Consider the following 57,671-nt stretch of genomic DNA (forward strand, 5'->3'; position numbering starts at 1 on the left):
CCCACACCCCACGCCCCCCGCCAACTCCGCCCGCCCCCAAGTGTAAATCAAGTGCTGCGCCGATCTCTCGAAAGTCAGACAAGAAAGCATAGAGAGGAACTAAAATCAGAGATGCTGGCGTTTAGGTATTTTATTGTCATTCGGCATAACCACTTCCAGTATGTAAGTCCCTTTCCTGTACTCCTTTTTCCAACACCCTGCTTTTTTGTTTGTACATAAAAAAGCTGCAACTGGAGCTATTATGAGAAAACATCTCTTGCTGGCAACCCTGGCATCCGGATTGCTGTTTTTCAATCCCACTGACCAAGCCCTTGCGGAAGTTGGCGTACACGTCAACGCAGGAGGCCCCGGCTTTGTGGTTGGTTATAATCCAGACTTTTTTTATGTACCGAATCTTGGTTACTCCATTTCGTATGGCGGGCCGTACGACATTATCAACTACGGCGGGTTCTACTACCTGTACTACAACGGCTACTGGTACCGTTCAAGCCATTATCGTCATGGGCGTTGGGTGATCGTTGACCGTCATCGGCTTCCCTACAGAATCAGACGGCACCAGTGGAATGACATAAGAAGGTACCGGGATGTTCATTACCGGCGAGTGCATCCGAATCGCTTCAGAGATCGTCGTGACGACCGCTTTGATCGTCGCATGGATCGCCGGGATGACCGCTTTGATCGTCGCATGGATCGCCGAGACGACCGCCGTGATCACCGTATGGATCGTCGTGATGACCGCCGTGATGATCGCCGAGACCAGAGGGGTGATCGTCGAGACGACCGTCGTGATCGTCGGGATGACCGCAGGGGCGATCATGGTGAAAGAGGACCTCGTTGATAGTTGAAATAATCAATGACGAACGGCCACGCTGGGAGTGTTTCCGATAACCGGTTTTTCGTTGTTCTCATTCGTTGATTGATTTTTCAGGCGGGCAGGTGTTTTTGATTTCGTAGATGCTCTCTCGCAAACGGATCAAAAATAGCAGGGGACAGAAAGAGAAAATCCCACAGGACTACCGGTCTTGTGGGATTTTCTCTTTCTGATTCGGCAGCGCAACGCAGCCGCTTGCTTCTTCAGTGCCTCAGAGGTAAATCTCCGGCGTGAGTTTGCGGGTGAAGCGGTTCATGAGGAAGTTGACGAACCAGACCCAGTTGAGTGGCTTGCCCTGCATTCGCTTCATGATGGCGCTGCCTTTATAGACTTCGCGCTGGAGCTTGATGAAGTTTTCGAGCAGCTTTTCGCCTCCGAGCTTTTTCGGCTCGAACATGAAGTGGTAGGTGTCGTACTTGTCCCAGTCGAGGTGGCGCACCCGATCTTTCATCTCCTCGAAATAGGGGGTACCGGGGAAGGGCGTTACCAGCGAAAAGACCGGGAACTCGATGCGGTTCTCCATGATGAAGTCGTAGGTGGCCTGGAAGCTTTTTTCGTTGTCGTCGTCGAAGCCGAACATGAAGTAACCCTGGATGGCGATTTTGTGCTTGTGCAGGTTGCTGACGACGTTCGCGTAATTTTGCAGACGGTTCGAGCCTTTGTTCATGCTCTTGAGAATGTCGGGGTTGAGCGACTCGAAGCCGATGCTCATGAGGTCGCAGCCCGAACGTCCGGCGATTTCGGCCACCTCCGGCTTGTGCAGGAAGTTCATCGAGATGTTGGCGTTCCAGCGTACGCCAAGCGTGGCCATGCCTTCGAGCAGGTCGGTGAAGTATTGCGGGCGAAAGCTGATGTTGTCGTCCATGAACGAGAAGCGCACGAGCTTCTTGCCGAGCCGATCCTGATGGGCGCGCATCTCGTTGAGCACCAGATCCATTTCGCGGTAGCGGAAGCTCTTGCCATAGACCGTCGGCGTGGTGCAGAAGCTGCATCCGACCGGGCACCCTTTGGTGGCCAGAATCGGAATGAGCTGGCTGTATTTTTTGGCGTGCGGCGAGTTGAGGGCGAAGCTGAAGTCGGGCGGCGTCATGGCGGTCATCGGCTTCAGCTCGCTGGCTTTGTACGCGCTCTTCATTTTGCCCCGGAAAATATCGGCGGCCAGCGCTTCCCAGATCGATTCGATTTCTCCGTAAATGACGCTGGTGCAGTGTGACGAAGCCTCTTCTTGCAGCATGGTCGGGTGTACGCCGCCGAGCAGCACGATCTTGCCCTGCGCCTTGGCGCGGTCGGCGATGCTGTAGGCGTTTTTGGCGTTGAGCGTGCGCGAGGTGATGGCTACCACGTCGTAGCCCGAAAAATCCTGTGGAATCGTGTCGCCGGTGCGCTCGTCGAGGAAAGTGACATCGAAGTACTTGCTGGCCAGCGTGGCGACCATGATGAGGTTCAGCGGCATGCTTACCGTGCCGGAATCGACCATCATGCTGGTCTGGCTCCTGGGCTGGACCAGCAGCCATTTCTTTCTGCTTTTCTGTTCGGCGGCGAGTTTTTCGAGAGTTGGAGCTGCGCCGTTGGTGAGGGAAGCGGATTCGGCGGTCTGAAGATCGTCTGCCAGCATGCCTGTCGAGGATAAATGGAAATGACTACAAAATGAAATCACAAGGTATGAAAAATTCCCTGAAAACCCCGTTAAGCCTTGAAAATCAGCGGGTCGATCAGGATGTAAAAATCAGGGCGTCGCAAGCGTTGCAGTCTGGTTCGCGGATAGATGGTTATCTCGTGGATTGCCGCGTCGCTGCGCTCCTCGCAATGACAGGTGGGAGGCAAGGTTACAAGAGGTGGGGCTGAAGCCCGGATTTTTTGTGATGAACTCTTACCCCGGTTTGAAAGCCGGGGCAACATGAATGTAAAAAGGGATGAATGTCCGCAGGGTTGAACCCCCGCTGAATATGGAAAGCCGGGGCTGTGTGAGCGTTTTCGCGCCCTTGAAATCGACATCTTACCCTCGCTTTTCGAGCACGGCGGCGGTGAAGCGGCTGACGCAGACCAGGCGGCCCTGGTCGTCGCGAATCCTGATGTCCCAGACCTGCGAGGCGCGTCCGAGGTGCAGCGGCGTGGCGGTGGCGTGCACGGCGACGCCTTCGCCCGCCGGCACGGCGCGGAGGTGGTTGGCGTTGATCTCCTGGCCGACGATGAACTGTTTGTCGCGATCCACGCAGTACGAGGCCGCGATGCTGCCGACAGTCTCCGCGAGCGCGAGCGACGCGCCGCCGTGCAAAATACCGATGCGCTGGATGGTGCGGTGATCGACGGGCATTCGTGCCGTCATGAAGTCAGCGCCGACCGCCGTCATTTCGATGCCGAGGTGGCGGGCCATCTGACCTTCGACGATCTGCGTTTCATTGATCTCTTCGGGCGTGACCGGAACGGTGAAAATCGAATCCTGTGCCATGGAAAGCAATGGTTGGGCTGGAGAGGAGAGGCGAATCGGAGATTTTCCGGGCTTGCCGGAGAGCGGGTGACGAGATTCGAACTCGCGACATTTTGCTTGGGAAGCAAACACTCTACCAACTGAGTTACACCCGCTTGTTCGAAGCATCCCGCTTGCCGGTTGGTCAAGCGGGTGCTGTTCTGGTGGTGAGAGAGGGAGTTGAACCCTCGACCTCAGGGTTATGAATCCTGTGCTCTAACCAACTGAGCTACCTCACCATAATGGCCACTAATATACGGCGTTGCCATTCTAAAAGCAAGTGGCCGCAGTAATTAATTTTTCGATTTTCTCGCTTTCAGTCCGGCCAGGATTGCCTCGCCGATGAAGACATCTTCGGGCGTGGTGATCTTGATGTTGTGGTAGCCGGTTTCATAGATGCGGATTGCTTGCTGCGGGAAATAGCGCTCCACGAGGGCGGCGTCGTCGGTGGCGTACCACTCTTCCTCGGCGGCGAGCCGGTGGGCTTCGATGAGCTTTTCGGGCGCGAATCCCTGCGGCGTCTGCACCTGGAGCAGGCGGCTGCGGTCGAGCGTTTCGCCGAAAATCTCCGGATTGCAGCCGACATACTTGATGGTGTCCTTCGGCTTCGTGGCGGGCACACATGCGCCGTGTATCGCCGAGAGCCTAGCGATTTCGTCGATCTCTTCCGGCTGGATGAAGGGGCGCGCGCCGTCGTGCACAAGGATCGCGTCGGGCATGACGCCCGTTTGCTCGATCTGTTCTTCGACCAGCTTCATGCAGTTGCCGATCGAGTCCTGCCGCTCTTTGCCGCCCTGGATGACGGCCTTGATTTTCGTGAATCCGTTCGCTTTGGCGATCTCATCGAAGACCGGGATGCTGTCGGGCAGGGTGGCGATATAGACCGACTCGACGGTCGAGGCCTCCTGGAAGGCTTTCATGGCGTGCCAGATGACCGGCTGGCCTCCGATTTCAAGCATCTGCTTGCTGAGGCCCCCATCGAGCTTCATGCGTTTGCCGACGCCGCTGGCGGCGATGATGACGACGGTTTTCATGGACTTCAGACGATAAGCATGGCGTCCCCGTAAGCCAGGAACCGGTAATTGTTTTTGAGCCCTGTTTTGTAGGCCTCCATGAGCAGGCGGTGATCGGCGAAGGCGCTGACCACCATCATCAAGGTCGTTTCGGGCTGCTGGAAGTTGGTGATGAGGGCGTCGGTGACTTTGAAGTTGTAGGGCGGGTAGATGAACTTGTCGGTCCACCCCTGACCGAACTTGATCTTGCCTTCGACCGTGGCGTTGGCTTCGAGCGCGCGGCAGGTGGTGGTGCCGACGACGAACACCCGGCCCGACTTGTTCATCTTGGTCTCGTTGACCTCCATGGCCGTCTGGTAGGGAATGTTGAAGTACTCGGAGTCCATTTTGTGCTTCGAGACATCCTCGACCTCGATGGCGTTGAAGGTGCTCAGGCTCGGGTGCAGGGTGACGGGCAGAATCTTGACGCCGATCTTCTGGAGCTGTTGCAACAGCGGCATCGTGAAGTGCAGTCCGGCCATCGGGGCGACCACCGCGCCGGTCTGGTTGGCATAGACGGTCTGGTAGTCGGTGCGGTCGGCCTCCTTCGGCTTGCGGGTGAAGTAGGGCGGCAGCGGCACGTGGCCGATCTTCTCCACCATTTTGAACACATCGATATCCGGATTGAGGAAGCGGATCGTGCGGCCTCTCGACGTGGTGTTGTCCACCACCTCGGCCACGACGTCATCCTCGAAGTAAATCTTGTTGCCGACACGCACCTTGCGGGCCGGATCGACCAGCACGTCCCAGAGGCCGGCCTCCTTGTTCAGCTCCCGGAGCAGGAATACCTCGATCTTGGCGTCGGTTTTCTCCTTCTGCCCGAAAATCTTGGCCGGAAAGACCCGGCTGTTGTTGACCACCAGGAGGTCGCCTTTCTTGAAGTAGGAGACGATGTCGGTGAAGACCTTGTGCTCTATCTCTTTTTTTCGACGGCTCAGCACCATCAGCTTGCAGGCGTCGCGGGGCGATTCGGGGTGATCGGCGATTCGGGTTTTGGGAAGAGTGTATCGGAAGTTCGAGAGCCGCATGGGTCGTTATGGGTCAAAGGTGAAGTGCCCGCAAGTATAAACTTGATTATATAGCGTTTCAGGTTGAAATAACAAAACCGGGAGGGAAATGACTCCCTCCCGGCGCTTTTTGTTCAACCGAGCGGAACGGTCAGCTCCTCGCCTTTTTTCAGGGTCACGGAGCGGCCCGCGATGATTGCAGGAAGTTCGGCGGTTTCCGATTCAAAGAGCGTGACCGATGCGCTTTCGGGCGTGAGCGCGATCCGGTACCAACTGCCCTTGAAACTGAGGTTTGTCTCGATTTTCTTCCAGTGGGTCGGGAAGTTGGGCATGATGTTCAGCATTTCGCTCTGGAACGAAATGCCCGAGAAGTAGCGGGTGACGGTGTCGATGGTGCCGGCCATCACGCCGCAGTGGATGCCCTCCGGCGTGGTGCCGCCCTGCGTGTCGTGAATGTCGCTTTTGAGCGCTTCGACAAACCAGTTCCAGGCGGTTTCGTGACCGTCGTGCAGATAGCTCGAAATGATCGAGTGCACCACCTTGCTCAACGTCGAGCCGTGGCTGGTGCGCGGTTCGTAGAAGGCGTAGTTTTCACGCACGAACCGGAGCGGATCGGGCACGTGGTAGCCGAGCTTTTCGAGAATGGCCTGCACCTCCGCCGGGGCGAGCGTGTAGAAGGTCATCAGGACGTCGGCCTGCTTGGCCACCTTGTAGTGGTCGGGCGAGTCGTTCTCGGCCTTCAGAATCCGGTCCATCCGGTGGATGTTGCCGTATTTGAGTTTGTAGTGCTCCCAGTCGAGTTCCTTGAGGCTCATGTAGCCGTCGAACTGTTCAAGAATGCCGTTCTGGTCGATGAGCACGTTCATCTTGCCCGACATGTCGCGCCACTGCATGAACTCGTCGTGGCCTATACCGATCTTTTCCATCAGGCCATCCATCACCGCAGGGTCGAGCTTCTGGCTGATTTCAAGCGCTTTTTCGAGCAGCCAGGCGGTCATGATGTTGGTGTAGGAGTTGTCTTTCACTCCGTGCTTGCCCGAACCCGGAAGCTCCTCGTGGAACTCGTCCGGCCCCATGACGCCCTCGATGTGGTAGCGTCCGTTCTCCGGCGAGAAGGTGGCGATGCTTGCCCAGAAGCGGGCGATCTCGAACATCATCTCCGCGCCGCAGTTGTTCAGGAACTCCGTGTCGCCGGTGTCATGCACGTAGCGCCAGGCGTTGTAGAAGACCGCGATCGAGACGTGGCGCTGGCGGCAGCTCAGGTCGGGATCCCAGGCGCCGCTTTTCGGATTGTAGTGGATGGTCGGCGTCTCCTCGCGCCCGTCATCGGCGGTCTGCCAGGGGTACATCGCGCCGTGGTAGCCGTTGTCGCGCGCGTACTCGCGAGCCGCGTCGAGATGGTGGTAGCGGTACATCAGGAGCGCCTTGGCCATCTCCGGCAGGTGCTGGATGTAGAACGGCATGATGTAAATTTCGTCCCAGAAGTAGTGGCCGCGGTACCCTTCGCCGCTCAGGCCGCGAGCGGCGATGCTGGCGTCGATGGTGGCGTTGTGCGGCGAAATGGTCGAGACGAGGTGATAGATGTGCAGGCGGAGCACCAACTGGGTGAAGCGGTCGCCGCTGATCTTCATGTCGGATTTCTGCCAGATGGCTTCCCAGGCGGCGATATGGCGTTCGAGCAACTCGTCGAAGCTGCCCGCCGAGGCGACACTCTCGCGCCCGGCAGCGACCGGATCGAGATGACCGGCGTCGCGGGAGGTGTGGATCGAGACCACCTTGTCCACCGAGCAGCTCCTCTCAGCCGATACCTGGAGGCGGAAGTGCTCGCTGATCCGGCGCGGGCTGCTGGTGACAGCGCCCTCGCTCGTCGGGTTGCCGTGGTAGCCGCAGCGGAGCGTCGTTCTGGCGTGAGTGACAATATCGGTTTTCGAGTGGCTCGTGCGCACGTGGAGGAAGACGCCCTCATTTTCTCCCGCGCGGCCATGATCGACATGTTCGAGGTGGTCGTTCGACAGGCTGTTGTAACGCTGGACGCCGAGGTTTTTGACCCGTCCGTCGATGGTCGAGCGGATTTCGAGTTCAGCCGAGTAGTTGACCGGCTGGATGGTGTAGCGGATCGCGGCGATGTGCGGGTTGTCCATGCTGCAAAAGCGCTTGCTTTTGATCCGGGTGATGTCGCCGAGGGTGTCCTGTATCACCATTTCCCGCTCCATCACACCGTGGCGCATGTCGAGATTCTGGCGGTAACTGAGAATTTTCTGCTCCAGCGGATCGATGAACTCGCCGTTGCCGATGCGGAACTCGATGGGCAGCCAGTTGGGCGCGTTGACCATGTCGTTGTTCCAGACGGTCTGGCCATGCACCTCCGACGGCAACTTGTTGAACACGCCCGCCAGGTAGGTGCCGGGGTAGTGGTGCGTCGAGGTCATGCCGCTCTCGAACGCGCCGCGTACGCCCATGTAGCCATTGCCCGTGGTGGTCAGCGACTCGCGGAGCCGCTCGTTCCTTGGCGACCAGGAGTCGTAGCGGAGGTTCCAGCCCTCGTGTTCGAGTCCCTGGTCGAACCACTGTTCGATCTCCCCGATGGTGATTTCGCCGAGGTCCCGCACCACGATGTCGGCGCCCTCTTCCTTGAGTTTGATGCCCTCGATTTCACGCGCGATGCCGAGCACCAGCCCGAAATTGCCCTTCGCCCCGGCCTGGACGCCGGAGATGGCATCTTCCACCACGACGCAGTCGTGAGGTTCGAGGCCGAGGTTGGCCGCCGCGGTGGTGAAAATATCGGGATTGGGTTTGCCCTTCAGCTTCAGCTCGATGGAGACTTCGCCATCAACCCGGGTTTCGAAAAGCTCTTCCAGCCCGGCGAGCCTGAGAATGAGCTGGCAGTTACGGCTCGACGAGGCGATGCCGATCCGGATGCCGCGCGCCTTGAGCGCCTTGATGAACTCCACCGAACTCTGGAAAACCTCCGGGCCCTCCTTGATGAGGATTTCGGTGAAGAGGCTGTTTTTGCGATTGCCGAGTCCGCAGACAGTCTCCTTTTCGGCAATGTCGTCGAGTTCGCCGTACGGAATTTCAATATCCCTCGAAGCGAGGAAGCTTTTGACGCCCTCCATACGGGGCTTGCCGTCCACATACTTCAGGTAATCCTGATGCGGATCGAAAGGGACATACGGTTCATTGTTGACCTCGGCGTAGTTCTGCAAAAAGGAGTTGAACATCGCCTCCCAGGCAAGGCTGTGAACTTTTGCCGTGCCGGTGATGACTCCGTCGAGATCGAAAATGACGCCTTTGAAATTCATACTCATTCCATGAAAACAGTTAGAGGATTATCGGTGAAAGTATCGTTCAGAGCGAGAGCAAGCCAAGAATCGTGAGGAGAATGTCGGGGTAGGGCACCATATAGCTCTTCGGGCAAAGCTCCCGAACGCGCCGCATCAGCTTTTCATCCCTGGTCACAAAGATAGCCCAGACATCGTCGTACATCTCCATCGCTTTTTTCAGCATCGGAAGATCGGACGAAGTGTCGCCGCAGACCAGCACTGGTTCGCCGGCATGGTCAATATCGAGCTTGTGACAGATGAACTCAAGGCCGTCGCCCTTGTCGAAATCACGAATCAGGCCCGTTTCGGGATCGACATCGATGGTCAGGATGATCTCGACATCGAGGCCGGTGTCCTCGATCCGGAAGTTTTTGCCCTCCGGATCAATGTCGCGCACGAGGCCCTTGACCTTTTCAAGGAAGGCCGACGACTCGGCCTCGTTGACCGAGCGGGTGATATCCTGCCGGGCGATGGTGGTTTGGCCGAACTTGATCTGCAAGGCCGAGCCGATGAAGTTGAACTTCTCGAACGACGGATCGAGCAGGAGCAACTGCATCCGTTCGTTGAGGAGCCGTATCAGCTCCTGCTTGCCGGGTTCGATGGGGAAGCTGTGGAAATCGCCGTCGATGTCGATGAACTCGCGCCCCTTCGATCCGGCATAGACAAAGATGTGCTCCGGGTTGATCGAAACATTCAGAATGCCGAAATCCTTGAGTGGAGCCGAGGTGATAATCATCGGATAGCGGCAGCAGTTCTTCGAGAAGCGCGACAAAAAGACCGAGTTGTAGATCGGCTGGATCGAAGAACGGTAGCGGCCGCAGTAGTTGTTGGTGGTGCCGTCGCGGTCGGTGATAAAGGCGCTGAAGGTTTTGCCGCGCAGCATTTCGACCCCTTCGGTGACGTAATCGGTGAAGCCGGGAATGAACTTCGCCAGATACTCGATGAAGCGGTCTTCGCCGTATTCGAGGTAGTAAATGTCCTTTTGCAACTCGCGGATTTCGTAGGTCAGATCAACCTCGATCTGCTTCATGCCGTCGAGTCGCAAAAGGCGCTGGCCGGTATAGTCGTCGATGTAGATAGTTTCGAGGGAGTAGAGCGCGTTCTTCAGCGATTCGAGGCATCCCTTGCCAACGACCCGCTGCTTCATGATGTTTTTGACGATCGGCTCTCTCAGATCCCGTGTTTCGGCCTTGAGGCGGTACAGCTCCTTGAGGGTTCTGATATCCTGCAAGGTAATGGGAAAGTTGCAGGTGCGGAGACTTCGTTCATTGACGATGGTGGTATGCATGAGAAGCCGGCTGAAGAAAGAATGGTGCTGAGGAGCGACGCGGAAAACGCATAGCGCATTCGAAGTGTAGCGTTCCCTCCGCCGAACATTCGAATTATTATGTGGCGCCGTTTAAGGGCGCTCTGAACTTGAAACGTAAATTTACAAAAAAAAGTAACAGCAATCTACTAAAATAAACATGATGTATCAATCAGCAATGAAACAGCATAATTATGTTTCTGGTTCCGGAGTGCTGTTTTTAGTGGGCTTTTGCACAAAGCGCGTCGAGGCTTTCTGTGATTTTACGGTTGATTTCCGCCGGACTGAGGAGGGCGTCGATCATGACGATGCGCTCCGGGTTTTCGCCGCCGATCTTGTGGTATCCGTCGCGCACTCGCCGGTAGAAGTCGAGTCCCGAATTTTCCATCCGGTCGAGTTCCTCGGACTCGAAGGCCAGCGGCAGCGATTTTTCGGAGAATTTCCTCATGAGCGCGTCTTCGGGCATGAGGTCGAGATAGAAGGTGATATCCGGCACCAGGCCGCACGAGGCGATCCGGTTGATTTCGGCAAGCATTCCGAGGTCAAGGCCGCGCCCGTAGCCCTGATAGGCGGTCGTTGAGTCGTAAAAGCGGTCGAGTATTACGTCGCTGCCGTGTTCGAGCGCAGGCTGGATGACTTGCTGCACCAGCTCTGCGCGGCTTGCCGAAAAAAGCAGCAGCTCCCCTGCGGGGGTGATGTCGTTGCGGCTTTCGAGCAGCAGCTCCCGTATCTGTTCGGCCACCGGGGTGCCGCCTGGCTCGCGCAGGGCCAGCACTTCGCGGCCCCGCTCCTGGAGATGGCGTTTGAGTTTCATGACCTGGGTCGATTTTCCGGCCCCGTCGATTCCTTCAAATGTAATGAGCATAACTACTTACACCAATGCTGGTTCCTGAAAAATGAACTCCGTGATGGCTGAGGAAAAGCGTTTCGGATATTCTGGCAAGCAAGGGAACGGAGGGGTCGTCATCGTCGAGCGTTGACGAAATTCCGTGAAGCAGCAGCATCACGAGAGCATTGCCTCCAGTGTCGATAGAACGGTGGCGGTCGCCGTTGAGGGCGGTATATCTGCTTTGGATTGGCATGGGCGGACGGCGCTTGTTTGACGTGACAATGGTGAGGCTTGCCTGGCAGCAGGGAAAAATAATCAATGAACGGCAAAAAAGAGCACCCGCGCAGTAGTGTACGGTATATTTTAGGGCACCTCTAAAAACTCATTGTCCCGAAAGCTTTCGGGATTGGGTGGTGATCGAAATCCTCACGTACTTCGTGTACGCTCCGGCTTCTCTTCTCCATCAGCCGTGCACTCAGGCAGCTCATCACACTTTTTCGAGGCGCCCTTTATTACAAACGGATTGACGCCTCGCTTTGTTTATTAAAAAAATATGTATGTTCCCGCCACAAAGAAGAACACCACACTGAACCGATGCCATTCAACAGAACAATAACTCGTACCCTCAGGGGCGAAAGGAAACCGGTCATGAACAGAACAGGAGCCGTTGTGGCTGCTGCCGTAGTGGTGTGTTGCAGCCTGAACGGTTGCGCCGGACAGCCTGACCAGAAGACCCATTCGCGCCCCTCCGACCTGACCAGCGCGGTTGTCTCGTCTTCCGAAAACAGCCACTCTTCTTCGTTCAGAGAGATGCCGCCATGGATCGATCTCTATCGTGAAAAAAGCCTGGTGAATGTCGCCACCGTCGATCACGTCGTCATTGTTACCTTCGAAACGCAGGGAGGCCGTGATGAGGTCTATAACCACTATTTCGACAAGTTCAGCGACGAGGAGAACTTCTCGTCTTTCCGGGCCAACCGCGACATCATCAGCTTTGTCAGGGAGGGCTTCGGCATCAAAATCACCCTGCTCGACTCGACCAAAAATCGCTGGTCACTCGAATATCATCGCCAGATGATCTGACACCCGCAGGCGGGCCAGACGTCGCCTCCTTTTTTCCTTTCCGGCTTTTCATCGCCGCTTTTTCATCCCGAAAAAAATCCAGGACAAACGCATGGATCGATCTGCCTGCGTCGTCCTATGGGGTGAAAAAGGATCCCGCTCGATGAATTCAAGGTGCCTCGAATTGAAACGCAAACGAAAGAAAAAGATGAAAAAGAATTTACTTGTGACGGCCCTCATTGCAGGGCTTTTGGGAAGCGCCGGTACAGCTTTTGCTGCCAACAACACTCAGTCCGCGCCATGTGCGCAGCCAGGTGCGGCGAGGCCGGTCGATGGCTCCGCGGCTTATGACCGCCCCGGTTATGGAAGAGGCCCGGATGCGAGGTTCGCGCGGCAGGATATGCGGCAGGATATGCGGCAGAACATGAGGCAGAAAATCAGGCAGTCGCTTGACCTGAGCGACAGCCAGGAGGCGAAGATGATCGAGTTGCGGCGCGACTTTTACCAGGAGAGTCGGCCAGTCAGGCAGTCGCTGCGGAGCCTGAAGCGCGAGGTCGCGCTCGAATCGGTCAAACAGTCGCCCGACAAGCGCAGGATCGCCAGACTTACCCAGAGCATCGGCAGGGAGCATGTGCGTCTGGCGCAGCTCGAAAGCCGCCACTTGCGTAAACTGGCGACCGTGCTCAATGCGCGGCAGATCGACAAGTTGCTTCAGATGAAGGCGCAGTTCGGCGATCATTTCCGCGGAAATCCCCGGATGAAGGGATAAAAATTGACAGGCAACAAAACCTGAAAGATGCGCAGTCGGGATCAGCTCCTTTCCGGCTGCGCTTTTTTTTGCCCGGCTTCAGTGCGCCTGCCCGGTTGGCCTGATAATTATTTCACTCACGTCCACATGCGGTGGCTGGCCAAGGGCGTACATCACCCCGCGAGCCACATCCTCCGGAAGCAGTTCGGGCGCCGCGGGCTTCTGCAACCCATCCCAGAACGGCGTATCGACAATGCCTGGTTCGATGAGCGTTACCCGCACGCCACAGCTTGCCACCTCGTTGCGGATCGCCTGCGCCATGCCGGTGATGGCCCATTTGGTCGCGGCGTAGAGGTTGCGGATCGACGTCACGCGGCCCAGCACCGAACCGGTGACGAGAAAATGGCCTCTGGTCTTGACCAGCTCCGGCAGCGTGAGTCGCGCTGTGGCCGCCGCGCCGAAGAGGTTGGTCATCACCATGTCGCGCCACTCGTCGGGCTTGTGCTCTCCATCGATGAACGACGACCCTTTCGAGAATGCCGCATTGGCGAACACCGCGTCGAGCCTGCCGAAGCGTTCGATAGCTTGCCGAACCATCGTCTCCTGCTGGCCCCAGTCCGAGACGTCGCACGGCACGGCCATCGCTCGTTCAGCGCCAAGCTCGGCTTCGAGCGCCGCCAGCTTCTGTTCCGACCGTGCCGCCGCCACGACCTTCCAGCCAGCCGCCACGGCCAGAATCGCCGTCGCCCGCCCGATGCCGGTCGATGCGCCCGTGATGAGAAGAACCCTTCCGTTATCCGATGTCGTCATGATTGCGCGATTGATGGTTTCACGAAGTGTGCGTGGGGGCAATATACGATGAGTGCGAAATTTGCTGTCAGGGCAAAATCGCGGCGACAAACCCGCTCACGTTATCAGCTCCGGCAGGCGGGTATTCCATTCGGCGAAGAGCGCATTTGATGGCCGGGCTCGTGGCTCGCCAGTTCTGAAAATTTCGCTGGCCGTCGCTGAAGGGTCGCGGCTATTGGCGAAAGCGTTTTTTGCGTGAGGACGTTCATTCGATTTCTGTCACGATTCCGGAGAGGATGATTCGTTGTCGATGCTGTCAAATTCCCGGTTTTTCCATTAGATTGCGGGCATCGTTTCTTTAACCCGTAAAATCAGTTGTTCCCTATGGCTATGATGGATCCGGCAAGCTGGCTGTTTGTGCTTGTTGTCAGCATCGTCTGCTCGATTGCGTGCGCGATTGTTTCGATGAAGAAGGGGTATCGCGGCGCTCCTGTGTTTGCGTGGTTCGCGGCGGGATTCGTTTTCAGCGTGTTTGCCCTGATTGCCATCATCCTCGCCCCGCATCACCACGAAGCGTGAGTAGCGCGGGGCGAGTCTCGTCACCTTTGTAAGGTTATTCCTGCTTGCTACACGGGCAGGCAGGACATTGTTATGGCAACCGTTCTCATGCTTCAAGCAGTTGGCGCACAAGAAGCATGAAATCGTTCAACGAGAAAGGCTTTTGAGTGAAGTGAGATTTTGGCGGCAACTGAAAACTTTTATTGAAAAAAGTATTGCTATAGCCGGATATAAATATGGTTTGCAATTCGGGATATTGTTTTCTCAATTCATCTGAAAGCTGTTTTCCATTTATTCCAGGCATAATAATATCTGTTATCAGCAGGTCAATAATTCCGGAATGGTGTTTAATCATTCCGAGAGCCTGGATGGGGCTTGAGGCAGTCAGAAGCAAGTAGTCATGCGTGGAGAGTAACTCCTGAATCATCACTCTGACATTGTCATCGTCTTCGACCAGCAAAATGGTTTTTCGGCTATTTCGATTGGGCATTGCTTCCCGATTCTGTATTGAACGCGATAGGCAGGTCTGTTTCATGAAGAGGTAATATGATGCTTACTGATGTCCCTTTATTGATCGTGCTTTTTACCGTGATATTTCCATAATGCTGTTTTACGATGCCATAAATGGCAGAGAGGCCAAGTCCTGAAGCCATTCCGAAATCTTTCGTTGTAAAAAACGGCTCGAATATTTTCGGCATAATCGAAGGATCGATTCCTTTGCCGGTATCGATAATGGTTAGCTGCGCGTATTCACCTTCCGGCATCTTGAACTGAGTCGCCAGCGTTGTATCAAGCGTTACGGTTTGAACATCTATGGTCAAAACGCCCTCTTCATACATCGCATCCTGCGCGTTGAAAGCAAGACTGAAGACAATCTGCCTGAGCTTTTCAAAGTCCATTTTCACGCAGGGGCAAGAGCCGTCATGCTGTCGCTTGATAACGATATTTTCAGGTATCACAGTGCGCAGGAAGTGTTCTATATCGACTATTGCCTGATGCAGATCAAGGTTTTCAAGTTGCAGGTACTGTGAGCCGGCGTAATCGAGTAACTGGTCAATGAGGGCGCTGGCATTGTGTGCGGATTTATAAATCTGCTGGCAGTATTCGAGTGATTCATCGTTGTCCTGACACATCTCGCCCAGAAGTTGCGCATATCCCGAAACCGGCATCAACCTGTTGTTCAGTTCATGGGCAATCCCACAAACAATACGATTGATCGATTCAAGCTTTTGGGCTTCGTAGAGTTTATTTTCGAGTTCTTTCCGGTAATCCTCCTCTTCAAGCCTTTTGGTGATGTCACGAGCGATACCGACAATACCAGAAACTTTGCCGGCATTGTTTTTGATAAAGGTTGTCATGACTTCTGTCATGAATGTAGAACCATCTTTTCTGACCTGTTCGAACTCATTTATTCCAAAACGGGCAGATAAATCACCAGCCTCGATTCTCTTGATGCGCTGCTCTACCAGAACTTGTGCTTTTGCAGCAGAGCTCGGCGTAAGAGCGTCATACAGGCTTTGTTGCTCGATTTCATCCGGAGTAAAACCTCTCAGGGAAATCACTGAAGGAGAAACATAGGTGTATCGGTTTTGACTAAAATCATAGGCCCATAAAATATCGCCAGCGTTGTTCAGGATTATCTCAAGTAGAGATGGTGTATCGAGGTATTCTTGGGGCTCGACTTGCTCTGTCATGATTTTTGTATAAAAAAATATTCAATGATGCCTCTTTAAGATTGGGGTCAAAGAGTTGTCAAGCAAGATTATCTTCAAGCTTGATGAGTCGATCTTTCAAGGCGGTTAAATGTTCAAGGGAGAACTATTCTTTAAACGGCTCCAACATCGGAGTGATGTGTATTTCTTATAAGTTTTCAAACAATTATTGTGCGCTTTGATTGCTGCTTTGCTCGCGAAAGATCGCAATTGAAATCCTCGCGCACCGGCGGCTCGCTTCGGATATTGCGTTCTTTCCGCCTTGTATTCGGGTTGCTTATAACGCTGTTTAACGAGGTTTTATGGCTATTTTTCAGAGATAGTTTTAATGATTTAAGCCACTTTGCCAGTATAGCGATAGCTGTGCCTACTCCGAGCAGTATGATGCTTGACGGCTCTGAAAGATCGACGCTCTGGCCGCCATTGATGGCCGGTTGATCGTGCGGCGCTACGAGGCTTTTTTTTGGCTTGATGCTGGCCGGAGGGCTTACGCGAATACTGTTCGTGGCGTGAGGGGAATGACTGCCTGCGTCGGAGCGCGAAACGCTGTTTAGCGCATAAACATCATTCTCGTCTATTGAAGACTCAGCAAAGGTTACTATTTCCCGGCTATCTCTATTGATAGCTTCGTTGCTGGCATTCGCCGTAAAAGCCTGAGTGGCGCAGGTCAGCTCAATAACTATAAAAAGAAAGATGAACTTTTTCAAAATGCACTGTTTTTTCTTGTGATAAATACTATCGGTAGAGAAAAAAAATCTCAGGCGGTCGATATACGACCATGTTATTCTTTGCCAATGAGCAAAATGTTGGTCTCTTGCATCATGTCTGATTAATCAGAACTGAGTATGGCAATTTTAAGATTTGTCAGGGTATCACTTTCAAATCCCGTATCAACGGGACAGAATTTTTGCATACAAAGCAAGTGCTGATAAAATGCTCTCCGACCGTTTTTGGTCACTTGAAAATAGCTTAGAGGTCTTCGGTGCTCAAAACATTTGAGACACTCTATATATTCCGATGCCTCCAGCTTTCTGAGATGAATACTGAGATTTCCATCCGTAGTCTTGATTTGGCTTCGAATATCTACAAACGACGCTTTAGGTACGCTCAATAAGTAGGCTATTGATGCGAATCTGATTCTTGAATTGAAAAGTGCGTCAATCTGTCGATGGTTGTAATCATTTTTTTTACATACGGCTTCTGTGTACATCTTGATACTCCTTTTACATCAGAACAGTAATTATACATAGTGGGGATGTTGCGATTTTTTCCCATAAAACTGACCGATCTATCCACGATGCCAGTCAAAACTTTTTGTTTGTTATAGTTTGTCTTTGATTATCAATTCGATACAGCAAGCCTTGCTTTATTGTTGGTTTTGATTGACGTTGATTCCTCTGGTTGCTGTTCGTACATGCTTATGTTTCCCGTAACATGAGCACCGGCATTGACGTTCAGGATGTTTATGACGAGATCGCCTTCGACGTTTCCCGTTGAAGAGACAAGGCACTCTCCTGAAATTTCAGCATTTCCCTTGAAGCTTCCACCAACGATCAATGCACATGCCTTGACGTTTCCTTCAATGAACCCGCCATCTTCAAGCATGATATTGCCATTAGCAATGATGTCTCCAATGATCTTGCCCTCGACTTTGAGATCGCCTTCAATCATGAGTGTGCCTTCGAGTACTGCGCTTTTTGCAATAAGGTTCATTGTGTTCGTTGGTGCGTTGATGTGATTGTTGGTCGAGCTTTTTTCCTGAAAACTATGTATGCCAGGCTTGTTTTTTACAGGATCAGGAGCGGGCGTCTGGATGCTGTTCTCCTGACTGGGCGGGAGTGAATCCGGGGAAGCGTGTGCATCTTTTTTTATTATGGAAAACAGATTGTTTCTCATCGTACTCAATGTCTATGGTTGTATTTGAAGAAATAGCATTTTGAGTGAGTTATTCATGGTCACGGGTGGGTGAACTATGAATAACACGAACACCCGGCCTGAGTACTCTGAGCGTCAATCATCGTTGAATGAATTTCGCCTTCACTATGACTTTCTCTCCATACTTTTTTCTCGTCGCCCGCGTTTTTGGCGCGCTTGATGCCTTGATGGCGCGGATTAAAAAAACTTGAATCCCCAGAATTTTTTGCTGTCGGGCTTAAATTTATCCCTATTACTTTCTATGTACGTCGCGAGACCTCTTCCCGTCTTTGCGCATTTTATCATGCGATTGATATTGCGCTTTCCAGTGTCGCTATACCGGTACGTTCTGGTTTCGCCTTCAAACCATTCGACGCGAATCCAGTCAACCCCAAAATCGTAAGAAACAATCGGTGATAACAGGTTCATGTTTTTATACGGTATCATAATACTTTTCGTTTTGTTGTGACGGCAAAGCGGCGATATTATGCGACGGTCTCCTTTTCAATAAAAGAGCCTGAATTTTCTGTGGTTATCGATAAGTGTTTTTATTATAGTATTTTAAATCGAATGCTGCTCAGGTTGAAGGATTGCTGGATGCCTTGCCCTTTTCATTGCCGTCATGTTGAGAAGCTGTTTTTTTCTCGTTCACTCTTGTCAAAGATTGCGAAAAAAAATAAGAAATGCAAGAAGTATAACTTTTTTGATTAAAGTTGGTTATAAATATTATAAAAATACTGGAAAACCTCGTATGTATAGTTTTTTCAAGGGGTTGGTCTGTATGGAATCTTATAATCCTGAGATGCCGGGCGCTTCATGGCAAGGTCTGTGCAGGTCCCGGATGTGGCTGGGTATATGCGGTAACGTCCCTGATTGCCGGTGTGGCTTGATTACGATAGTCTTGAAAAGCCTGAAAAGCGAGCAGGTTTATCGAGTTGCATTGCTGAAAAGCTCGTGGCGCGGATCAATCAATGGCAACATCGCGACTATTGAACGCTTGTTGAGAGAGCCGTTTGCCGAACTGGTGCTCAACAGCCGGGGGCGAAATCCTCAGTAACCGTCTCAACGGAAAATGCTTTGCAACAAAGGCGCGAGGGACGTTTCGTTCCCAGATAATCAGGTGCCTTACAACTGTCAGCTCTGGCTTTTTCGCTCCGTCTGCTTTTTCAGCTCAGCCGGGGATCACCACACTTTTCTGGCGCATTCTGCATAGTGATTGTCGCTATGGCGAAAAAGTGACGATATCTGGTACAAAAAATCCTGTAATCCTGATATTGGTGATATTCCAGCCTTTTCGGCCCTCTGTCTGGTTATGGTATTTTGTGAAAAAATGTAACTTTAGTTACAACGAGGGTGATTCTCCGGTTGCCTGCGGTGTGGTTTCTTGTAAAAAGGTTTCCGCATAAGCAAAAAAAGACGCATCCACAGGTTTTCTATCAGGCGCTTTATCCGCTCATTTCCGATGCCGACGACCACGAACAACAACCAGCAGACGGCAGAAAACGACCAGCCAACCGTTTTTTCTGTACTTGAGTCACTGCCTGACCCTGCCGTCATTATAAAGCCGGATGGCCAGATTCTGGTCGGTAACTCACGGTTTGCCTCCAATTTCGGAAAAGCAGTGGACGTGTGCACCGGTCACCGTTTGTACGACCTTCTTGCCGAAGATGCCCGTTTTTCACTGCTTGCCGGAGTGCTTGAAAACGAGTGCGCCGCCGTACTCAAGTCAGGCAGCGGTACGGTGTTTGAGGACGCCGCCCGCACATGCACGGTGTTGCTGAATCCGGTGCGCTCTTCCTCCGGAACGATTGCAAGCCTGTTTGTCCAGCTTCAGGACAGTTCCCGCCAAAGCAAGACAATCGATGTTGGCCTGAGTGTTGATGAAGAAAGACTTTCCCAGGCATTACCCGGAACCGGTATCGGAATCTGGGCGTGGGAGCTGAAAACCGGCAACCTCAACTGGTTCGGCGATCTCTGCCCGATATTCGGCCTTGAAAAAAATCACCTGAGCCACTCCCTCGACCAGTTCAAAGTCTTGCTCTTGCCGGATGATCGTGAAGAATTTTCCCGTGCGATTGCAGCGTCGCTCAGCACCGGAGGCGCTCTCAACATAGAATTCCGGCTCGGCCAGCCTGGCGGCTCGATCCGCTGGATTGCGATGAGCGGCAAGCCGGTGTACGGCGCGAGTGGCGACTCGCCGGAGCGTTACGTGGGTTCTGTCATAGATTTTACCGGGCGAAAACGGCTTGAGGATGAGCTGGCCAGAAGCAAGGCCATGATTGAGCAGGTGATGCGGATTTCTCGCGCCGGTTTCTGGGAAAAGGATTTACAGCGTGGCGAGCTGTTCTGGTCCGAAAGCATGTGGACGCTTTTCGGACTCGACAAGCACAAAGAGCAACTGACCTACGATCTCTGGAAGCGAGTACTCCATCCCGACGATCTCGAAAAAACCATTCAGAGCTCGGCGCACTCGATCAGCTCCGGAACAGACATGAACATAGAGTACCGGATTTGCCATGCGGACGGATCGGTTCTGTGGTTCATGTCGAGGGGAATGGCGATTTGCAACGAGGAGGGCGGCTTTGAACGCTATATCGGCACGGTCATTGACATTACCGAGCAGAAACTTCTGGAGCAAGAGCTTGTCGAGAGCAAAATCCGTTACGATTATGCGCTGGACGCGGCTCACGCCGGTATCTGGGAGTGGAATGCCTGCAAGGACGAGTTGAGTTGGTCCGAACAGGTCTGGAAGCTCTACGGACTGAGTCCCGGCAGTCGGACGCTCAATCATCACCTTTGCATCGATACGATCCATGCCGAAGACCGGCAGATGGTATCGCAGCTCGTCAGGGAGGGGAGCGAAAAGCACGAAGCCGTTGTCGCGGAGTATCGCACCGTCCATCCCGACGGCTCCGTTCACTGGCTTACCTCGCGCGGAATGCCGGTTTTCGATGCCAAAGGCGCGCTTGTCCGCTATATCGGCGCTATCATCGAGAGTACCGAACGCAAGCAGGTCGAGCTGGATCTTGTCGAAAACCGCAACCGTCTCGGTTTTGCTCTCGAAGCGGCGCGGGCCGGGGTTTGGGAGTGGAATCTGCAAACCGACGAAAACATCTGGTCCGACGAGATGTGGCTCTTGCACGGGCTGCCGAGGAACGAAGGCCATCAGGCTTCTTTCGGCCTTTGGGCGGACGCCATTCATCCCGATGACCGGGATATGGCTGTCTGGGTTGTCAGCACCGCCGCCCGCCAGCAGCGCGAGCTGAATGTCGAATACCGCACGATTCACGAGGATGGCTCCATTCACTGGCTCATGTCGCGTGGTAAGCCACGGCAGGATGAGCGCGGCAAAACGATGGGTTACATTGGAACGGTTATCGATATGACCGAACAAAAGACGGCCGAAATCCAGTTGCGAGAAAGCAAGTTCAGGTTCAATTTCGCCCTCGAAGCCACCGGGGCGGGCATCTGGGAGTGGGATGTCAAAATCGACAGGCTTTTTTGGTCAGATCAGATTTGGGCGCTTTACGGTCTTGAGCCGCAGGGCAACATTTCGTCGCACAAACTCTGCGGAACCAACGTGCATCCCGAAGATCGCGAGCTGACGCTCCAGACCATGAACTCGGCTTCACGACGGATGGTTGATTTCACGGTCGAGTACCGCGTTTGCCATCCGGACGGCTCCGTTCACTGGCTGATGTGCCGGGGCGTTCCGTTGCAATCGTCCGACCGGCAGCCCGGCAGCTATCTCGGCATGATTATGGATATTACCGATCGCAAGCGCTCGGAAGAGGAGAGGCGCAAAAGCCAGAAGCAACTCAATCTGGTGATTGAAAAAGGCAACATTGGCATCTGGACGATTGACCTCAAGGATTTCAGCGCACAGCGGACCGTGCAATACGCCCGGATTTTCGGCTATGACTCCATTGAAAAAGAGTGGTCGCTGGAGGCGTTTCTTGAGCATGTCGTGCCGGAAGAGCGCGATACAGTCAGGGAAACCGTCAAGAAGTGTTGCAAAACCCACAAGGATCACACCTTTGAGTGCAAAATACGTACTGCCGACAACCGGTTGCGATGGATCTGGGTTTTCGGCGCTTTCAGCTATGACAGGGCGGAGAAAATCTACTACCTGTCGGGAATCGTGCAGGATATTACTGACAGGAAGCAGGCCGAACTTCTGCTCAAGGAGAGCGAGCAGAAATTCAGGAATATCTTTGAATTTTCACCGGTCGCCATTGGCATTGGAGACTTTAAGGACGGAGAGTTGTTCGATGTCAATGCCTCATGGCTCAGGCTGTTTGGCTTTTCAAAGAAAGAGGCGGTTGGTCAAAACTATGGCGATTTGGGATTGTATCTCGATCCCGAAGAGTACGAAAGCATCATGTATCAGCTCCGGAAGCAGGGCAGGGTTTCAAACCGGCAGCTCCAGTTGAAAACCAGAGCGGGCAAAATCGTTACCATTTTGTTTTCCGCCGAATCGATTACCATTGCCGGGCAGCGCAATGTGCTGTTCATGTTGACCGATATTACCGTCCAGGAGCTTCAGCAGGCGAGCATCAACCAGCTTGAGCAGGCCGTGGCGGAGAGAACGGAGCAGTTGCAGGAGGAGGTGGAGCGCCTGAACCGCTTTCTCAGCATGATTTCTCATGAATACCGCACGCCGCTGGCGATCATTCGCGGCAACCTCGATCTGATCGAACTCAAAAGCAGAAGCGGGGATTACTCCAACCAGCGGGAGATGCACAAGATCAAGCAGGCCATCGAGCGGCTGGTCGGGGTCATGGAGGTTTCGATTCAGGAGAGCCGACTCCAGGAGTCGTCGGAAGAGTTCAATGTAACCAACTTCCAGATCGAACCGGTGATTCTGTCGCAGATCGAGGCGTTCCGTTCCATGTGGCCGGAACGAACCATTCACTACTCAGGTGACCTCGATGGATCGGAAATCATCGGAGCGCAAGGGCAGTTCGGCATGGCCATTTTCAATTTGCTCGATAACGCCCGGAAGTACTCTCCGCCTGATTCGCCAATCGCGCTGGAGTCCCGCGCGGAAAATGGCGAGGCGATCATCACTATCCGGAATGAGGGCAAAAGCATTTCCAGCGCCGAATGCGACGAGCTGTTCGAGAAGTACCGGCGGGGCAGCAACGCGGCCAACACCGGCGGAGCGGGCATTGGCCTGTGGCTTGTCAAAGACATCATCGAGCATCATCATGGCGCGGTGAGCCTCTTCGGCATCGAATCAGGAGTCGAAGCGGTCGTCACCTTGCCGCTTGTCGGGAAGAATGTTTGAGTTAATTGCTTCAGCGACAATAAATCGCAAATGCCACCGTAGGAAGAGATTGGGCTAAAGCCCTGATTTGTTTTGTGTTATATATAAACCCCGGACTAAAGTCCGGGGCAATTGTTAAGAGTTATAATCGCCGAACTCATAATTATCCGGCAAAATTATTCATAACCGATTTTCCATGGCTGATTATCATATCATTGTCGTCGAGGATGATCGCGATTTCCGCGAAAGCATGGTAGAGTATCTGGCGCTTGCCGGAATGGAAGTTATCGGCGTTGCATCCGCGCTGGAGTTTTACAACAGCATCAGCAGGCAGCAGTATCAGATTGCGGTGCTCGATATTGGCTTGCCCGACCAGAACGGTCTGGTGCTTGCCGAATTCGTCCGCAAGAATACCGACATGCGCATCATCATGCTCACCGCCCAGGCTTCGCTCGACAGCAAGATCACGGCCTATCGCTCCGGAGCCGATCTTTATCTGGTCAAGCCGATCGATTTCGCCGAACTCGCGGCTTCGATTCAGAGCCTTCTCGGACGGATCGGCATCGATACGGAGCCGGACGAAAAAGAGCCGCAGGCGGCCAAAGGATCAGCCGCTCAAAAAACGGATGAACCGCGCTGGTCGTTGCTGCGCAAGGAGGGGTGCCTGATCGCGCCACACGGCAGCCGGGTTTCGCTGACCTCGAAGGAGTTCGATTTCCTGGAGAAGCTGGCCTTGACGCCCAATGGGGTTGTGGAGCGGCAGGCGCTTCTGCAGGCGCTCGCCTATGACAATGACGAACTCGGCAACAAGGCGCTCGACGCGCTGGTTCACCGGTTGCGGCGCAAAAAAGATGATCTCGAACTTCCCATTCCGCTGAAAACCTCGCACGGCGTTGGGTACATCTTTGCCGGGCGTGTCGATATTGTCTGAATTTTTGTTTTCGCGTGACCCCTGTTTGGCGCGGTGTGCAGCAGTCGCGGAGATTTGTCAGGGTTTTGTTGCCGTTGACAAATCTCCGATCCTCGAAAGTTACAGATGCGCCTGGCCGCTTATGACCTGCTTGATCGCCTCGGCGAGCTTGTTGAGCCTGACCGGCTTTTTCAGCATTCTGCAGATGCCGTAGCGGCTGAGCGAGTTAGGGTTCTCGATGCTCTTGCCATAGCCGGTCATCAGAATCATTCTGAGTTTCGGATTGAGCTCGTGTAGCTGTTTGGCCAGTTCGATGCCGGTCATCTCCGGCATGGTGAGGTCGGTAATCACCAGGTCGAAGGCGTCCGGATCCTTGTGAAACTCGGCAAGCGCCTCGATAGGTGAATTCACGCCGACGATGTTGAAGCCGAGGTGGCCCATCATCACGCGCATGACCTCGATGGCGGCCAGCTCGTCATCGACGAAAAGCACCCGCGCGTTGCTCTGGTTTTCGTCGGGTTCGTTATCGATTTTCTCGATCATCGCCTCCTCCTCGATTATGGGGAGAAAAACCCGGAACGTGCTGCCGTTGCCGGGCAGGCTCTCCACCGTTATGTCGCCGCTGAAGCTGTTGACAATGCCGTGAACCACCGAAAGGCCGAGTCCGGTGCCCTTGTTGACAGCTTTGGTGGTAAAGAACGGCTCGAACACTCTTTCCATCGTCTCGGCATCCATGCCGCATCCGGTATCGGCCACGGTGAGCTGCGCGTAGCGGTCGGCCTTCAGGTTCGGCAGTTTTTTACGAAACTCGCTGCCGGGCGTCATCTCGGCAAGCTCGATGGTTATCTTGCCGCCCGATTCCGGCATGGCCTGGAAGGCGTTGGTGCAGAGATTCATGATGACCTGATGGAGCTGTGTCGGATCGCCCAGCACGTTGCCGCACTTGCCGAAACGGGTCTCGATGGAGACCGTTACGGGAATCGAGGGGCGCAGCAGTTTCAAGGCCTCCTTGACGATGGGCTGCACGTTGACGACAATCGGTTCCGACTCTTCCGAGCGGCTGAAGGTCAGAATCTGCGCAACCAGATTCTGCGCCCGCTCGCCTGCCAGCATGATTTGCCGGAAGAACTCATGCGGCTTGCTCTCTGTTGGCATCAGCAACACGCCCATCTCCGCATAGCCGAGGATTGGGGAGAGAATGTTGTTGAAATCGTGAGCGATGCCGCCCGCCAGCGTACCGATGGTTTCGAGTCGCTGGGTTTTTTGCAGGCTTGCCTGAAGCTGCTGATTCTCCTCCTGGGCTTTGAGCCGGTCGGTAACGTCAAACAGAATGCCGTCGATCCCCGTAAAAGCACCCTCTTCCGAAAAGACGCTGGTGCTGCGGTTTTCGACCCATTTGACCTCATTGCCCGGAACCGGTATTCTGAACGTGATCGTTGTCGAACTCTGCCTGGCGCGAAGTTTGTTGAAGGCATCGATAACAAGCTGGCGGTCTTCGGCATGGACGAAGGCAATGGCGTCGTCGAGTGACTCTACATGGTTCGACTGCATCAGTGCCTGCGACCAGGGCTGTATGCCGCTCGACAGGAGTCTGGCGCGATTGTCACTCGACAAGTGATACACCAGGCCGGGGATATTGCTGATAATGGCTCTGAACTCTTCGCTGATCCGTTTCTGCAGGGCGCTTTCGTGCAGCGCCGCCTCGGCCAGCTTCAGCTCGGTGAGATCGATCGCCGTGGTGCGCATTCCGGCAAATTTTCCCTCTTTGCGTATGGGCGAATTGTAGAGCAGCAAAGGCGCCTCGCGGCCATCGCGCATCACGATGGTATATTCGTTTCCCTTGGGGCTGTAGCCCGGATAGAAGATTTTTTGCTGGTTGGCCAGAGCCGGTTCAAGGTTTTCCGGCCAGCAGAAGCTGAACGCTGAAATCTCCTCTTTGACCTCTTCGGCTGAGACGTCGAAAAACTCCATTCCCGAAAGGTTGATATAACTGACGGCCCCTTGCAGGTCGGTTTCAAAGAGCGGGAAGGGCAGGTTCTCGGTCAGCTCGCGGAACTTCCGTTCGCTTTCGACCAGCGCGGCCTGGTTTTTGAGGCGCTCGGAAACATTGCGGGTGATGCCGAAGAGCACCGGTTTGCCGTCCCAGACGCCACGGGTGATCTTTGTTTCCACCGGAATCTTTTCGCCCGATTTCATCAGCAGCGGAATATCGCAGAGGGTTTCAGCGCCGGCAAGCATCGCTTCGACTTTTTGTTGCGCCTGTTTGCGAAGCTCCGGTGGATGGACTTCGAGCACGTTCATTGCGCGCAGCTCGTCGAGCGAATAGCCGAGCGCGTTGACCGTGGCGGAGTTGGCGTGCACGATGGAGCCATTCCCGGCGAGAATGAAGAGCATATCGTCGATAGACTCGAAGAGGGTTTCGAGATTGCGGTTGACCGTGCTGACCCGCTCTTCGTGCTTTGCCTGCATGATGGCCGCGCCTACATGCGACGTCACGGTTTCGAGCGCTTTGCGCGCATACTCCGGTACATGATCGAGCGTATGCGAGCCGATATTGAAGGTGGCGACGGGGCGGTTTTTGCTGAAAACCGGCAGCACTGCGAAGCATTTCAGTCCTTCATTTTTCAGCGTGTTCGTCACCCATTCTCTGAACACGGGGTTCTGGTCGCTGTACACGGCTTTGCCGGAAGTGACGATCTGGTATTCCGGTGTATTCTGCGTGAACGTGGCAAGCTCACGGTCGAGCGTGTTCGAAGTGCCCTTGCTCTGAAAAAGCTTCAAAGTCTTTTCGTTTTCATCGAGCAGATAGACCGCGCCACTGTCCATGCCTGAAATCTCCATCGCGGTCTTGAGGCAGTGCTGCATGGTCTCTTCGAATGTCTGCGAGGCGCTCAACTTGAGCGCCAGATCCAGCTCGCTCTGGAGCAGTTTTCTGACTTGCTGGCGTTGCAATGCGTTGGCGATGATGCCCCCGGCCAGAGAAAGGATCGACGCGGAACCGGTTGGCCACTCTTCCCGTTCTTCCCGCACGGCGTCGAAGCCGATGTAACCGAACGGCACATTGCCCGACACGAGCGGAATGAGGATCAGGGATTGTATATCCTGCTGCTGGAGAATCTCCCGCTCCGAGGCGGCTTCGTTCGGCAGCTCCGAAACCTCCGGTACGATAATGACCTCGCCAGCGGTGATTTTTTTCGTTGACCACTCGAACTCGGCGGTCGGAAGGTGCTGCAAAATATCGATCTGCGGTTCGATCCCTTCGGCGCACCACTCATGGGTATTGTCCATGAGCTTTTGATTGTCGTAGTACTGGAAAATATAGCTCCGGTCGGCATGGACGAACTTGCCGATCGCCTCCAGCGCCTTGTCGATCATGGCGTCGATCTCTTCGGCCGAGGCGCTGATGAACTCGTTGGCCAGCGTTGAAATCAGATGCTCGAACCGCCGGTTGTAAGCCACTTCCTGTTCCGACTGTTTCCGGATCGTGTTGTCGAGCACATAGCCTTCAAAGCTGGTGATAGCGCCGTCATCATTTCTGATTATGGTCGTGAAGTCGTAAATCCAGGCGATCTGGCCATCTTTACGGATGATCCGGTACTCCTGTTCAAATGAGGTGCGTTCGGAATCAGCGAAATAGTTCTCAATTTCCATCAAAATCCGGTCAAGATCATCCGGGTGGATAATATCGGCATACGCAATAATTCCTGAAGTGAAGTCTGATGGCGCGTATCCCAACAGAGCCGTGACATTCGCTGAGACATATTCGGTCGGATACCCTTTGCGATTCAACCACCGGAACACCGTGACCGGCCCTTCCAGAAAGAGATTGTGCTCTTTGCGAAGCTGCTCTTCGGCAACTTTGCGCTCGGTGATATCCTGATGCGATCCGGTCATGCGGAGCGCCACGCCCTTGACGTCACGCTCGAACACCTTGCCGCGGTCGAGAATCCAGACCCAATGGCCATTTTTGTGCCGCATTCGCACTTCCGCCTCATAAAAATCGGTTTCGCCGCGCAAAGTACCCTCAAGCAGCTCGGTGGCTTTGCGCAGGTCTCCGGCATGGCAAAAGCTTTCCCAGGTTTCAATCGTGACCTGGCCCAGCTCTTCCTGCGTAAAGCCGATCATTTCCGCCCAGGCTCTGTTGATGCTCACCAGTCCGGTCTGGATGTTCCAATCCCAATAGCCTGCATTCGTGCCTTCGATAACCAGGGAGAGGCGGTTCAGCTCTTTTTTCAGTTCGGCATTCTCGGCTTCGAGATGGCGGACGACTGATTCACTCTCGCTGTTTGCAGTGTTCATGGTGGCGTTGTCGTTCATGATCGATGGCATTGCAGTGGTAAGGCGGCCAGGGGCTGGCGCTGAGGTCTTTAGAATATAAAGAGCTTATAAAAATCACAAATGTAACAAACCTCCATTCATGAACTATTCTTAATCACGCTTAATTCCTGAAAAAAAACGAGCGATTCTGCCCGATGTCTGCCGGGCCTTTCCACCCAATGCACGAATCAGCGATCTGCAAGCAATGCTCGCGTTGAAACAATACGACTAACTACTGTCACGTCAATACCAAACAGTCTGGTGTATTCCCCGTCATTGCGAGGAGCTTAGCGACGCGGCAATCCATGCTGAAGCAGCGAAATCAACAAAAGATGGATCGCCACGTCCCGACAAGTCGGGCCTCGCGATGACGAATATCCGTCATTTTTTTCTTGACACGCCACTACGGCATAATGACCTTCATGGCGAAAGCATTGCTTTCGGTTTGGGGCAGACCTTGCCCTGCGCCCGGATGGGGATGGCGTCATCGGAAGCAACTTTACCTGCAATACAGGCAGGATGGAGGGGTGTGGATGGAGTTTTCTTTTTGTCGTGAAAGAATGCAGCGCCATTTCTCGATCGTGTAAAGTAACAAGGGCTGTCTCGTGTTGGAGTCCGAGACAGCCCTTGTTTACCGTTCTTACGATTTACGGTCTGCCGCCGGGACCGAAGTCGGGTCTGCCACCCCGGTCTTTTTTGTCGTCGTCAGAGTTTTTACCGTCCCTGTCTTTGCGTTGTCCGTCCGGCCTTCCATCGGGTCTGCTGCCAGACTGTCCGCCTGGTCTGAGGTCAGGCCTTCCATCGGGTCTGCTGCCAGACTGTCCGCCTGGTCTGATGTCAGGCCGTCCGTCCGGTCTGCCGTCCGGTCTGTCGCCGGGCCTGAAGTCGGGTCGTCCATCCGGTCTGCCGTCGGGTCGTCCATCGGGTCTGTCGCCGGGCCTGAAGTCAGGCCGTCCGTCCGGTCTGCCGTCGGGTCGTCCATCGGGTCGTCCATCCGGCCTGCCGTCGGGTCGTCCGTCCGGTCTGCTGCCAGGTCTGTCGCCGGGCCTGAAGTCAGGCCGTCCATCGGGTCTGCCGTCCGGACGCCCGTCCGGTCTGCCGCCAGGTCTGTCGCCGGGTCTGAAGTCGGGTCGTCCGTCCGGTCTGTTGCGATCGCGAATTCTCTGTTCTCTGAAATGACGATCCCAGTAGTTGCGGTCATGGCGGCGGTATTCGCGGTCGCGGCGATGCCTGATGTCATTCCATCGGTGCCGTCTGATCTGGTAGGGCAGGCTCAGGTATCCGACCGGAGCCCACGGCCCGCGGTAGTAGCGCGAGCGGAACCATCCGCCGTCACGGTAGATAAAGTAAAAATCGCCATACCGGATGACATCGTAGTCCCAGCCGTAGGAGACGGCAAAACCGTAATCGTCGAGGTAGATGAAATCGGGGCCATAGTCATCGACATAACGAGGGCCGCCCAGGTTGATGTTCAGATTGACTTCAGCATTGGCATTGTTCGGGGGCGTTGTGCAGAGCAGCAGTCCCGCAACCCCGGCGCCGGCCAGAAAGAGTGATTTTTTCATAGGTTGGTTCCTTTGATTTATTATGGTAAACATCACTCGGCGGAATCGCGATGCCCTGAAACAACACAGGAAGCCGAACTCCGTCCTTTTCAACAGGTATGACGTTCTCTGCCGGTAATACCTTTCATCAATCTATAAAAAACTGCGCCGGAAAATGACGGTCAGGCGGTTTATTGGTTATCTCCAGCACCTTCGCTCGCCATTGTTGCTCAGTGCAGGTTGTGTAATTTTTCACTCAGTGACTTGTGCGCCAGCAAGACCGGGTCGCCCTCCGGAAGACCGTTCAGATCGAGGTTTTTCACGACGAATTCAAGCATTCGCCGGTCGAGGTGTTCGGCGATGCCGAGCATGTGGGAGCGGTGGTGCAGCAGCTCGAACAGCATCACTTTTTCGGCCTGGTTGCGTTTCATCTTTTCGAGAATCCGCGCCATGAGGTCGTTGTCGAGATGGCGCGACACTTCGCTGAAGTATTCGAGCGGCAGATCGTTGGCGTAGTTGACTGCCTGGTCAACGCCCATCGTCCGGCAGACGCCGGCGGAAATCTGCGGGCGGATGTGCTCCACCATGAGCGGAATGACGATGAAGTGCGGAATGAACCGAACGATCGAACCGATGGCGTGGTACAGCTCATCGAAGCCGTCGGTCTTGCTCTTTATCACCTCTCTGACATAACCGGCGAGCGCCTCCTGCTCCTCCTGCGTGAGGTTTCTGAGCGTTTCGGGCAGTGGAATTTCGGTCCAGGCGAGCGTTTCTTCAATAGCGGTCATTACGGTCTTGGATGGTTGTCCGGAGTCGAAGCGCCGGTGATGGAGCCGGAGCAGTGCGTGACCGGCGAAGTTTCATTCAATAATGGTATTCAAAATATCGCTGAAATGAAAAGTATTTGCGTCACTGCCTGACGCAGTTCAGGCTTACCCGAAATTTTTCACCATGCCAGATCGATTTTGGAATGTTCTTTCACGTTATATTTGCAAAAAAATTTGTATAAATTATTTATACGTATTCCTTGGGCATACAGTTGTTCTTTGGCGTTGATTTCTAATTACAAAAGATGAAAGGAGGAGTAGCATGGCAACAATTCGTGCTGATTTCGACAGCTACAAAATCTGGTATTACAGCGCTCATCCATACGAGGCGCTGATCTACGTTTACAAGGAGGGGAGGTATGTGGGGCGCATCGTTTTCGTCAAGGATGACGCGGCCATTCCAGAGAACGCGAGCAATCCTGAACCCTCGATTCACTATCCGCTGAGCCGCTTCGAGGATGTGGTCGGCATCCTGCGCCAGGAGAAGCCGCTTTACCTGCACCTCAACCTCGCCAACAAAATCGGTACGCTCGCCACCTCCGAGCTGGAGCCTGCCGGTGAGCAGGAAGGTGTGTAAACGCGGTTGAGAATCACAACCGGAAGCCCCGCGCGAAACGGGGCTTTTTTTTGTCGCAGGCTTGATGGTTTTATCCCGATCCCGATTTCGGTGGCGATTCCTGCGGGTTCCGGCGGTAATAGGCTATATTCCAGCTTTTTCAGCGCTAAACGGGATTGGGCATGGTGCTTCTGACGGTTGAGGGGATTGGCAAGACATATGGTTTGAAAACGCTGTTCGAGGAGGTGTCGTTCGGCATCGATGACCGCGACAAGGTGGGCATCATCGGCGCGAACGGCAGCGGCAAGAGCACGCTGATGAAAATTCTCGCCGGCTCCGAAACGTCCGATACCGGTCGCGTGATGATTTCGCGCGACAAGCGCATCGCCTACCTGCCGCAGGTGTCGCCCTGCGACCCGGACGACACGGTGCTCGAAGCGGTGCTCAAGTCGGGTGACAAGGTGATGGCGCTGATCTGCGAGTACGAGCTGGCGCTCAAGGCGCTGGAGGAGTCCGACGGCGACGCGGCGCTGATCGAGAAGGTGACGCACCTGTCGCATGAACTCGACGTGAGCGGCGCGTGGGAGCTGGAGTCGAACGCCAAGGCGGTGCTCGGCAAGCTCGGCCTGAACGACCTGACGGCGAAAATGGGCACGCTCTCCGGCGGCCAGCGCAAGCGCGTGGCGCTCGCCCACGCTCTCGTCATTCCCAGTGACGCGCTGATTCTCGACGAACCGACCAACCACCTCGATGCCGACAGCGTCGAGTGGCTCGAAAGCTACATCCGCCGCTACGCCGGGGCGGTGATCCTCATCACGCACGACCGCTACTTCCTCGACCGCGTCGCCACCCGCATGATCGAGCTCGACGGCAAAACGGCCAAAACCTACACCGGCGGCTACGCGAGCTATCTCGTCCAGAAGGAAGAAGAGGATGCGCAGGAGATTCGCGACGAGCGCAAGCGCAATGCCCTCGCGAAGCAGGAACTCGAATGGATGCGCACCGGCGCGAAGGCTCGCACCACCAAGCAGAAGGCGCGGTTGCAGCGAGCCGAAACGCTGGTCTATGCTCCCAGGAAGGAGAAGCAGCAGGAGATGGAGATCGGTTTCGGCGCGGAGCGGCTCGGCAACAAGATCGTCGAGTTTCACGACGTCTCGAAGTCCTACGACTCCAAAACGCTGCTCCGCTCGTTCGATTACCTGCTCGAAAAGGGCGACCGCATCGGCATCATCGGCCCGAACGGATCGGGTAAAACTACGCTGCTTGAAATGATCGCCGGGCGCGTCAAGCCCGACAGCGGGCGCATCGAGATTGGCCCGACGGTGAAAATCGGCTACTACGACCAGGAGAGCCGCCACCTTGAAGACCAAAAGCGCGTCATCGAGTACATCAAGGAGGAGGCCGAGCAGATCAAGACGAAGGACGGCACGCTGGTTTCGGCGGCCAAAATGCTCGAACGGTTCCTCTTTGCCCCGTCGGCGCAGTACAACCCCATCGGCAACCTCTCCGGCGGCGAGCGGCGGCGGCTCTATCTGTTGCGCCAGCTCATCGGAGCGCCGAACGTGCTCTTGCTCGACGAGCCGACCAACGACCTCGACATCCCCACCCTGCGCGTGCTCGAAGACTACCTCGACACCTTTCCGGGGTGCCTCGTCGTCGTGAGCCACGACCGCTACTTCCTCGACCGCACCGTCGAGCACATCTTCGCGTTTGAAGGCGACGGCATCGTGCGGCGCTACCCCGGCAACTACAGCGTCTATCTCGACATCAAGGCCGCAACCGCCGCCGAAGAGCAAGCCGCGAAGAAAAAGCCAGCACCAGCCGCCGCAAAACCTGCGCCAACGGCATCAAAGCCGACATCATCGCCGAAACAGCGCAAGCTCAACAGCAACGAGAAGCGCGAACTGGAGCAGCTCGAAGCAGCCATCGCCGAAGCCGAAGAGCGTCAGGAAGCGATCAACGCCGAACTCGCCGCCGCCGGTTCCGACTTCGAGGCCGTGCAAAAGTTGGGCGACGAACTGCACAAAATTCAGGAAAAGCTCGAAAGCAACATGGAACGCTGGTCGAAGCTTGCCGAGCTGGCGTGAGGGGAACAATTGATAATGGATAGTTGATAATTAAAGAACCCGCCGGGGGGATTTGTAGGGGGTGGCCCTTGCGGAACATCGCCGGGAATTTCTTCCTCCCATAAGTCCCATAAGTCCCATAAGTCCCATAAGTCCCATAAGTCCCATAAGTCCTATTCGTCCTATAAGACCCATCCGTCCCATGCGACCTATTCTTTGCAAATAATACAGCACTCCCCATGATCGCCACCATCCGCACCCGCCTCGAATCCCTCGCCGATGAGCCGACGGCGGAGATTCTCCGGGGCTTTTTCAAGACCGGCCCGGGCGAGTACGGCGAGGGCGACCGGTTTCGCGGCATCCGCGTGCCGGTGCTGCGAAAGTTGTGCCGCGAGTTCCGGCACACGGGCATCGAGGTGATTTCGGAGCTGCTCGACTCGCCGTGGCACGAAGACCGGATGCTTGCGCTGCTGCTGCTCATCGAGCGCTACCGCGCGTCGGACGAAGCGGGCAGGGAAGTGCTGTACAATTTCTACTGCTTGCGAACCGACCGCATCAATAACTGGGACCTGGTCGATGTCACCTGCCCGCACATCGTGGGTCGCCACCTCCACGCCCGCGACCGCTCGCTTATTTACCGCTTCGCTGAATCGCCGAACCTCTGGGAGCGGCGCATCGCCATCGTCTCGACCTTCCACTTCATCCGCAAGAACGACTTCCGCGACACCATCGCTCTCGCCGAACGTCTGCTCGCCGACCCCGAAGCGCTGCTCCACAAGGCCACCGGCTGGATGCTCCGAGAAGTCGGCAAACGCGACCAGCCAGCGCTCGAGGCCTTCCTCGACCTCCACGTCGCCGCCATGCCGCGCACGATGCTGCGCTACGCCATCGAGCGCTTGCCGGAGGAAGAGCGGCTGGGGTGGTTGAAGAGGCGGTGAGTGGGCGTGGACGTTGTGGACTTGGTGGACGAAGTGGATGAGATTGGCGGGGAGTGAATCCCCTCTACAATTCATCATTCAAAATTCATAATTCATCATTCGGCGGCTTTGCCGCCGTCGCCGCCGCCTGTTTGCCACAGCCCGAAGCTCAGCATATCGGCCAGCGATTCGAACTGTTTTGTTTTCATGTCGCCGATGCCGTGGCCGGCTTTGTAGTCGGTAAAGAAGAGCACCGGTTTGCCGGAGGCGGAGGCTTCCTGAAGTCTCGCGGCGAATTTGGCGGGTTGCCAGGCGGGGACTCTGGGGTCGTTCATGCCTGCGGTGATGAGCGCTGCCGGGTAGCTGACGCCGTCGCGGAGGTGCAGGTAGGCGTCCATTTCGAGGAGCGCTTTGCACTCGACCGGGTCGTTGACCGTGCCGAATTCGGGAACGTTGACCGGGCCGTTGGGGCTGAATTCGCTTCTCAGCGCGTTGAGCACGCCGACCTGCGGCATGGCGGCGGCGAAGAGGTCGGGGCGCTCGGTCATCGCCCGTCCCACGAGGATGCCGCCCGCGCTCCCTGCGTTGATGGCGATGTGCTCTGGCGAGGTGTAGCTCTCACGAACCAGGTATTCGGCGCAGGCGATGAGGTCTTTCCAGGTGTTGGGCTTGTTCGATTTCATGCCCGCCTTGTGCCAGTCGTCGCCCAGCTCGCCGCCGCCGCGCACGTGGGCCACGGCGATCATGCCGCCCCGGTGCGTCCAGAGCAGGAACGAGGGGCTGAAGAACGGAGTCATCGAGTTGCCGTACGCGCCGTAGCCGTAGATCAGCACTTGTGTTTTGCCCTCCTTTTTCATGCCGCGATTGAAGATCAGCGACAGCGGCACCCTGACGCCGTCGTGCGACGGAACCATCACTTCGCGCACTTCGAGGTTGTCGTATTCGGGGTAGCTCGCCTTCGACGAAAGCGTTTCGTCGATGAAGCGCTCGCGCCTGGCATCGTAGCGGTAGCGGCGGTAGTCGTGGTTCCAGCCGCCCATGATCGTCCACAGTTCCGGCTTGTCGAACCCTTTCGAGCTGATCGACATCGTGCCCGCCTCGAACGGGGTTTCGATCTTTTTTGCCTCTTTGCCGTCGTAATCCAGACGGTATAAATCCTCCCGGACGCCGTTGGTGGAGATGGTGTAGAACAGCCCGCCGTCGGTCAGCGCGAGGGCGGTGAGGGTGCCTTCCGCCGGTTCGCCAATGACCGTTTCGGCGGTCGCCAGATCGGGCTGGTCGAGCGAAGTTTTCAGCACCTTGAAGCGTGGGGCGTTCTTTGGCGTAAAGAGGTAGAGATCGTGCTTCGTCGCGGCGAAATCATACACCTCGTCCTCCGGGCGGAAGAGCGGCTTCCACGGAATCGAGGAGTCGCCGATGGCATCCTCATCGGCGTACCAGGCGGTGATGCGCGGATCGACGCTGCTCACGAAGGCGTAGAGCTTGCGGCTCTTGCGGTCGTACGAAACGTAGGGGATGTCCTCCGACCTGATCTTCAGTTCGGGATCGTGCGTGCGCGAAAAGATTTCGCGGTCGGTCGAGGGGTCGGCGCCGACCCGGTGCAGCCAGACGCGGCTGTCTTTCTGGCGATCCTTGTCGAGCAGGTCGTTGCTGTTCGTGCGGGTGTAGTAAAACGCCTCGCCATCCGGCAGCCACGACGGGGAGGCGAAGCGGCCCCGGTCGATCCGCTCCGAAAAGATGTGGCCGTTTTTGACCTCCATCACGAACAGCATCGCGTCCTCCGAGCCGTTCGGCGAGACGCCGATCACCACCTTCGAGCCGTCGATGTTCGGTGAGACCCGGCTGATGACGAACGCGCCGCCGCTGCCGTCCTTGTACGTTGTCGGGTCGAAGAGCAGCCGCTCCTTGCCGTTGTAGCCCTTGCGGAAAAAGAGCTTGCCGGTCTCGTCCGCGGGCGTTTGCTTGAGGTAGAAGTAGCGGTCGTTGTCGGTGATCGAGAGGTTGTAAATCTTCTCCGGGCGGCGCTTGTCGAACTCCACCATTTTGGCGATCAGCTCGTTGCGCCCCGGAATCTTGTCGAGCACCGCGCGCGCGTGATCGGCCTGGCGCCTGTACCACGCCTGAACTGCCGGGTCTTTGAGATTTTCAAGCGGTCGGTACGGATCGGCGATGCGCTCACCGCACACCGTTTCGACCACGCTGGCCGATGGCGCATCCATGTTCGCCGGGCTTGCTGCGAGGGCGAGATTCGGCGCGGAAAACAGGAGAGCCAAGAGGCAGATGGTGGCAGAAAAACGGATAGTTCGCATACAGGATTCAGGGAAGTAAGTAGATGAGAAGAAAGTGTTGAGTGCGCAAACTAATATATGGCTGAAGAAATTGGGCTGAAGCCCGGTATTTTTTGTTTTATCCGTGCCCCCCGGCTTGAAAGCCGGGGCAACATGAATGCACGAGTCTGTAATGAATGGATGCTACTGAAACTCTTGATAATTGCCCCGGACTTCAGTCCGGGGTATATGGATAAACTAAAATATTTCAGGGCTTTAGCCCAATCTCTCCCGGCGACGCATGGTTTTGTTTTTACCCCGCATTCAGTTTCTTCAGAAGAAACGCCATCGACTGGCCGAGGTCGCGCATGTTCTCCATGCCTTCGGTATCATTGACAACCTCGCCGCCATCGCGTCCGCCGAAGCCGAGGTTCCAGTAGGTCGAGCCGACCATGAACATCTGGCAAATCTGGAAGAGGTGGTTGATGCTGTCGTAGGCGTGCACGCCGCCGCCGCGCCGGAGCGAGACCACCGCCGCGCCAACCTTGTGGCGGAAGAGCTGGTCGTTGGTTCGCGACACGAAGCCCGATCGGTCGATGAGCGCCTTCAGCTCCGGGGTGATGTCGGCGAAATAGACCGGCGAGCCGAGGATCATGCCGTCGGCTTCCGCCATTTTCCCGAAAATCTCGTTGAAGCCATCTTTGGTCGAGCACTGACGGTTCTTGCTTTTTACGCAGGCGTAACAGGAGCGACACCCCTTGATGTCGGTGCCGCCGACCTGGATCAGTTCCGTTTCGATGCCCTCCTCTTCGAGCGCCTCGAAGACCGTTTTGAGCATGATCGAGGTGTTGCCCGCAGGGCGAGGGCTGCCGTTGATGCCGATGACTTTCATGGGTTAAAAGTGTACCGGAGGACTGGTGCCCTCCGGTGTCTTGAAGAATTCAGATGATTTCAGAGAGTGCGACGATAGAGCTTTTCAGCGCCAGTGGTCGCGATCCGGGCCTCTGCGCTCATCCCGGTCTCGCCAGTCGCGGCGGTAGCGCCTGCGGTACTCGGCGTCGCGGTAACGCCGGATTTCGCTGCGGCGGTACTGGCGAATATTGCGCGGAAGGCGGCGATGTTCGATGTATCTCCACGGCCCGTCATACCTTGACGACCAGTACCATGCGCCGTTGTCATAAATATAGTAGCGTCCGCCATACAGGAGCATGTCATGCGGGCCTCCGAGCGAAACGGAGAAGCCGAGTCGCGGGGTATAGAGAAAATCGGGTCTTCGGTGAAAATAGCGTCTGTGATGCCGGTGCGGTGGCGGTGCGGCATAGGCCGCGGCAGGTGAGAAGATATTGAGATTGAGATCGACATTGACTTTCGCGTGAGCCGCGGGAACGCCCAGACCGAGAGTCGTGGCGGTCAGAACCGCAATCGTAAGTGCTTTTTTCATGACGTGCAAATGGTTACAGGTGATGAGATGGTAGTGCTTTTCCCAAGAGACAACATGCCTCGATCTGATCCTGCGGACGGGGTGCCGCGTTCTGTCCATATCGCTTGATACATGAATACAATATACAAGAATTGCCTTGAGAACAAGGCTGGCCCGCTCTTGGTTCGCCGGTCAGGAGGGGGGGCGTTTATCGGAGCGTTGCCGGTTTTGTGACGGCTCTGATTTTTTCGAGCACCGTCTCCATATCCTCCGGCAGCGGGGCGGTGAAGGCGAAGGGTTCGCCGGTGGTGGGCTGGCGGAAGCGCAGCGTCTCGGCGTGGAGCGCCTGGCGGCCCATCAGCTCCAGCAGGTTGCGGGTGAACGGCTCGCTCTTGCTGAAGGGCAGCGTGCGCGGGGTTGCGCCGCCGTAGGTTTCGTCGCCGAGGATGGGGTGGCCGAGGTTCTGAAGGTGCACGCGGATCTGGTGCGTGCGCCCCGTGTGCAGCGTCATGTCCATCAGCGCGAAGTACGCGAGGTCTTCGATAACCCGGTAGTCGGTGATGGCGTGCTTGCCTTCGCCGCCCTCGAACGGGAAGTTTGCCATCACCTTGCGGTTTTTGTGCGATCGGGCGATATTCGTCTTTATTGTCCCCGACGGCGGATCCGGCACGCCCCAGACAATGGCTTTATAGACCTTTTCGACCTGCCGCCGGGCGAACTGCGAGGCGAGCCGGTGCAGCGCGGTCGGGTTTTTGGCGATGATGATGAGGCCCGAGGTGTCTTTATCGAGCCGGTGCACGATGCCGGGGCGCAGGTCGGTTTTGTCGAGCTCGTCGGCCTCCTTGCCGAGGTGGTGCAGAATGGCGTTGGCGAGTGTGCCCGTCCAGTTGCCGAAGGCCGGATGCACCACCATGCCCGCCTCCTTGTTTATCACCATCAGGTCGTCGTCCTCGTAGAGGATGCTGACCGGAATGTCTTCTGGCGCAAGCTCCGGGGCGGGCGGGCGCAGGAAGGTGATGTGGATCTGGTCGCACGACTTGATGCGGTAGTTCGACTTGACGGGCTTGCCGTTGACCAGCACACGCTGTTCCTCGATGGCCTCCTGCACCTTGTTGCGCGTGGCGTTCTCCACCTGCTGCGCGAGGTAGCGGTCAATGCGCATCGGCGTCTGCACCTTGCTGACCTGAATGGTCATCTGCTTCGGCGCGGCTTCTTCCGGTTGCGGTTCGGCTGGCGATTCGGTTTTTAGCGGCTCTTTTTGCATTTTGTGACGGCTTGAAGCCGCATCATGAAAAAATTATTACGCAAGCCGATTGCTGCGTTGGGTGGTGCTCGAAATCCTCACGCGACCCCGGCTTGAAAGCCGTGGCAAGGTGAATGTAAGAGTTTTGAATGTCCGCAGGGTTGAAACCCCGCTGAAGAGCTCCGGTTTCTGTGCTTCAGCCGTCCTCCCCGACGAGTCGGGATCATGACATTTTTTCAACGGCGTGTCATGATTCGTGAATGTTATTATAGATTCGTGAATGTTATTATAGTCAAAGAATCGTTTCGTGCAACCGTGATTGTCCATCGCCGCCTGTTCGGGTCGGGATGATCGTCACGCAATCCTTTACATTATGCAGCAGTCAGAGCGTTCGTCAGCGCAGTTCGATGTGGTCGTCATCGGTTCCGGTCCCGGTGGGTACGAGGCGGCGATTCATGCGGCGCGGCACGGCATGAAAACCTGTCTTGTCGAAAAGGGGGCGCTCGGCGGGGTGTGCGTCAACTGGGGTTGCATTCCGACCAAGGCGCTGCTCCGGAGCGCCGAGGTGTACGATCTGGCGAAGAATCCGGCGACCTTCGGCGTCAGCGTCGGCGAGGTGTCGTTCGATCTCGCCCAGGCGGTCAAGCGCAGCCGGAACGTGGCCTTGAAAAGCTCGAAAGGCGTCGAGTTCATGCTGAAGCGGGCCAAAGTCGAGGTGTGGGCGGGCGAGGCGGTGCTGACCGGCGGCGCGGGCGTGACGGTGACGGCGCAGGACGGTTCCATGTGTACGCTCGAAGCTCGGAACATCATTGTGGCGACGGGCTCGAAACCGCGCGTGATTCCGGGGCTGGAGCCGGACGGCAAGACGATTATCACCAGCCGCGCGGCGCTGATTCTCAAGGAGGTTCCGGCGTCGATGATCGTGGTCGGCGGCGGGGCGATTGGCGTCGAGATGGCGTGGTTCTACGCCAAGGCGGGCGCGCAGGTGACCATCGTCGAGCTGATGCCGCGCATCCTGCCCGCCGAGGAAGCGGAGGTTTCCGAGGCGCTGAAGCGCTCTTTCGACAAGGCGGGCATCGCCGTGCACTGCGGCGCGAAGCTCGAAAATGTCGCCATCAGCGATGCGGGCGTCTGTGCCGACTTGCTCGTCGAAGGCGCGGAGCCGCAGCAGCTCGAAGCGTCGTGCCTGCTCGTGGCGGTCGGCGTGAGCGGCGCGATTGACGGACTTGGCCTCGACGCGGCGGGCGTCGAGACGGAGCGCGGATTCATCCGCACCGACGAATGGTGCCGAACCTCCACGCCGGGAGTCTGGGCCATCGGCGACGTGCGCGGCGGGATGCTGCTGGCGCACAAGGCCTCGGCGGAGGCGGCGATTGCGGTCGAAGCCATCGCCGGAAGGTCGCCAGAGCCGCTGTCCGAGCCGCTCATTCCGCGCTGCGTCTATGCGCAGCCGTCGGTGGCGTCGGTCGGCCTCACCGAAGAGTCGGCGATCAAAGCCGGGCACACGGTGGTTGTCGGGCGCTCGCAGTTCGCCGCATCGGGCAAGGCCAACGCCTTCGGCCAGCTCGAAGGATTCGTCAAGCTCATCTTCGAGGCCGCGACCGGCAAGATGCTCGGTGGCCACCTCATCGGCCACGATGCGGTCGAGCTGATCGGCGAACTCGGCCTGGCCTGCCGCTATGGCGTGACTGCCGAAGGGCTGGCGGGCACGGTGCACGCCCACCCGACGCTGTCGGAAACCGTCAAAGAGGCGGCGTTCGCGGCGTTGCAAGGCATGGGGTGAAGTCATGCGAGGGCAGCCGCAAGGGACTGCCCCTGCATTCGATCGGTCGGATCGGACTGATCCGACCGATCTTGTATCTCCGAAAAACCAACAATCGCGGCGATTTCCGGCATAGTGCTTTTACCTGTCACATTCGTGAAAAGGGTTTGTTATGTCTATGGTAAAAGCATAAATTCAGAATTCATTATTGATTATTGTCTTTTCGTCTTAACCAAGCAAGCCCCTGCCGGGAAACCGTGATCGGCGGCCCGGGTCGGGTATTAACCAACCAATTGACTATGACCCAGACTGCCAAAGCCGCAAAAAAGACCACTTCAGCCAAGGCAAAGGCCACCACGGAAGCCAAGGCCACCGCAGAAGAACAGGCGGTGACTTCCGCCAGAAAGCCCGCTCCCAAGCAGAAGTCCGCCCTGGCTTTCCCGTTCACCTCCATTGTCGGCCAGGAAGAGATGAAGCTCAGTCTGATTCTCAATATCATCGATCCGAGGATCGGCGGCGTTCTGGTCATGGGTCATCGCGGTACCGGCAAGAGCACGACCGTTCGTGCGCTGGCCGAGGTGCTTCCGTTCATCGACCGCGTCAAGGGTGACATCTACAACCGCACCGTCGAGCAGTACATCGAAATGGAGTCGGGCGTCAAGGGCGCTCCGGTGCTCAAGACCTCCGAGGTCAAGACCGAGAAGATTCCCGTACCGGTCATCGACCTTCCGCTCGGCGCTACCGAAGACCGCGTTTGCGGAACCATCGACATCGAAAAGGCGCTCACCAGCGGCGTCAAGGCTTTCGAGCCGGGCTTGCTCGCACAGGCCAACCGCGGCTTCCTCTACATCGACGAGGTCAACCTGCTCGATGACCACCTGGTTGACGTGCTGCTCGACGTGGCCGCCAGCGGCAAAAACGTGGTCGAACGCGAAGGTATCAGCATCCGCCACCCCGCCCGCTTCGTGCTGGTCGGTTCCGGTAACCCGGAAGAGGGCGAGCTTCGTCCGCAGCTTCTCGACCGTTTCGGCTTGCACGCCCGCATCATCACCATTAACGATGTCGAAAAAAGGGTGCAGATCGTCAAACTCCGCCGCGAGTACGACGAGGACCCGGAAGCGTTCCTCAAGAAGGTCACCCGCCAGCAGCAGAAGCTCCAGAAGGAGATCGTCACCGCTCAGAAACTTCTCCCGCAGGTTGCGATGGACGACGCGGTGCTGACTGACATCGCCCGCCTCTGCATGAACCTCGGTATCGACGGCCACCGCGGCGAGCTGACCATCACCCGCACCGCCCACGCCTACGCCGCGCTGCAGGGCGACAAGGAGGTCACGATGGAGCACGTCCGCAAGATCGCCGGCTTGTGCCTTCGCCACCGCCTGCGCAAGGATCCGCTCGAAACCGTCGATGCGGGTGAAAAGATCGATCGCGAACTCGCAAAAGTACTGGGAGAGGCCGAAGCAGCAGCATGATAGCATTTACCGACATTGTAGGAATGGATCTGGCCAAGCAGGCGCTGATGCTCTTGGCCGTCGATCCCTCCCTTGGCGGTGTCGTGATTCCTTCGACCGTAGGTTCGGGAAAATCGACGCTCGCAAGGGCATTCTCCGATATTCTGCCTGAAGGTACGCCCTTCGTGGAGCTGCCGCTGAACGTGACCGAAGACCGCCTCATCGGCGGCGTCGATCTCGAAGCGACCCTCGCCTCCGGCCAGCGCATCGTGCAGCACGGCGTGCTCTCAAAGGCGCACAAGGGCGTGCTTTACGTCGATTCGCTCAGCCTGCTCGACAGCTCCGCCGTGTCGCACATCATGGACGCCATGAGCCGTGGCGTGGTGCTTGTCGAACGCGAGGGTCTCAGCGAGGTGCACCCGGCGGACTTCATGCTGGTTGGCACCTACGATCCGAGTGACGGCGAGGTGCGCATGGGCCTGCTCGACCGCATCGGCATCATCGTGCCGTTCACGCCGGTCAACGACTACCGCGCCCGCAAGCTGATCGTCAGCCTCGTGATGGGTAAGCGCAACGAGGAGGATACGCAGGACGAACTGCGGATGCTTCGCGGCATCATCGGCGCGGCCAGGGAGCAGTTGCCCCACGTCTCGATCACCAACGAGCAGATCAAGGGTCTCATCCAGACCGCCATCAGCCTCGGCGTCGAGGGCAACCGCGTCGATATCTTCGCGATTCGCGCCGCCATCGCCAATGCCGCGCTCGGTCAGCGTACCGAAGTCGATGACGAAGATATGAAGCTTGCCGTCAAGCTGGTGCTGGTGCCGAGGGCTACCCGAATGCCCGAACGCGAGCAGGAGCAGGAGGAGATGCCGCAGGAGGAGCCTCCACCGCCGGACGAGCAGCCGCAGGACGAGACCGAAGACGAAAACGCGCCACCGGACGAGACCGACTCCGACGCCGACGAGGAGCAGGAGGAGACTCCCGACATGATCGAGGAGCTGATGATGGACGCCATCGAGACCGAGCTTCCCGACAACATTCTCAACATCTCGCTCGCCTCCAAGAAGAAGGCCAAATCCGGAAGCCGTGGCGAAGCGCTGAACAACAAGCGAGGCCGCTTCGTGCGCTCGCAGCCCGGCGAAATCAAGAGCGGCAAGGTCGCGCTCATTCCGACGCTCATTTCCGCCGCGCCGTGGCAGGCAGCGCGCAAGGCCGAGAAGGCCAAGAAAGGCATCAAAACCGGCGCACTGGTCATCAGCACGGACGACGTCAAGATCAAGCGTTTCCGCGACAAGTCCGGCACGCTCTTCATCTTCATGGTCGATGCCTCCGGCTCGATGGCCTTGAACCGTATGCGCCAGGCCAAGGGCGCGGTGGCGAGTCTGTTACAGAACGCCTACGTTCACCGCGACCAGGTGAGCCTGATCTCGTTCCGTGGAAAGCATGCGCAGGTGCTTCTGCCCCCGTCGCAGAGCGTGGATCGCGCCAAGCGCGAGCTTGACGTGCTGCCGACCGGCGGCGGAACTCCGCTTGCCTCGGCGCTGCTCACCGGCTGGGAAACCGCCAAGCAGGCGCGCACCAAAGGCATTACGCAGATCATGTTCGTCATGATTACCGACGGTCGCGGCAATATTCCGCTGGGCGCGGCCTACGATCCCAACGCCACCAAAGCGCCCAAGGAGGAGCTGGAGAAGGAGATCGAGGCACTGGCCCTCTCCATCCAGGCCGACGGCATCGCCTCGATCGTGGTCGATACCCAGATGAACTACCTGTCGAGAGGCGAAGCCCCCAAGCTCGCCCAGAAACTCGGCGGTCGCTACTTCTACCTCCCCAACGCCAAAGCCGAACAGATCGTCGAAGCCGCGTTGAGCTGACCCGCCTCTTTTGTCACACCCCGTCTCGCTGCAAGGTGGGATGGGGTGATGATAACCTGATCTTTTTCCGATTTATTCCTGTCATATTCTGAGTTCTACTTGTCCGTTGGCAATAGCGGCGGAATACCGGGTACCGGATTTTTTGCGATGCAGTTCGCCCCAGTCAGCAGCGCCGGAGCGCACCGGTGTTGACCTCGATGCCGGGCACGGTTATCAAGTTGGAGGTCAAAGCTGGCCAAAAGGTGGAGGAGGGCCAAGAGGTCGCGGTGATGGAAGCGATGAAGATGGAGTCACCGGTCAAAGCGCCGGTATCGGGCATCGTAACCGTCGTCCTCGCCAAACAGGGCGACACCCTCTCCGCCAACCAGCCGCTGATGTATATCGAGTGAGTCGAAGCGGGCAAGTCGTTACAGTACTTTTCAAACGAGCAGGCTTAATCGGTCTGCCCTTTTTTTATTTGAGCGGAGGCAGTTCTTATAGAGGATTTTTTTTCTGGATGAACCTGGATTCTTTCTGTCATTCTGAACGGAGCAACGTGAAGTGAAGAATCCAGTTATCTTTGGCGGATACCCTGATAAGTTTTTGATTTAGAATATTCTACGTGACTTTTTTGATTCTTTGCCCGCCCGGACAAGTCGGGACGGACTCAGAATGACAGGGAAAGCGACCTTGTGCTCTTGCGAACCGCCCGTACGGAAATAGCGGAGCGTTTTACTCATGCAAACGACGACGAAGCGGGAAGGTGGTCGAAAACCGACGGTACCGGGAAGCTTTCACTTTCGACACTTGTCATGGTGAGCGGGCTGTTTTTATACAAATTGACGATTTGATCTTCAGATTGTATATTTTGCCTTATGATCGAACGTCGTTTAACATCAACCCTTTTACGGTTGGCCGAGGCGTTTCCGGTTATCGTTATGACCGGGCCGCGTCAGTCAGGGAAAACTACCCTGTCGAGGGCGGTCTTTGCCGATAAACCCTACGTCAGCCTCGAAAATCCGGATGAACGAGCTTTTGCCGTCGAGGATCCGAAGGGATTTCTCAAGCGTTTTGAAAACGGAGCCGTATTCGATGAAGCGCAGCGCTGGCCGGAGCTTTTTTCGTGGTTGCAAGGCATGGTCGATGAAAACCCTGCTCCGGGCAGGTTTGTCATTACCGGTTCCCAGCAATTCGGCTTGTTGGCGGGCGTCAGCCAGTCGCTTGCCGGAAGAGCGGGGATGACGCACCTTTTACCGTTATCGCTGTCGGAAATTCCGGGATTGACGGAGCAACGTTTCTCTCTCGATACTTTGATGATCACCGGAGGCTACCCGGCCCTCTATTCACGTCCGCTTTCACCGGAAGACTGGTTCGCCAGCTATGTGGCGACCTACGTGGAGCGTGATATCAGGCAGGTGCTGAAGATTCAGGATTTGTCGGCATTCCAGCGATTTCTGCGCCTGTGCGCCGGTAGAAATGGCCAGTTGCTCAACCTCAGCGCACTGGCGGGAGAAGCCGGAATTTCACAGTCAACGGCGCGTGCCTGGCTGTCGGTGCTCGAATCGAGCTATCTGGTGCATCTCTTGCCGCCCTATTATCGAAACTTCGGCAAACGGCTGGTCAAGTCTCCGAAACTCTATTTTCTCGATGTCGGCCTTGCCTCTTGGCTGCTCGGCATCCGGTCCGCCGAAACGCTTGCTCTGCACCCGTTCCGTGGCGCGTTGTTCGAGTCGCTGGTCGTCAGTGAGTTCATCAAGGCGCGGTACAACAAAGGGTTGCCTGCTGATCTCTATTTCTGGCGCGACAACAACGGCGTCGAGGCCGATCTGGTCTTTGAAAGTGGCGCAAAGCTCCAGCCGGTCGAGATCAAGTCAGGAAGCACGGTCACGTCCGATTACATCAAAGCAGGTCAGCGAGCAGGAAAGTTTGCAACGGAAGAAACCGATTCTCCCTGGCTGATCTACGGCGGCGACGAGTCCTACGAGCGTAGCGGCGTAAAGGTCGTCGGCTGGCGCGATGTTGGGGATTGGGTGTAACGGATTATTTCATATCTCCAGCCATTAACGTAGGGGCAGACCTGCGTGTCTGCCCTCTGTTGCGTATATTGAGCGAATTGATTTTCTGTAGGGAAAAATACCTTTGGAGCTGAACTATGGAAGGTTTGATAAAAGACCTGCTCAAGGGATTCTTCGGTCTCTTTGCATGGCTGTACCGGCGACACCAGGATCAGCAAGCTGCCAGAGACCTTGCGCCATACTTTACCTACAAGGAGGTGAAAGAAAAACGGAAGTTGTTCATTGAAACGCAAGGGCAGAGCGCTTCACCGACAAGACAGGATGAACCACGGTTTACGCATAACTACGTTCCGAGAGAGAAACTGATTCCTTTTTTTCTTGATAAAGCTTTTGATGAAAAAAAGACGGATGGGAAATATTATCTCGTTCTGGCAGATTCGGGCATGGGAAAAACGACCCTTCTTGTTAACCTTTTCGTCCGCTATAACTCGTTTTTCAGCAGGAACCGGCGCTTTACGATCAGATATATTCCGTTTGCCTCCGGTGATGTGTTCCAGCACATCAGGGCAATAAAGAGAGACGAGGCAATCGATACGATTCTCCTGCTCGATGCGTTTGATGAATATGCAGGATTGCTTCCCCCCGACGAGCCTGACGGCTTGTCCGATGACGAGCGTTTTCGCAAGGTGCTTGATGAGTTGTTCGATGTGGTCAGGGATTTTCGTGACGTGGTGATTACGAGCCGGACGCAATATTTCCCCGGTCAGGAAGATGATCCCTATGAGCTGAAAATCCCCCGTTACAGCAAAGCCGGATTTCATTCACTTGCCAAACTCTATCTTTCCCCGTTCGATAACAGCGAAATCGACTCCTATCTGAACCGGAAGTATGGCGTGTTTTGCTGGGGGAAGAAAAAGAAAGCTCGTCAGGTTGTCTATAACTCGCAGAATCTGATGGTGCGCCCGATGTTGCTCAGTCATATCGGCGATTTCGTAGACAGCGGCAAGCAGTTTCACAATACGTATCAAATTTATCAGGAGCTGGTCGAGGCATGGATCGAGCGTGAGTGCAATAAAAGAGAGCATAACAAGGTCAATCGCGAGCAATTGAAAGAGAATCTGCACAAGTATTCTCGTCTGGTCGCGCTGAAAATTTATGAGAAAAGAAAAGAGAGCAATGTTCTCTGGCTTTCCAGAGATGATGCCGTCGAAGTTGGTGTCGATACCGGGCTGAAAGATTACCAGATGACCGGTCAATCGCTGCTTACCCGCGATGGGGCGCACAAATGGAAGTTCGCGCACAAATCGATTTTCGAATATTTCATCGCCAAAGAGGCGCTTGAAAACCTCGCTTTTGCCTGGGAGCTGGACTTCACCGGCATGGATATGACCCAGCTTTTCTGCAAGGAACAGGGGTTTGTGACGAGTTTGACCATCAATTATGCATTGATCAAAGGCGGCGCATTCATGATGGGCAGCCCGGAAAGCGAGACGGACAGAGCAAAGAATGAAACGCAGCACGAGGTGAAGCTGAGTGACTTCATGATGTGCCGGTATGCCGTGCCGGTTGCCGATTTCAGACGCTTTGCCGAAGAGAGCGGCCACCTGACCGATGCTGAAAAAGAGAACTTCAGCCATGTTTGGGATGGAAAAAAGTGGAAGCAGAAAGAGGGCGTCAACTGGCGTCACGATGCTTCGGGTAACGAGCGGCCGGAAGCCGAATGGAGCCATCCGGTGCTGCATGTAAGCTGGAACGATGCGGTTGCCTATTGCAACTGGCTGACAGAAAAACGGGGTGGCGGCTTTTTTCGCTTGCCGACGGAGGCGGAGTGGGAGTATGCCTGCCGGGCAGGCACGACGACGCCGTTCAGCACCGGCGAGAACCTCACAACGGATCAGGCGAACTATGACGGGAACTATCCATACGGTAAAAATCCGAAAGGGGAGTATCGTAAAAAGACGGTTCCGGTGGATTATTTTAAACCAAACGGTTTTGGCCTGTACAACATGCACGGCAACGTTTGGGAGTGGTGCAGCGACCGGTACGATGAAGCATATTATGAGGAGTGCCGGAAGCTGGGAGTGGTGACGGATCCGCGGGGTCCGGAAACGGGTTCGCGCCGTGTTCTTCGCGGCGGGGGCTGGTACAGCTTTGCGGGGCGCTGCCGCTCGGCTTATCGCGACTACGGCCATCCCGGCCTTCGCCACCACGGCGTCGGCTTCCGCCTGGTGTTCGTCCCGCAGTTCAGCGCAGCTCATCCGGCAAAAGAGGAGTGAGATGGCGAGCCGGGGGCAGGCGGCGCAAGGGACGCAGCGCCGAAAGCCTCCGGAACGCCATCGAACGGCGGGGAGTTGAAAAGAGAGCGCCGCCGGAGGCGGCCGGTTTTCGCAACCGATTCCGGGGTTAGTCATGCAGATTCGGCTTTTTACCATTCCCATTGGCGATAGCGGCGCGGCCCAGCAGGAGATGAACGTTTTTCTGCGCTCGAACAGGGTACTCGAAGTCGAGCAGCAGCTTGTTCACGGCGACCATGGGGCCTGCTGGTGCTTTTGCGTACGTTACCTCGAACACTCGTTTCCGGCAGCCCAGGAGGGGCGCACGAAGGTCGATTACCGCCAGGTGCTTGATGAGGCTACCTTCAAAAAATTTGCTCATCTTCGCGACATTCGCAAACAGGTTGCGGCGCAGGAAGGGGTTTCAGCCTACGTCGTCTTTACCGATGAAGAGCTTGCGGCGCTTGCCAGACTGGAGGAGATCACGGTCACGAACATGCTCGGCATCAGGGGAATTGGCGAAAAGAAGGTCGAACGTTTTGCCCGTTTTTTTCTTTCCGATACAGAAAGAGATGAAACCTCGGAAGTGGCTGATCGATGAGATCGCCTGCATGGACAATCTGCACCTTGCTTTTTACAAAGCGCAAAAGGGCAAGGCTGTGCGCCCGGAGGTGCTGGCCTACCGGCGGCGGTTGCAGGCCAATCTGCTTGTTTTGCAACGGCAGATCGTTTCTGGCGAAATAGAAACCGGCCATGCTCGCTCCTTTACCATTTACGACCCCAAGAAGCGGGTGATTTGCGCCGCTCCTTTTTCGCAGCGCGTGTTGCATCATGCGCTCATGAATCTTTGTCATGCATCGTTCGAGCGCTATCAGATTGAACAGAGCTTCGCAAGCCGCCCGGGCAAGGGAACCTATGCCGCGCTCGATACCGCGCGGAGGTATCATCGCCGGTATCGCTGGTTTCTGAAACTCGATGTCCGAAAGTATTTCGAGAGCATCGATCATGAAGTCCTCAAGTCGCAACTTCACCGGCTTTTCAGCGACAGCCATCTGCTCGGGATTTTCGAGGCTATCATCGACAGCCATGTCGGGTCAGCAGAGGGCAAGGGCGTGCCTATTGGTAATCTGACCAGCCAATATTTCGCCAATCACTATCTGTCTGCTCTCGATCACCGGGTCAGGGAGGTGATGCATGTTCCGGCCTATGCGCGGTACATGGATGACATGGTGCTCTGGAGCGACGACAAGGAGCGGCTGCTCGAAACCGGACGTCGTTTTCAACATGAAGCGGAGGCAACCTTGCGGCTTGCTCTCAAGCCGTTCTGCCTGAACATGAGCAGCAATGGTTTGCCGTTTCTGGGTTATCTGCTCTATCCGGGGCATGTTCGTCTGTCACAGCGCAGCCGGAAGCGTTTCATTGAAAAGTCGGGAATCTATGCCGAAAAGCTGATGAGCGGGGAGTGGAATCAAAAAGTGTATGCCAGTCACGTCATGCCACTGGAGGCATTTACCGCCCATGCCGACAGCCGGGAACTGCGCAAGAGCGTGTATTGCAGGACAGGAATCGTATCTTGAACAGGTTGGTAAAGGGCATCGGCCGTGGGTTCGAACCGTGTTCTTCGCGGCGGAAGCTGGAACAACAATGCGAGGAACTGCCGCTCGGCTTATCGCGACAACGACAATCCCGGCAATCGCAACAACAACGTCGGCTTCCGCCTGGTGTTCGTCCCGCAGCTCAAAAGCATAGCCGGATGACTGCCTTTGAACAGGCCGATGACCCTGCCCCTTGAAGCAAAGGGCAAAAAGCGCGGTGAACATGCCCGCTATCGTCCAGACGAGCCGGAGAGCCGTTACGATGGTCGCGGGCATGGTTTTTTTGTGGGTGCGGAGTAAGCGCGGCGCGGAATGCTGAATCATTGTTTCGCGGGGAGTTCGGCATGTTCATTCCTGCTGCGTATATTCACCGAACAGCTTGCGTAACGGATAACCCCAAGTTATGAGCGATATTTTCCTGAGTTATTCCCAGAAAGATGAAGAGCGGGTGCGGCCAATTGTCCGGCATTTGGAGAGCTTGGGATGGACTGTTTTCTGGGACAGGAATATTCCGCCTGGCAGGACATGGGACGAATACATTGAAATGCATCTCGATGCCGCCCGGTGTGTCGTTGTTGTCTGGTCGAAGGATTCCGTTCGCTCCCATTGGGTCAAGACAGAGGCTGAAGAGGGGCGAAGAAAGCAAATTCTTGTTCCTTTGAAGCTCGATGAGGTAACGTTGGGCCTGGCTTTCAGGCACATTCAAGCCGCCGATTTGACCGGCTGGAATAACGATGCTTCTCACGGTCAGTTTAAAGCCTGTATTGAGGCTATTTCCGCATTGGTTCCACAACCCTATTTGGCAAAGAAGCCCTCCTCGCCAGAAATATCCGTTACCTCTGTCGCACCGCAAGTTCCCAAACCGCAGTTGCCGGAGCATTTCGTGCTGATCAAAGGGGGGCAGTTTATGATGGGCAGCCCGAAGAGCGAGGAGGACAGAAGCGATGACGAAACACAGCACAATGTGAAACTGAGCGACTTTGCGATGTGCCGGTACGCGGTGACGCAGGAGGAGTGGCAGAAAGTTACCGGCTCGAATCCTTCATCTTTTAAAGGAGATAATCTTCCGGTAGAGCAAGTCAGTTGGGACGATTGCCAGGCTTTCATCAAAAAGCTGAACGAAAAAACGGGTGGCGGGAATTACCGTTTGCCGACAGAGGCGGAGTGGGAGTATGCCTGCCGGGCGGGCACGACAACGCCGTTCAACACCGGCGAGAACCTCACAACGGATCAGGCGAACTATGACGGGAACTATCCATACGGCAAAAACCCGAAAGGGGAGTATCGTGAAAAAACAGTTCCGGTGGACAGTTTTCAGCCGAACGGTTTTAGGTTGTACAACATGCATGGCAATGTGTGGGAGTGGTGCAGCGACCGGTACGATGAAGCATATTATGAGGAGTGCCGGAAGCAGGGAGTTGTGGAGAATCCGCGGGGGCCGGAAACGGGTTCGAACCGTGTTCTTCGCGGCGGTAGCTGGTACAACTATGCGGGGTACTGCCGCTCGGCTGATCGCGCCGGCGGCTATCCCGGCTTTCGCTGCTACAACGTCGGCTTCCGCCTGGTGTTCGTCCCGCAGTTCAGCGCAGCTCATCCGGCAAAAGAGGAGTGAGATGGCGAGCCGGGGGCAGGCGGCGCAAGGGACGCAGCGCCAGAAGCCCCCGGAACGCCATCGAACGGCGGCGCGGAGCGCTCCCAGGGTAAGAGAAAAAAGGGATAACGGCTTTTTTAAATTACCGTTATCCCATTCTCATTTCCCCCATCCTTTCAGACCAATCCGTCATCCATTCGATTTAACGATCACGTCGCAGGCGGGATTCAGTTGCGTGAAGCGGTCGAGTTCGGCTTGCGGTATCAGTTCCCCACCGGTATTTTTTCCCTTCACTCTGCCTGAGTCTTGTTTATGTATTTGTGCAAAATACTCGAAATCAACGTCTGGTACGGCAACCCTTCTTTCAGGGCAATTTTCTGCAACTCTTTCAGGTCGCGTTCGGAAATCCGGATATTTACCCGTTTATCTTTTCGTATGGTAGCACGTGCAGATTCTTCCAGTTCCAGCTTTCGCTTTTTTAAATCTTTAACAGAACGCCATTCATTTCGTTCAAAAGAATCCAGCAACTCTTTTTCATCATTATCGAAATTATTCATTTTTTATTCTCCAGATATTCTTTTGTCGCTTTTCTACTCGGAATGATCGTTTTCAGAAAAATTTCATCAGCCGTTTCAACGTAAGGGACAAGGTGGATATAGTTATCGATATTCAAAACCATCATTCTTTGTCCAGCATATTTTTCCTGATTTGGATGTTCAATATCGTCGATCAGGCACTTACTATCCAGATAAAAAAGAATATCCTCAAAACAGATTCCTCTGTTTTTTCTCAACCACTCATTCTTCTCTCTATTCCAGTTTATCAGTTTCATAAGACGAATTTAGGGCATGGTGTGCACTTTGGCAACAGAATTATGCGGATTAAGCGCTGAAGCACATCAACCGTCCGCAATAATCAGGTGGCTTTTTCAATCAAAAAAAAGGATAACAGCTTTTTCAAATTACCGTTATCCCTTCTTTACTATCGTCTATTTCCACTCAGCCTCACGGCTTTATCACCACTTCGCAGGCGGGATTCAGTTGCATGAAGTGGTCGATTTCGGATTGCGGAATTCGGCCTGCCGAGAGTTCCAGCTTTTCGAGACTCACCAGCTCCATCAGCGGCGCTATCGAATCGACAAGCGTGCCGATGATGTTCAGCTCTTCCAGCTCCCGGAGTCCGGCGAGTGGGTCGAGGTGGTGGACGCCGGTTTCCGCAATGCCCAGCTCCTTGAGCATGGCCAGGTTTTTTAGCGGTTCGAGGCTCGTGATCGCCGTGCGGCTGCACCGGAGGTATTCGAGATTTTCCAGCCTCGACAGCGGATCGAGCGAGCTGACGCCGGTGATGTTGATGCCGAGTTCGGAGAGGTTGGTCAGGTTCCGGAGCGGCTCGATCGAGGTGATCTCCGTTTTGTAGCAGCTCAGCTTTTCGAGCCTGAACAGTCCGCTCACCGGCGACAGGTCGCTCACCATCGTTTCGGAGCAGTACAGCTCTTCGAGATTGACAAGGCCGCTGACCGGTTCGAGATCGCTCACCTCGGTGCTTGAAACCCAGAGCAACTTGAGCGAGAGGATGTCGCGCAACGGGTCGAGCGCGGTGTAGTCGCAGTCGAAGGCGTAGAGGCGCTTGAGGTTGCGGAGGTTTCGGAGCGGTTCGAGGCTCTCGATGGGGCTTTCGTCGCAGCGCAGTTGTTGCAGGTTTTCGAGCAGGCTCGTCGGCGCGAGGTTGTGGATGCGCATGTTGTCGCACCGGATGCTGGTGGCGTTCAGGAAGTCGAGCAGCTCCTCGTCCGAGGGGTCACGCTGGACTTTCAGCGTGTTTTTGACCACCTCCTTCCAGTCGTTGCCCAGCGCCTTGAACCAGTTGTGCCGCTTTTGCGGGTCTCGCAAGAGCACGGTTCGCGATGCGGCCAGCGCCTCCTGTTCGGCCGGGGAGAGGCGGTTGTGGAAGCCCGAGTGCATCGGGCCGGTGTAGTCGTTCGGAAAGTTCACGACCGGCGATTTGCCGGTATCGAGGTTTTCGGCCAGGCACCGGATGTACCAGTCGGCTTTTTTCTCCTCGATGACGCGGTAGTGCTTCTCGTGATTCTGCTCGTCGAGCGTGTTGATGTCTTCGAGAATGTCGTTACCGCATCTCGGACATATCGCATTCTGCCGGGTCAGCGGAAAACCGCAGACCGGGCACTGCTTGTAAATATTCTGCTCCAATGGGTATGGCCTTGAAGGGTTGGGTTAGCCTGCTATTGTTGCACAAAATAGGAAAAAAACAGCCTCAAACCGCATCCCCCGCCCGCCGGTTTTCCGATTGGTAACACCTGGCTGCTTTGAGCAGATGCAAATTGAGCGTGAACTTTCAGTCTGCTTAACTTTGTTATTTAAAGTTAAGGGAGCCGTGCCGATGAAATCTGCAAAAAAGTCTCCTGTGCCGGTGCTCGGTTTTTTTGTGAAAAGGTGTCGATTCGGTGATCAGCTATGCAATGGGCGTCAGCCCAAGGGAGGAAATATGACAGGAAGTTCATTGTCAGGCGACGGAAAGCCGGTGGATGATCTTGACGTTTTCTTCGAGCTTTCACCGGAAGAGTGGCTTTTGAGGAGAAAAGGATACCGGAAACAGCCCAAGGCGATCCAGATCAATGAAACCCTTCTGACCCTCGGCAACGGCTACCTCAATGTTCGAGGCAGCCTCGAAGAGCTTCCGCCGGGCCATTGCGGCGGCATGTATCTGGCTGGTGTTTATGACAAGTCGGAGTCGGACGTCGAGGAGCTGGTCAAGTGCCCGATGTGGACCGACGTGTCGGTCTGGCATGACGGGGACAAATTCTGCCTGTCGTGCAGCCGCGCACTGGAGCACGAGCAGGTGCTCGACATGAAAAAAGGCATCCTGCACCGCCGCACCACCTTCAAAAATCCTCACGGAAAAATTCTCACTCTCGAAACTTCCCGCCTTGTTTTCATGCACGATCCTCACCGCGGCTACATGCGGGTGAAGATCACGCCGAGGAATTTTTCCGGCCAGATCAGGGTGCTTTCGGGGCTGAACGGTCAGGTGTTCAATCGCGGCTTTTTCCCGCGCGAGCAGTACAAGCACCTCCAGCTTGAAAAGATCGAGCGGGGGCGGAACTTCATGTACCTCGAAATGATCACCCGCCAGCAGGGGATTCGTATCGCCCTCGGCGCGTCGTGGAAGATGATCTCAGATCCGGGCCGGATGCTGCGCTGGGAGCCGAGGATTTACGGCGAGAAGTTCACCAGCGAAATCACCATCGACGCTTCGCAGGGGCAGTCGTATCTCTTTGAAAAGCTCGCCGTCGTCATGACCAGCCGCGATGTGCCGGAGGAGCGCTCGCGCAACATGATCCGGGAGGCGATCTGTAATCTCCGCTGCTACGTCCGAACCGGCTCGCCAGTCGAGATCGGGCGGCACATCGAGGTGTGGCGCGAGCTCTGGCGGCAGGCCAACGTGCGCATCGATGGCGACCCCGCCGCCCAGGCGGCGCTGCGCTACAACATCTACCAGTTGCTTATCAACGGTCCCGCGCGGCCCAGTCCCATCGGCGCGAAGTTCCTCAGCTCGGAGGGGTACATGGGGCACGTGTTCTGGGACACCGAAATTTTCATTCTTCCGTTCTACATCCACAACTTTCCGGCGATGGCGCGCAACGCCTTGATGTACCGTTTCAACACGCTGCCCGGCGCAATCAGGAACGCCTCGAAGTCGGGTTGCGAGGGTGCGCGGTTCGCCTGGGAGTCGGCCACCACCGGCGAGGATGTGACGCCGCGTTTCGCCTCCAAACTCGAAAAAATCATCCGTTTTATCTACACCGGCGACGAGGAGGAGCACATCGTCTCCGACGTGATTTATGGCGTGGAGCGCTATTTCAGGGTGACTGGCGACGAGGGGTTCCTCTTGCACTGCGGGCTGGAGATGGTGTTTCTGACCGCGCGTTACTGGGCGAGCCGGGTGACCAGGGTCGGCGAGGGTTACGAAATTCACACGGTGATCGGGCCGGATGAATTTCACGAGCACGTCAACAACAACGCCTATACCAACTGGATGGTGAAGTGGCATTTGCGGCTGGCCTCCATGCTTTACCGGCATCTCGGCAAAACCGCGCCGGAGGCACTGCAAGAACTTTCGGCAAAGATTGCGCTTGGCGATGATGAGCCTCTTCGCTGGCTCGACATCAGCCGCCGCCTCAAGTTCATCCAAAATGCTGAAACGGGTCTGGTCGAGCAGTTCGACGGCTACTTTGACCTCAAGGATTACGTGATCTCGCGTCACGACCGGCGCGGCCATCCGGTGCTGCCGCCGGGCGTGAACTACCGGAACATCGGGCGCACCCGGCTCATCAAGCAGGCCGATGTGGTGCTCATGATGCTGCTCTTTCCGCATTCGTTCAGCTTCGACGAGAAGAAGGCCAACTACGATTTTTACGAGCCGCGCACGGCGCACAAATCTTCCCTGAGCCACTGCACCTACGCCATGATGGGGCTTGCCGTCTCCGAGCGAAACAACGCCTATCGCTACTTCATGAAGACCGCGCTGTTCGACCTCGAAAATCTGCACGACAACACCGAACTCGGCATCCATGCCGCGTCGGTTGGCGGAAGCTGGCAGACGGTCGTCCACGGATTCGGCGGCTTGAGCCTCAAGTCCGACCGGATCGTGCTCAATCCGTGGCTGCCAAAAAAGTGGGAGCGCCTCGCCTTCCGCGTTCGGTGGCGCGAACGCACCGTGCACCTCGACATCACCCACGGCGAGGTGACGATCACGATCGAGGTCGCATCGGATTTGACGTTGCCCTGCACCCTTTACGGTCAGACTTACAAGATTCGTACCAATGAGCCATTCACACTGAGTTATTGCCCAACGAAATGAAACGGAAGCGAAAGAATGAAAAAGCTGAGAATTGCGCAGATTTCTCCCCTGATCGAAAGCGTCCCGCCGAAGAAGTACGGAGGCACGGAGCGGGTCGTCTATTACCTCACCGAAGGGCTGGTTGAGCGTGGCCACGAGGTGACGCTCTTCGCCTCCGGGGACTCCGTCACCAGCGCCCGCCTGATTGCGCCGGTGACGCAAAGTCTCCGGCTCGGTCGCAAAATCCACTCGACCATCATCATGCACATGCTGATGCTCTCGAAAGTCTATGAGGAGATGGCGGGGGAGTTCGACATCATCCACTCGCATCTCGAATATCTCACTCTGCCTTATGCTACCCGTTTTCAGACTCCGACCGTGCTGACCATGCACGGGCGGCTCGATGTGCCCGACTATGTCGAAATGCTGCGCCGGTACCGATCGATGGCCTGGGTTTCGATCAGCGACTCGCAGCGTCTTCCGGCGCCGGAGATCAACTGGGCGGGCACGGTCTATCACGGCTATCCGGAGAGCCTGTTCACGTTCAATCCCGATCCGAAAGAGTACTTTCTCTACCTCGGCCGGTTTTCGGAGGAGAAGCGGCCCGATGAGGCGATCAGGCTGGCGAGGGCGTGCAAAATCCACCTGAAGCTGGCGGCCAAGATCGACCCTGCCGACAAGGCCTATTTCAAAACAAAGGTCGAACCACTGCTCGACAGCCCCTACATCGAGTATATCGGCGAGGTGGACGACAGCCGGAAAGGGGAGCTGCTCAGGAACGCACGCGCGCTGCTCAATCCCATCGACTGGCCCGAACCGTTCGGCCTGGTGATGATCGAGGCGCTGGCTTGCGGTACGCCGGTCATCGTGCGGCGCTGCGGCTCCAGTCCGGAGGTGATTACTCACGGCCTCACCGGGTTTGTCTGCGACAGCCAGCTCGATTTCATCCATGCGATCCACAATATCGATACGATTTCAAGAGCTGCGTGCAGGCGCGAATTCGAGCGGCGCTTCACGCTCGGCCACATGGTCGAGAAGTATGAAGCCCTGTATCGCAACGTCATTGCAGCCGCCCCTGCTCGTCCTCCGACCTCACTGAGCCAGCGCTCATTCCAGCTTCGCCGCCATCGGTCGAATAGACGGCAATCTTTCCGTAAGCTGTTGCATGGTTATCACTTGCCATAACCTTGCGGCTTGGCGCCTCTCTCTGTTTCTTTTCAGGAGCAGCACCGGGCGCTCACCATGCGAGGCTCAATTTTGATCTTGCATGAAGTTTCTGAAAGGTTATAATGATGGG

46 protein-coding genes, 2 tRNA genes and 1 pseudogene are annotated in these 57,671 nt (G+C 55.9%); 22 read left to right on the forward strand and 27 right to left on the reverse strand.

All coding sequences use genetic code 11. The features are described from left to right. Positions 1-241: 241 nt before the first annotated feature. A pseudogene (locus EST62_RS13780) lies at positions 242-484 on the forward strand (hypothetical protein); the annotation flags it as partial. On the opposite strand, the gene EST62_RS13470 reads toward EST62_RS13780, so the two are convergent. From EST62_RS13470 to EST62_RS13645, 11 genes are all read right to left on the reverse strand, one after another. Continuing rightward, the gene (locus EST62_RS13470; RefSeq protein ID WP_167599234.1) at positions 485-817 is read right to left on the reverse strand and encodes a hypothetical protein; all 333 of its coding nucleotides are present in this window, start codon (positions 815-817) and stop codon (positions 485-487) included. 265 nt (positions 818-1,082) lie between these two features. Further along, positions 1,083-2,486, reverse strand: a complete 1,404-nt coding sequence (locus EST62_RS07395; protein WP_129051467.1) for a B12-binding domain-containing radical SAM protein — start codon at positions 2,484-2,486, stop codon at positions 1,083-1,085. A gap of 381 nt (positions 2,487-2,867) precedes the next feature. Then, the gene (locus tag EST62_RS07400) at positions 2,868-3,320 is read right to left on the reverse strand and encodes a hotdog fold thioesterase (RefSeq protein WP_129051468.1); all 453 of its coding nucleotides are present in this window, start codon (positions 3,318-3,320) and stop codon (positions 2,868-2,870) included. 61 nt (positions 3,321-3,381) lie between these two features. Beyond that, positions 3,382-3,454 (reverse strand) — tRNA-Gly (locus tag EST62_RS07405). 46 nt (positions 3,455-3,500) lie between these two features. Next, positions 3,501-3,577, reverse strand: a tRNA-Met gene (locus EST62_RS07410). Between the two features lie 54 nt (positions 3,578-3,631). Further along, positions 3,632-4,372 carry a 2-C-methyl-D-erythritol 4-phosphate cytidylyltransferase gene (locus tag EST62_RS07415; protein WP_129051469.1) on the reverse strand — a complete coding sequence of 247 codons (741 nt, stop codon included), beginning with the start codon at positions 4,370-4,372 and terminating at the stop codon, positions 3,632-3,634. A gap of 5 nt (positions 4,373-4,377) precedes the next feature. Beyond that, the gene (gene queA / locus EST62_RS07420) at positions 4,378-5,418 is read right to left on the reverse strand and encodes a tRNA preQ1(34) S-adenosylmethionine ribosyltransferase-isomerase QueA (RefSeq protein WP_129051470.1); all 1,041 of its coding nucleotides are present in this window, start codon (positions 5,416-5,418) and stop codon (positions 4,378-4,380) included. Positions 5,419-5,531: 113 nt separating this feature from the next. Beyond that, entirely contained in the window at positions 5,532-8,705 is a 3,174-nt protein-coding gene (locus EST62_RS07425; protein ID WP_129051471.1) for a beta-phosphoglucomutase family hydrolase, read from the reverse strand. A 40-nt stretch (positions 8,706-8,745) separates the two neighbouring features. Next, complete coding sequence (locus tag EST62_RS07430; protein ID WP_129051472.1) at positions 8,746-10,008, reverse strand: trehalose 6-phosphate synthase; 1,263 nt, start codon at positions 10,006-10,008, stop codon at positions 8,746-8,748. Positions 10,009-10,246: 238 nt separating this feature from the next. Further along, the gene (tmk, locus tag EST62_RS07435) at positions 10,247-10,891 is read right to left on the reverse strand and encodes a dTMP kinase (RefSeq protein WP_129051473.1); all 645 of its coding nucleotides are present in this window, start codon (positions 10,889-10,891) and stop codon (positions 10,247-10,249) included. Continuing rightward, positions 10,875-11,108: a hypothetical protein gene (locus tag EST62_RS13645; RefSeq protein ID WP_209019419.1), complete on the reverse strand. Its 234-nt coding sequence runs from the start codon at positions 11,106-11,108 to the stop codon at positions 10,875-10,877. Before EST62_RS13645 ends, tmk begins: the two co-directional genes overlap by 17 nt. A 395-nt stretch (positions 11,109-11,503) precedes the next feature. Here EST62_RS13645 and EST62_RS07445 point away from each other — a divergent pair, with 395 nt between their 5' ends. Both EST62_RS07445 and EST62_RS07450 read left to right on the forward strand, forming a co-directional pair. Continuing rightward, complete coding sequence (locus EST62_RS07445; RefSeq protein WP_167599235.1) at positions 11,504-11,938, forward strand: hypothetical protein; 435 nt, start codon at positions 11,504-11,506, stop codon at positions 11,936-11,938. Positions 11,939-12,125: 187 nt separating this feature from the next. Further along, positions 12,126-12,686: a Spy/CpxP family protein refolding chaperone gene (locus EST62_RS07450; RefSeq protein ID WP_129051474.1), complete on the forward strand. Its 561-nt coding sequence runs from the start codon at positions 12,126-12,128 to the stop codon at positions 12,684-12,686. Positions 12,687-12,764: 78 nt separating this feature from the next. Here EST62_RS07450 and EST62_RS07455 read toward each other — a convergent pair whose 3' ends face one another. Beyond that, positions 12,765-13,475 carry an SDR family oxidoreductase gene (locus EST62_RS07455; RefSeq protein WP_129051475.1) on the reverse strand — a complete coding sequence of 237 codons (711 nt, stop codon included), beginning with the start codon at positions 13,473-13,475 and terminating at the stop codon, positions 12,765-12,767. A 363-nt stretch (positions 13,476-13,838) separates the two neighbouring features. Here EST62_RS07455 and EST62_RS07460 point away from each other — a divergent pair, with 363 nt between their 5' ends. Continuing rightward, positions 13,839-14,033 (forward strand): hypothetical protein, encoded by a 195-nt coding sequence (locus EST62_RS07460; RefSeq protein WP_167599236.1) that lies wholly within the window; start codon positions 13,839-13,841, stop codon positions 14,031-14,033. Between the two features lie 85 nt (positions 14,034-14,118). Here EST62_RS07460 and EST62_RS07465 read toward each other — a convergent pair whose 3' ends face one another. The 5 genes from EST62_RS07465 to EST62_RS07485 form a co-directional block, all read right to left on the reverse strand. After that, positions 14,119-14,472, reverse strand: coding sequence for a response regulator (locus EST62_RS07465; RefSeq protein ID WP_167599237.1), 354 nt, complete (start codon positions 14,470-14,472; stop codon positions 14,119-14,121). Positions 14,473-14,485: 13 nt separating this feature from the next. After that, complete coding sequence (locus EST62_RS07470; protein WP_129051477.1) at positions 14,486-15,706, reverse strand: nitrogen regulation protein NR(II); 1,221 nt, start codon at positions 15,704-15,706, stop codon at positions 14,486-14,488. Positions 15,707-15,882: 176 nt separating this feature from the next. Continuing rightward, positions 15,883-16,431 carry a hypothetical protein gene (locus EST62_RS07475; protein WP_129051478.1) on the reverse strand — a complete coding sequence of 183 codons (549 nt, stop codon included), beginning with the start codon at positions 16,429-16,431 and terminating at the stop codon, positions 15,883-15,885. A 122-nt stretch (positions 16,432-16,553) separates the two neighbouring features. After that, complete coding sequence (locus tag EST62_RS07480) at positions 16,554-16,934, reverse strand: transcriptional regulator (RefSeq protein ID WP_129051479.1); 381 nt, start codon at positions 16,932-16,934, stop codon at positions 16,554-16,556. A 131-nt stretch (positions 16,935-17,065) separates the two neighbouring features. Next, complete coding sequence (locus EST62_RS07485; protein WP_129051480.1) at positions 17,066-17,620, reverse strand: polymer-forming cytoskeletal protein; 555 nt, start codon at positions 17,618-17,620, stop codon at positions 17,066-17,068. A gap of 919 nt (positions 17,621-18,539) precedes the next feature. Here EST62_RS07485 and EST62_RS13475 point away from each other — a divergent pair. The 3 genes from EST62_RS13475 to EST62_RS07495 all read left to right on the forward strand — a co-directional run bounded on the left by EST62_RS13475 (position 18,540) and on the right by EST62_RS07495 (position 23,838). After that, positions 18,540-18,695: a hypothetical protein gene (locus EST62_RS13475; protein ID WP_167599238.1), complete on the forward strand. Its 156-nt coding sequence runs from the start codon at positions 18,540-18,542 to the stop codon at positions 18,693-18,695. 405 nt (positions 18,696-19,100) lie between these two features. After that, positions 19,101-22,928, forward strand: a complete 3,828-nt coding sequence (locus EST62_RS07490; RefSeq protein WP_129051481.1) for a PAS domain-containing protein — start codon at positions 19,101-19,103, stop codon at positions 22,926-22,928. A 175-nt stretch (positions 22,929-23,103) separates the two neighbouring features. Further along, positions 23,104-23,838, forward strand: a complete 735-nt coding sequence (locus EST62_RS07495; RefSeq protein WP_129051482.1) for a response regulator transcription factor — start codon at positions 23,104-23,106, stop codon at positions 23,836-23,838. Positions 23,839-23,937: 99 nt separating this feature from the next. Here the strand turns inward: EST62_RS07495 and EST62_RS07500 are convergent, their stop codons facing one another. From EST62_RS07500 to EST62_RS07515, 3 genes are all read right to left on the reverse strand, one after another. Beyond that, on the reverse strand, positions 23,938-28,146 hold the full coding sequence (locus tag EST62_RS07500; RefSeq protein WP_245153518.1) for a PAS domain S-box protein: 4,209 nt from the start codon (positions 28,144-28,146) through the stop codon (positions 23,938-23,940). Between the two features lie 635 nt (positions 28,147-28,781). Continuing rightward, complete coding sequence (locus EST62_RS13650; protein WP_209019420.1) at positions 28,782-29,699, reverse strand: hypothetical protein; 918 nt, start codon at positions 29,697-29,699, stop codon at positions 28,782-28,784. A gap of 209 nt (positions 29,700-29,908) precedes the next feature. Beyond that, positions 29,909-30,466 (reverse strand): hypothetical protein, encoded by a 558-nt coding sequence (locus EST62_RS07515; protein ID WP_129051483.1) that lies wholly within the window; start codon positions 30,464-30,466, stop codon positions 29,909-29,911. A 301-nt stretch (positions 30,467-30,767) separates the two neighbouring features. Between EST62_RS07515 and EST62_RS07520 the strand changes: the two genes are divergently transcribed. The 3 genes from EST62_RS07520 to EST62_RS07530 all read left to right on the forward strand — a co-directional run bounded on the left by EST62_RS07520 (position 30,768) and on the right by EST62_RS07530 (position 34,065). Further along, positions 30,768-31,082, forward strand: a complete 315-nt coding sequence (locus EST62_RS07520) for a hypothetical protein (RefSeq protein WP_129051484.1) — start codon at positions 30,768-30,770, stop codon at positions 31,080-31,082. A gap of 161 nt (positions 31,083-31,243) precedes the next feature. Then, on the forward strand, positions 31,244-33,148 hold the full coding sequence (locus EST62_RS07525; RefSeq protein ID WP_129051485.1) for an ABC-F family ATP-binding cassette domain-containing protein: 1,905 nt from the start codon (positions 31,244-31,246) through the stop codon (positions 33,146-33,148). A 218-nt stretch (positions 33,149-33,366) separates the two neighbouring features. After that, entirely contained in the window at positions 33,367-34,065 is a 699-nt protein-coding gene (locus EST62_RS07530) for a DNA alkylation repair protein (RefSeq protein ID WP_129051486.1), read from the forward strand. Between the two features lie 95 nt (positions 34,066-34,160). Here EST62_RS07530 and EST62_RS07535 read toward each other — a convergent pair whose 3' ends face one another. The 4 genes from EST62_RS07535 to EST62_RS07550 form a co-directional block, all read right to left on the reverse strand. Then, positions 34,161-36,263, reverse strand: coding sequence for a prolyl oligopeptidase family serine peptidase (locus EST62_RS07535; protein ID WP_129051515.1), 2,103 nt, complete (start codon positions 36,261-36,263; stop codon positions 34,161-34,163). A 361-nt stretch (positions 36,264-36,624) separates the two neighbouring features. Beyond that, complete coding sequence (locus tag EST62_RS07540) at positions 36,625-37,203, reverse strand: flavodoxin family protein (protein ID WP_129051487.1); 579 nt, start codon at positions 37,201-37,203, stop codon at positions 36,625-36,627. Positions 37,204-37,287: 84 nt separating this feature from the next. Next, the gene (locus EST62_RS07545; protein WP_129051488.1) at positions 37,288-37,752 is read right to left on the reverse strand and encodes a hypothetical protein; all 465 of its coding nucleotides are present in this window, start codon (positions 37,750-37,752) and stop codon (positions 37,288-37,290) included. Between the two features lie 187 nt (positions 37,753-37,939). Further along, complete coding sequence (locus tag EST62_RS07550; RefSeq protein WP_167599240.1) at positions 37,940-38,995, reverse strand: RluA family pseudouridine synthase; 1,056 nt, start codon at positions 38,993-38,995, stop codon at positions 37,940-37,942. 352 nt (positions 38,996-39,347) lie between these two features. Between EST62_RS07550 and lpdA the strand changes: the two genes are divergently transcribed. The 10 genes from lpdA (at position 39,348) to EST62_RS07600 (ending at position 51,538) form a co-directional block, all read left to right on the forward strand. Further along, entirely contained in the window at positions 39,348-40,757 is a 1,410-nt protein-coding gene (gene lpdA / locus EST62_RS07555; protein ID WP_129051489.1) for a dihydrolipoyl dehydrogenase, read from the forward strand. A 278-nt stretch (positions 40,758-41,035) separates the two neighbouring features. Next, positions 41,036-42,208 (forward strand): magnesium chelatase ATPase subunit I, encoded by a 1,173-nt coding sequence (bchI, locus tag EST62_RS07560; protein WP_129051490.1) that lies wholly within the window; start codon positions 41,036-41,038, stop codon positions 42,206-42,208. Beyond that, positions 42,205-44,064: a magnesium chelatase ATPase subunit D gene (gene bchD / locus EST62_RS07565; protein ID WP_129051491.1), complete on the forward strand. Its 1,860-nt coding sequence runs from the start codon at positions 42,205-42,207 to the stop codon at positions 44,062-44,064. The genes bchI and bchD overlap by 4 nt, the downstream gene beginning before the upstream one ends. 185 nt (positions 44,065-44,249) lie before the next feature. Next, positions 44,250-44,453: an acetyl-CoA carboxylase biotin carboxyl carrier protein subunit gene (locus EST62_RS07570; RefSeq protein ID WP_245153522.1), complete on the forward strand. Its 204-nt coding sequence runs from the start codon at positions 44,250-44,252 to the stop codon at positions 44,451-44,453. Between the two features lie 465 nt (positions 44,454-44,918). Beyond that, positions 44,919-46,079 (forward strand): ATP-binding protein, encoded by a 1,161-nt coding sequence (locus EST62_RS07575; RefSeq protein WP_129051492.1) that lies wholly within the window; start codon positions 44,919-44,921, stop codon positions 46,077-46,079. Between the two features lie 422 nt (positions 46,080-46,501). Beyond that, complete coding sequence (locus tag EST62_RS07580; RefSeq protein ID WP_245153530.1) at positions 46,502-48,334, forward strand: formylglycine-generating enzyme family protein; 1,833 nt, start codon at positions 46,502-46,504, stop codon at positions 48,332-48,334. A gap of 133 nt (positions 48,335-48,467) precedes the next feature. Next, positions 48,468-48,932 (forward strand): HRDC domain-containing protein, encoded by a 465-nt coding sequence (locus EST62_RS07585; RefSeq protein WP_129051493.1) that lies wholly within the window; start codon positions 48,468-48,470, stop codon positions 48,930-48,932. Positions 48,933-48,942: 10 nt separating this feature from the next. Next, a complete protein-coding gene (locus tag EST62_RS07590; RefSeq protein WP_245153531.1) occupies positions 48,943-49,908 on the forward strand; it encodes an RNA-directed DNA polymerase in 966 nt (321 codons plus the stop codon). A gap of 24 nt (positions 49,909-49,932) precedes the next feature. Then, a complete protein-coding gene (locus EST62_RS07595; protein ID WP_129051495.1) occupies positions 49,933-50,088 on the forward strand; it encodes an SUMF1/EgtB/PvdO family nonheme iron enzyme in 156 nt (51 codons plus the stop codon). A gap of 241 nt (positions 50,089-50,329) precedes the next feature. Continuing rightward, complete coding sequence (locus EST62_RS07600; protein ID WP_129051496.1) at positions 50,330-51,538, forward strand: SUMF1/EgtB/PvdO family nonheme iron enzyme; 1,209 nt, start codon at positions 50,330-50,332, stop codon at positions 51,536-51,538. Between the two features lie 269 nt (positions 51,539-51,807). On the opposite strand, the gene EST62_RS07605 is transcribed toward EST62_RS07600, so the two are convergent. The 3 genes from EST62_RS07605 to EST62_RS07615 form a co-directional block, all read right to left on the reverse strand. After that, positions 51,808-52,074 carry an antitoxin gene (locus tag EST62_RS07605; RefSeq protein WP_129051497.1) on the reverse strand — a complete coding sequence of 89 codons (267 nt, stop codon included), beginning with the start codon at positions 52,072-52,074 and terminating at the stop codon, positions 51,808-51,810. Further along, entirely contained in the window at positions 52,071-52,349 is a 279-nt protein-coding gene (locus tag EST62_RS07610; RefSeq protein ID WP_129051498.1) for a BrnT family toxin, read from the reverse strand. The genes EST62_RS07605 and EST62_RS07610 overlap by 4 nt, the downstream gene beginning before the upstream one ends. A gap of 172 nt (positions 52,350-52,521) precedes the next feature. After that, entirely contained in the window at positions 52,522-53,724 is a 1,203-nt protein-coding gene (locus EST62_RS07615) for a leucine-rich repeat domain-containing protein (RefSeq protein WP_129051499.1), read from the reverse strand. A gap of 295 nt (positions 53,725-54,019) precedes the next feature. On the opposite strand from EST62_RS07615, the gene EST62_RS07620 reads away from it, so the two are divergent. Together EST62_RS07620 and EST62_RS07625 are read left to right on the forward strand one after the other, a co-directional pair. After that, complete coding sequence (locus tag EST62_RS07620; RefSeq protein ID WP_129051500.1) at positions 54,020-56,395, forward strand: glycoside hydrolase family 65 protein; 2,376 nt, start codon at positions 54,020-54,022, stop codon at positions 56,393-56,395. A 15-nt stretch (positions 56,396-56,410) separates the two neighbouring features. Further along, on the forward strand, positions 56,411-57,559 hold the full coding sequence (locus EST62_RS07625) for a glycosyltransferase family 4 protein (protein WP_129051501.1): 1,149 nt from the start codon (positions 56,411-56,413) through the stop codon (positions 57,557-57,559). The last annotated feature ends 112 nt before the right edge of the window (positions 57,560-57,671 follow it).

The sequence above is a fragment of the Chlorobaculum sp. 24CR genome, from assembly GCF_004118635.1.
Classification (GTDB): domain Bacteria; phylum Bacteroidota; class Chlorobiia; order Chlorobiales; family Chlorobiaceae; genus Chlorobaculum.

What these genes read in the sequence shown, in the direction of transcription:
- EST62_RS13470 (WP_167599234.1), bottom strand. Translation starts at nt 817, where the DNA reads ATGATCGCCCCTGCGGTCATCCCGACGATCACGACGGTCGTCTCGACG.
- EST62_RS07395 (WP_129051467.1), bottom strand. Translation starts at nt 2,486, where the DNA reads ATGCTGGCAGACGATCTTCAGACCGCCGAATCCGCTTCCCTCACCAAC.
- EST62_RS07400 (WP_129051468.1), bottom strand. Translation starts at nt 3,320, where the DNA reads ATGGCACAGGATTCGATTTTCACCGTTCCGGTCACGCCCGAAGAGATC.
- EST62_RS07415 (WP_129051469.1), bottom strand. Translation starts at nt 4,372, where the DNA reads ATGAAAACCGTCGTCATCATCGCCGCCAGCGGCGTCGGCAAACGCATG.
- queA (WP_129051470.1), bottom strand. Translation starts at nt 5,418, where the DNA reads ATGCGGCTCTCGAACTTCCGATACACTCTTCCCAAAACCCGAATCGCC.
- EST62_RS07425 (WP_129051471.1), bottom strand. Translation starts at nt 8,705, where the DNA reads ATGAGTATGAATTTCAAAGGCGTCATTTTCGATCTCGACGGAGTCATC.
- EST62_RS07430 (WP_129051472.1), bottom strand. Translation starts at nt 10,008, where the DNA reads ATGCATACCACCATCGTCAATGAACGAAGTCTCCGCACCTGCAACTTT.
- tmk (WP_129051473.1), bottom strand. Translation starts at nt 10,891, where the DNA reads ATGCTCATTACATTTGAAGGAATCGACGGGGCCGGAAAATCGACCCAG.
- EST62_RS13645 (WP_209019419.1), bottom strand. Translation starts at nt 11,108, where the DNA reads ATGCCAATCCAAAGCAGATATACCGCCCTCAACGGCGACCGCCACCGT.
- EST62_RS07445 (WP_167599235.1), top strand. Translation starts at nt 11,504, where the DNA reads ATGAACAGAACAGGAGCCGTTGTGGCTGCTGCCGTAGTGGTGTGTTGC.
- EST62_RS07450 (WP_129051474.1), top strand. Translation starts at nt 12,126, where the DNA reads ATGAAAAAGAATTTACTTGTGACGGCCCTCATTGCAGGGCTTTTGGGA.
- EST62_RS07455 (WP_129051475.1), bottom strand. Translation starts at nt 13,475, where the DNA reads ATGACGACATCGGATAACGGAAGGGTTCTTCTCATCACGGGCGCATCG.
- EST62_RS07460 (WP_167599236.1), top strand. Translation starts at nt 13,839, where the DNA reads ATGGCTATGATGGATCCGGCAAGCTGGCTGTTTGTGCTTGTTGTCAGC.
- EST62_RS07470 (WP_129051477.1), bottom strand. Translation starts at nt 15,706, where the DNA reads ATGACAGAGCAAGTCGAGCCCCAAGAATACCTCGATACACCATCTCTA.
- EST62_RS07480 (WP_129051479.1), bottom strand. Translation starts at nt 16,934, where the DNA reads ATGTACACAGAAGCCGTATGTAAAAAAAATGATTACAACCATCGACAG.
- EST62_RS07485 (WP_129051480.1), bottom strand. Translation starts at nt 17,620, where the DNA reads ATGAGAAACAATCTGTTTTCCATAATAAAAAAAGATGCACACGCTTCC.
- EST62_RS07490 (WP_129051481.1), top strand. Translation starts at nt 19,101, where the DNA reads ATGCCGACGACCACGAACAACAACCAGCAGACGGCAGAAAACGACCAG.
- EST62_RS07495 (WP_129051482.1), top strand. Translation starts at nt 23,104, where the DNA reads ATGGCTGATTATCATATCATTGTCGTCGAGGATGATCGCGATTTCCGC.
- EST62_RS07500 (WP_245153518.1), bottom strand. Translation starts at nt 28,146, where the DNA reads ATGCCATCGATCATGAACGACAACGCCACCATGAACACTGCAAACAGC.
- EST62_RS13650 (WP_209019420.1), bottom strand. Translation starts at nt 29,699, where the DNA reads ATGAAAAAATCACTCTTTCTGGCCGGCGCCGGGGTTGCGGGACTGCTG.
- EST62_RS07515 (WP_129051483.1), bottom strand. Translation starts at nt 30,466, where the DNA reads ATGACCGCTATTGAAGAAACGCTCGCCTGGACCGAAATTCCACTGCCC.
- EST62_RS07520 (WP_129051484.1), top strand. Translation starts at nt 30,768, where the DNA reads ATGGCAACAATTCGTGCTGATTTCGACAGCTACAAAATCTGGTATTAC.
- EST62_RS07525 (WP_129051485.1), top strand. Translation starts at nt 31,244, where the DNA reads ATGGTGCTTCTGACGGTTGAGGGGATTGGCAAGACATATGGTTTGAAA.
- EST62_RS07530 (WP_129051486.1), top strand. Translation starts at nt 33,367, where the DNA reads ATGATCGCCACCATCCGCACCCGCCTCGAATCCCTCGCCGATGAGCCG.
- EST62_RS07535 (WP_129051515.1), bottom strand. Translation starts at nt 36,263, where the DNA reads ATGGATGCGCCATCGGCCAGCGTGGTCGAAACGGTGTGCGGTGAGCGC.
- EST62_RS07540 (WP_129051487.1), bottom strand. Translation starts at nt 37,203, where the DNA reads ATGAAAGTCATCGGCATCAACGGCAGCCCTCGCCCTGCGGGCAACACC.
- EST62_RS07545 (WP_129051488.1), bottom strand. Translation starts at nt 37,752, where the DNA reads ATGAAAAAAGCACTTACGATTGCGGTTCTGACCGCCACGACTCTCGGT.
- EST62_RS07550 (WP_167599240.1), bottom strand. Translation starts at nt 38,995, where the DNA reads ATGCAAAAAGAGCCGCTAAAAACCGAATCGCCAGCCGAACCGCAACCG.
- lpdA (WP_129051489.1), top strand. Translation starts at nt 39,348, where the DNA reads ATGCAGCAGTCAGAGCGTTCGTCAGCGCAGTTCGATGTGGTCGTCATC.
- bchI (WP_129051490.1), top strand. Translation starts at nt 41,036, where the DNA reads ATGACCCAGACTGCCAAAGCCGCAAAAAAGACCACTTCAGCCAAGGCA.
- bchD (WP_129051491.1), top strand. Translation starts at nt 42,205, where the DNA reads ATGATAGCATTTACCGACATTGTAGGAATGGATCTGGCCAAGCAGGCG.
- EST62_RS07575 (WP_129051492.1), top strand. Translation starts at nt 44,919, where the DNA reads ATGATCGAACGTCGTTTAACATCAACCCTTTTACGGTTGGCCGAGGCG.
- EST62_RS07580 (WP_245153530.1), top strand. Translation starts at nt 46,502, where the DNA reads ATGGGAAAAACGACCCTTCTTGTTAACCTTTTCGTCCGCTATAACTCG.
- EST62_RS07585 (WP_129051493.1), top strand. Translation starts at nt 48,468, where the DNA reads ATGCAGATTCGGCTTTTTACCATTCCCATTGGCGATAGCGGCGCGGCC.
- EST62_RS07590 (WP_245153531.1), top strand. Translation starts at nt 48,943, where the DNA reads ATGGACAATCTGCACCTTGCTTTTTACAAAGCGCAAAAGGGCAAGGCT.
- EST62_RS07600 (WP_129051496.1), top strand. Translation starts at nt 50,330, where the DNA reads ATGAGCGATATTTTCCTGAGTTATTCCCAGAAAGATGAAGAGCGGGTG.
- EST62_RS07605 (WP_129051497.1), bottom strand. Translation starts at nt 52,074, where the DNA reads ATGAATAATTTCGATAATGATGAAAAAGAGTTGCTGGATTCTTTTGAA.
- EST62_RS07610 (WP_129051498.1), bottom strand. Translation starts at nt 52,349, where the DNA reads ATGAAACTGATAAACTGGAATAGAGAGAAGAATGAGTGGTTGAGAAAA.
- EST62_RS07620 (WP_129051500.1), top strand. Translation starts at nt 54,020, where the DNA reads ATGACAGGAAGTTCATTGTCAGGCGACGGAAAGCCGGTGGATGATCTT.
- EST62_RS07625 (WP_129051501.1), top strand. Translation starts at nt 56,411, where the DNA reads ATGAAAAAGCTGAGAATTGCGCAGATTTCTCCCCTGATCGAAAGCGTC.